This window comes from Streptomyces brevispora, assembly GCF_007829885.1.
Taxonomy (GTDB): Bacteria; Actinomycetota; Actinomycetes; order Streptomycetales; family Streptomycetaceae; genus Streptomyces; species Streptomyces brevispora.
On the sequence record NZ_VIWW01000001.1, the window covers coordinates 2,795,963 to 2,853,633 of the forward strand.

Genomic DNA, 57,671 nt, shown 5'->3' on the forward strand with positions numbered 1-57,671 from the left:
CCTCGTGGTACCGGGACTCGTCGCGCGAGCTGACCCGCAGCCGCCCGTCCAGATAGAGGTCCAGGGAGCTGCGGCCCGCACCGGTCAGCACCACCTCCTGGACGCCGGTCTGCATCACGACCCGCACCCGGTCCCCGTACACCGCGCGCCTCGCCGCCCGCTCGAAGTCGTCGGCCAGCACCGCGGCCGTGGCCAGTACGGCGATCACCGTCACGTTGGCGGCGATCAGCAGCCACCGGGAACGTCCGGTGAGGTCCCGCCGGAACACCCACAGCACCAGCGCCCCGCCCGCTGCGGCGTTGACCGCGCCGGTGAGCAGCGCCCCGGTGAGCTGTCCGAGCATCGGCAGCAGAAGGAACGGGAACGCCAGCCCGCCGACCAGCGCTCCCACGTAGTCGGCGGCGAAGAGGTCGGCGACGGCCCCGCCCGCGTCCTGCCGGTCGACGCGCTGGATCAGCGTCATCAGCAGCGGGATCTCCGCACCGATCAGGACCCCGATCGCCAGCGAGAAGCCGACCAGCGCGTACCGCGACTCCCCGATCCAGGCGAACGCCGCGTAGAGCACCAGCGCGGAGGAGCCGCCGATCAGCGCGAGCGCGGCCTCGATCAGTCCGAAGCCGACCGCGGCCCGGCTGCATAAACGTTTCGCGAGCAACGAGCCGATGCCCATCGCGAACACCATCACGGAGAGCACGACGGATGCCTGGGTGACGGAGTCACCGATCAGATAGGAGGCGAGCGCGACCAGTTCCAGTTCGTACACCAGACCGCAGGCGGCGCAGACGAAGACCGCGGCCAGTACGAGATACCGGCCGGTCCTCGGCCGTACGGGAAGCCGCGCCGCGCCCCCTCGCAGCGATACCTGCTGGTCGATCATGCCGCGAACGCTACGTCACTGACCCGTCGCCGCTTGTCACCCACAAGGGTGTAAGTGGCTCAGCCGTGACGGGGTTGGCCCCCGTCACCGCACAGCCGCCGGCATCCGCACACCCACTCGGGTACGCGTCACCACCAGCTGCCCCTCCTGCGGATACGCGTGCCAGGTGCGCCACAGCACCTGCCCCTCGGTCCGCTGGGCGAGCATGGCGGTGAAGGCGTGCGGGCTGCCCGGGAACGTCCCGGCCAGTCCGTGGGGATGGTCGGCGACGAGCGCCAGGAGCTCCTGTGCGCGACCCGCGAACGAACCCGCGCCGAGCGATTCGACGCGCGCCGCGAACTCGTACTCCCAGTCGCCGACCCGCTTGGAGACACCGAGGGGCAGCGGTGTGCTGCTGCCGGGCATGCAGGCGACGGTTTCGGAGCAGTTGCCGCGGTCCTCCTCCAGGAGGACCTGATGGGAGGCGCCGAGCAGGCGCAACTGGAGTTGGGCACCGGCGAGATCGAGATCGAGCACGGCGAGCGCCGGGAGCGGTTCACGCCCCAGCGCCCACGCCAGATCGGCGGCACGGGTGTCGGAATAGGCCGTATGGAGGGTCGTGAGCATGGGTCGGCTCCGCAAAACACACATGGACGCATGGACAGGGGGACGCACCCGACGTGATGCACGTGGGAGGTGGGAAGCGCCCGATCAGGTCCAACTGGGGTCCGAGGGCTGAAAGTTCTCTCCACCGAGGGAATCACGAACTAAGCCGCACTCGCAGTGTTTTTACCCAACTTGGCGTGGTTTCCATCCGCTCGGGGGCCTTCCGGTTCACTTGTTCACCGATGACTCGCCGCAAGGCCCAACAAAAGGGTGCCCGGCGGGACTTGCGACCTCCCCCAGGCACTTTCGGGAAGCCCCCGCCGGACACCTTCGTGGGCACCGGGCCGTCGTGCGCCTGCCCGGTCGCGGACCAGCTGCCCCGTGTCAGCTGCCTCCGCCGCATCCGCCCCCGCCGCCGCACGACGAGCCACCGCCACACGAATGGCCACCGCCGCACGAGTGGCCACCGCCGCACGAGTGACCGCCGGAGTGACCTCCCGAGTGACCACTGCCGCCACTACTGCTGCCGGCGCACGAGGAGCCCCCGCCGCCGCCCGCCCACCAGCTGCCGGCCGCCGCCCCGCCACCGACCGCGCCGCGGCGCCGGCCCTTGCCCCCGCCCCCGCCCCTGCCCCGTCCGGCCGACGCCCTCGCGGTCACGAACACCGCGACGGCCGCGATCACGACCAGCGACACGAGTACACCCATCACGGACCTCACGTCCTTCCGTCCCCCGAAGCGAGTCCCCCGCTTCTCACCGGTTCCTGCGTGCAGGAGGGATGCCCTCGCGCCCGTTCGGCCAAAGCAGACTTGAGCAACTCCAGAGCTTCCGCGCAGGATGGCGGGCATGACACAGGGACGACCGCTGCTCAACCGCCGCCTCGCCGGGTTCGGCACGACGATCTTCGCGGAGATGTCCGCGCTCGCCGTCCGCACCGGCGCCATCAACCTCGGCCAGGGGTTCCCGGACACCGACGGCCCCGAAGAGGTCCGCGAGGCCGCGGTCCGGGCCCTGCGCGCCGGCCACGGCAACCAGTACCCGCCGGGTCCCGGTGTCCCCGAGCTGCGCGCCGCGATCGCCGAACACCAACAGCGCTTCTACGATCTCGCCTTCGACCCCGGCACCGAGGTCCTGGTCACCGCCGGCGCCACCGAGGCCATCGCGGCCTCGATGCTGGCACTCCTGGAGCCGGGTGACGAGGTCATCGCGCTGGAGCCGTACTACGACTCGTACGCCGCCTGCATCGCCATGGCGGGCGCCACCCGCGTCCCGGTCACCCTGCACCCCGAGCCCTCGACCGGCACCTACCGGCTGGACCTGGCCGAACTGCGCGCCGCCGTCACCCCTCGCACCCGGCTGCTGCTGCTCAACACCCCGCACAACCCCACCGGCACCGTCCTGACCCGCGAGGAACTCACCGCGATCGCCGAGCTGGCGTGCGAGCGCGATCTCCTCGTCGTCACCGACGAGGTCTACGAGCACCTCGTCTTCGAGGGCGAGCACCTGCCGATCGCCGCCTTCCCCGGCATGCGCGAACGCACGGTCACGATCGGTTCGGCCGGCAAGACGTTCTCGTTCACCGGATGGAAGGTCGGCTGGGTCACGGCGAACGGCCCGCTCGTCTCCGCCGTCCGGACGGCCAAGCAGTACCTCACCTACGTCAGCGCCGGCCCCTTCCAGTACGCGGTCGCCGAGGCTCTCCGACTGCCGGACTCGTACTTCGACGGCTTCCGTGCCGACCTGCAACGCAAGCGCGACCTGCTCGCCGACGGACTGCGGGCGGCGGGGTTCGAGGTCTACCGGCCTCAGGGCACGTACTTCATCACCACCGACATCACCCCCTTCGGCGAGAAGGACGCCTACGCCTTCTGTCGCGCCCTCCCCGAACGCTGCGGCGTCGTCGCCATCCCCAACTCCGTCTTCTACGACGACCCCGACATCAGCCGCAGCCAGGTCCGCTTCACCTTCTGCAAGAAGGACGACGTCCTCCACGAGGCCACCGGCCGCCTGAGCCGCCTGACGTCCTGAACTCACACGTCCTTCATCCCGAAGGCGTTCGCCGCCGGCCCGGCGTGACGGCCCACGCCCGTCCCGCCGGGCCGGTGCCCGGCATCGGTGCCCTGAGCGGCCCTCCCGCATCCGGGGAGGAGGACGCCGGCGTCGGACGCCTTCCCCGGCCCCGGCCGGACGGGCGGATCAGCGCAGTCCGGCGAAGAGATCGTTCTCGGGTACGGCCGCGCCGGTGGCGTCCTTGACACGTACGAAGGTCTCTATGCCCATCCACTCGCCGAACCTCTCCTTGCCCATCTTGAGGAAGAAGATGTTCTCGCCCTGACTGGCGTGCGCGGCCAGCGCGTCGAACTTCTGCCCGCTGAACGCGGTGGTGTCCACCCAGGTGGTGATCTCGTCGTCGGGGAGGCCGATCTCGGCCATCGCGGCGGCCTCGGCAGGATCCGGCTCCGGCATGTCCTCCTGGAACTCGCGCACGGTCTCCCCGAACCGCTGCATCATCGAGCGCGGCATCGTCGTCCAGTACACCTTCGGTGTCAGCGCGGTCATCTCCAGCGCCGCCATCGTGATGCGGTGGGCCTGGATGTGGTCGGGGTGGCCGTAGAAGCCGTTCTCGTCGTAGGTCACGACCACATCGGGCCGGTAGTGCCGCATGAGTTCCGCGAGTCGGGCGGCGCCTTCCTCGACGGGGGTCTGCCAGAAGGATCCGGGGGCGTCGTTGCTCGGCCAGCCGGTCATCCCGGAGTCGGCGTAGTCCAGCATCTCCAGGTCACTGACCTTCAGGACGTCACAGCTCGCCTCGAGTTCTTGACGGCGCATCAAGGCGACGGCCGCCGGATCGTGTCCGGGATCGCCCGGTTTGACACCCCCCGGTCCGTCACCGCAACCGCCGTCGGTACACGTCACGAGAACCGTGCGGATGCCTTCCGCCGCGTACCGCGCGAGGACCCCTCCGGTTCCGGTGGCCTCGTCGTCGGGGTGGGCGTGCACGGCCATGAGCGTCAAGGGCCGGTCAGTCATGAAGCAGTCCTCCTGCGGAAGATTCGTCTTGGTCCGAGTGCACGGCGGGCGTACCGCGATCCTGGGCCCGGATCCTGGTGGGGCCGACGACCTCGTGGCCTTCGTGTTCCCCGCCCGTGCGGCGCCGGTCCCCCGGTCGATGTAACCGTGCCGACCGGACCGGCTGTTCCCGGCGCGGCCGCTCTGTCTTCCGGACGTCGGCGTTTCCCCCTGCCGGAGGCTCCCTGTTCCCCGGTTCGCCGGGGAACGGACAGGAACGAGTCGCCGGCGGGTGCGAAGGGATGTCAACGTGGACGACCTTCCGGCTGGTATCCGACCGGTCGTCCCGGGACCAGCGGCGAAGGTGAGCCGGCATCGGCCGCATCGGTGCGGACAGCGTCCGCGTTCATTGAGCGTTCATTGAGAAAGCCCGGCGTGGTGAGCAGGTCCTGTCGGACCGCTCACCGCGCCGGGCTTTCTCCGCGCGTTGTGGCTCAGGCCTCCGGAGCGGCCTGCTCCGTGCCGTCCGCCGGCTCCTCGCCGTCCGCCTTGCCCTCGGCCGGCGCCAGGCCGAGGCGCTCCAGCAGCCACTTGTCGAACTCGATGGAGGCCCGCACCCAGCTGACCGTCGAGGAGACGAAGTGCTCCAGGTTGACGCCGGTGCCGATGAGCATCTGCGCCTCACCGATCAGCCGGACCGAGGTGCCGTTGTCCTCGGCGCCCTCCTCGGGCTCGTGCGTGTGCGTGTAGACCTTGGGCCACAGGGTGCGGCGGTTCCAGTCGTCGATCGCGTCGAGCAGGACCGGGCGCTGGTCCGCGTCGTGCGGGCGGTCGTAGAACGTGCGGACCGAGAAGACCTGCTGCTCGTCCTCGCCACGGAACATGAAGTACGTGCGGAAGTCCTCCCACGGGGCGGCGATGTCGCCCTCGTCGTCGACGACGTACTTCAGTTCCATCTGTTCCAGGAGCTGCTTGACGAGGTCCTGGTCAGGGACGACGGGGCCCTCCGCTCCTGCAGCCTGCGGTTCGGGCTGGCCCCCGAAGTTAGGAATCGAGGACGGATCGATGCTCACCGTAATTTCCCTTCGTGCGGTTGGCTGCCATCCTCTCCCATGCCGGGCGGGGCATGGCAAGCCGGAACCGCCCCGATCCGCCACAAGCTGATATCCAGCCGGTGGGGACCGGGGCCGCCGATGCGCTCCGGTTGCGCCGTGTGCGCCCCGGTCAGGGGGCGCTCACTCCCCCTTTTCGAGGGGTACGCCCTCACTCCCGTCACGAGCCGCGTCGTCCGCCGCGTCGTCTGCCGAGCCTTCGGCCGGGCCGTTGCCGACCCGGTAGACGACCAGACCGTCGCCGACCTGGTCCACCCGCACCGTGTCGCCGTCCGTGATCTCGCCCGCGAGGATCTCCTTCGCGAGCCGGTCGCCGATCGCCGTCTGGATGAGCCGGCGCAGCGGCCGGGCGCCGTACGCCGGGTCGTTGCCCTCCTCGGCCAGCCAGGCCAGGGCGGCCGGGGTGACGTCGAGGGTGAGGCGGCGGTCGGCCAGCCGTCCGGCGAGCCGGTCGATCTGGAGCGCCGCGATATGGGCGAGCTCGTCACCGGACAGCGCGGAGAAGACCACCACGTCGTCCAGCCGGTTGAGGAACTCCGGCTTGAACGAGGCCCGTACGACCTCCATGACCTGCTTCTTCTTCTCCTCGGGACTGGCCATCGAGTCGACCAGGTACTGGCTGCCGAGGTTGGAGGTCAGGACCAGGATGGTGTTGCGGAAGTCCACCGTCCGGCCCTGTCCGTCGGTGAGCCGGCCGTCGTCGAGGACCTGGAGCAGGATGTCGAAGACCTCGGGATGGGCCTTCTCGACCTCGTCCAGCAGGATGACGCTGTACGGGCGGCGGCGGACGGCCTCGGTGAGCTGGCCGCCCTCCTCGTACCCGACGTAACCGGGCGGGGCGCCGACCAGCCGGGCCACGCTGTGCTTCTCGCTGTACTCGCTCATGTCGATGCGGACCATGGCCCGCTCGTCGTCGAAGAGGAAGTCCGCGAGCGCCTTGGCCAGTTCGGTCTTGCCGACGCCGGTCGGGCCGAGGAAGAGGAACGATCCGGTGGGCCGGTCGGGGTCGGCGATTCCGGCCCGGGTACGGCGCACCGCGTCCGAGACGGCCTGCACGGCCTCCGTCTGCCCGATGAGGCGCCTGCCCAGCTCCTCCTCCATGCGCAGCAGTTTCTGGGTCTCGCCCTCCAGCAGCCGTCCGGCCGGAATACCGGTCCAGGCGCCGACGACATCGGCGATGTCGTCCGGGCCGACCTCCTCCTTGACCAGGGTCTCCTTGGGCTCCTTCGCGGCTTCCTCCTCGGCCTCGGCGGCCTCGGCGAGTTCCCGCTCCAGGCCCGGGATCTCCCCGTACAGCAGCTTGGAGGCGCTGTCGAAGTCGCCGTCGCGCTGGGCCCGTTCGGCCTGTCCGCGCAGATCGTCGAGGCGCTCCTTCAGCTCACCGACCCGGTTGAGACCCTGCTTCTCCTTCTCCCAGCGGGCGTTGAGGCCGCGCAGCTCCTCCTCCTTGTCGGCGAGGTCGCGGCGGAGCTTCTCCAGCCGCTGCTTGGAGGCGGCGTCGGACTCGTTCTTGAGGGCCAGCTCCTCCATGTGCAACCGGTCGACGGCGCGCTGGAGTTCGTCGATCTCGACAGGCGAGGAGTCGATCTCCATGCGCAGCCGGGAGGCCGCCTCGTCGACGAGGTCGATGGCCTTGTCGGGAAGGAAGCGCGAGGTGATGTAGCGGTCCGAGAGGGTCGCGGCGGCGACCAGCGAGGAGTCCGCGATCTGCACCTTGTGGTGGGCCTCGTAGCGGCCCTTGAGCCCGCGCAGGATCGCGATGGTGTCCTCGACGGACGGCTCCGCCACCAGCACCTGCTGGAAGCGGCGCTCCAGCGCCGGGTCCTTCTCGATGCGCTCGCGGTACTCGTCGAGCGTGGTGGCACCGACCATCCGCAGTTCGCCGCGGGCCAGCATGGGCTTGAGCATGTTGCCCGCGTCCATGGCGGAGTCACCACCGGCTCCGGCACCGACGACGGTGTGGAGTTCGTCGATGAACGTGATGATCTGGCCGCCGCTCTCCTTGATCTCGGAGAGGACGGTCTTCAGCCGCTCCTCGAACTCGCCGCGGTACTTGGCGCCCGCGACCATCGCGCCGAGGTCCAGCGAGACGAGCCGCTTGTTCTTCAGGGACTCGGGGACGTCGCCCTTGACGATGCGCTGGGCGAGTCCTTCGACGACGGCCGTCTTGCCGACCCCGGGCTCACCGATGAGCACGGGGTTGTTCTTGGTGCGTCGCGAGAGCACCTGGACGACGCGGCGGATCTCCTGGTCACGGCCGATGACCGGGTCGAGCTTCCCCTCGCGTGCGGCCGCGGTGAAGTCCGTACCGAATTTCTCCAGGGCCTTGTACTGGCCCTCCGGGTCCGGTGTCGTCACCCGGCGCCCTCCCCTGCTCTTCTCGAATGCGTCCAGCAGCTTCTTCGCGCTGGCCCCCTGCGCGTCGAGGATCTCACCGGCGCGGCCCCCCTTCGCCGCCACGCCGATCAGCAGGTGCTCGGTGGAGATGTAGTCGTCGCCGAGCTCCTTCGCCCGCTGCGCCGCGTCGGAGATGACGGCGAGCAGCTCACGGTTGGGCTGGGGCGGTGCGACGGTCGACCCGGTCACGCTGGGCTGCGCGGCCAGCAGCCGCTCGGTCGCGGTGCGTACGGCGATCTGGTCCGCCTCGACGGCGGCGAGCAGATCGACGATGTTCTCGTTGTCCTCCCCCGCCAGCAGCGCGAGCAGCAGATGCCCGGGGGTCAGATCGGGGTGCCCGTCCTTCACGGCCCTGTTGGTGGCCGCGTTGATGGCGTCCCGGCTCCTGTTCGTCAGCTCGGCGTCCACGTGCGCTCTCTCCTCCTTGCGGTGACTGGCCCGCACTCACTTCTGACACGATGAACGTGCACAAAGTTGAGTCTATTCCACTCAAGGCGGAAGGGGTGCTCTCCCGCACCGATTCCGCACCCCGTGTTCCGAGTGAACCGGCCGGTCCGCCCGCCCGCCACCGCAGAGCGGTGCGGGGCTGCCTACCCTGGCCCCATGGCAGTCGACGTACGCGATCCCGGACCCGAGTACCTCGCGTTCTGGCGGGAGCCCCATCTGTGCACCCTCACCACACCCCGCCCCGACGGCACCCCGCACGTGGTCCCGGTGTGCGTGACGTACGACCCCGAGGCCGGCCTCGCCCGCATCATCACCAACGGGAGCAGCCGCAAGGCCGCCAACGTCCTGGCCGCGGGCCCGGACGGCGCACGGGTCGCGGTCTGCCAGGTGGACGGGCGCCGCTGGGCGACCCTGGAGGGCGTCGCCAGGGTGCGTACGGAGCAGGACAGGGTCGAGCACGCGGTACGCCTCAAGACGGAACGCTACGGGCGCGCGCCGGGGCCCAACCCGGACCGGGTCGTCATCGAGATCACCCTGGACCGGGCGCTCGGCCGCGGCTGACCCGGGCTCTCCGGGCGGGCACATCACAACGGCGCCACCGTGTTCAGGTCACGGTGACGCCGTTGTGTGGGGGAGTGTCTGAGCGACGTGGAACGACGGGGGATCGCTCAGGCACTGCGGGGGGTGGCGGCGATGGCTGCTGGTTCGAACAGCTGGTGGTCACGCTGTGCGAGGTTCACAAAGATCATGTCGTACCGAACAGCGCAGCGCACGGGCTGCGGGGCGCCACGTGGCTTGCGGAGACAACGGTAGGCGCGGACTTCCCCGTCGTCCTCACGGGCGACGACGACCGGGTCACCGAACAGAGTGACCATCAACGAATCACCACGGTGGGGGAGTGCCGTGACGAGGTCGATGAAATGCCACCCTGAGCGGTAGGCGGTTGCCATCTCGCGCCGGAAGGTCCGGTCATCGGGCGGGGTGGTCATGTCACAGTTCCACGACAGTCGCTGTCGGGGAACCCCAGGTGATGTCGCCCTGGACGTTCTTCGACGCGGCTGTCCAGGTGATGTCGCGCTTGGCATCCTTCGGCGCGACTTCCCAGGTGATGTCGCCCTGGAGGTTCTTCGACGCAACCCCCCAGGTGATGTCGCGCTTGGCGTTCTTCGGCGCGACTTCCCAGGTGATGTCGCCCTGGAGGTTCCCCGGCGCGACTTCCCACGTGATGTCGCCGGCAGAGGCAGCGCTCGCGACGTCACTCGATACCGTGTCCGGCGCAACCTGCCAGGTAATGTCAGTCGCACCCAGCACGCCGTAGGCCAAGGCCCCCGCAAACGCAGTGGCAAGCACCGAGCGAAGCATTCGCTTATACATTTCGGCTTCGTCCTCACTTGATGGGTCATCTCCCCCGCACATAAGACGATGTCTCACCCAGGGACGCGAACACCACTGGGTCGATGCATCATGTTCCTGCTGGTTCAAGAACATGGGGGGTGGAGATATGGCCACAAATAGAACAAATCCGGGACATCCTCATGGGATCACCGAACTGTGCGACGCGGGACGACGCCTTTACGCCAGTGCACTGCGAACGGGACGGATACCTCGCTCAGAGGTATCACCCGCTCCGTGCCTGATGGAATTCGCTCTCCTGCACCCGGACCCCGACGATCCCAAGTGGCTCCGCCCAGTTCCTCCGTCGGCCGCACTCGCGCAGCGACTTCACCCCATCGAACGGGAGATCCAGGACCGACGACGGCGCTCCCTCGAACTGACCGATTCCTTCGAGCCCTTCATGGACATCAGCGCCCAGGACGCTCCGACCACGCACGCCATCACCGTGCTGGAGGGCAAGGCCCGAATCAATGCCGCGATCGATGTCGCGACGGCCGACTGCACCACCGAAGTGCTCACCATCCAGCCCGGCGGCGGGCGCAGCGAGCTCACTCTCAGCAAGGGTGTCGAACGGGGCCAGGCGGTGATCGACCGCGGCGTCAGCATCCGCACGCTGTACCAGCACACGGTCCGGCACCATCACGGGACCTACGCCTACGCCGAGCGCCTGGCGGACGGCAAGGTCGAGATCCGCACCCTCGAAGAACTCGTCGAGCGCATGCTCGTCTTCGACCGCACCGTGGCCTTCATCCCCGCCCAGGAAGACGCGGAGGTCGCACTGGAGCTGCGTCATCCCGGTCTGGTCACCTATCTCATCCGGGTGTTCGAGCAGCTCTGGCAGCGCGGCACTCCCCTGCTCGAGGACGTGCGGTACAACCCCACACCGGACGGCATCAGCGGTGTTCAACGTTCCATCGCCCAACTCCTGGTGGAAGGACACGTCGACGACTCGATAGCCCGTCGCCTCGGCATGAACGTACGCACCTGCCGGACCCACATCGCCAAACTGAACGCCACTCTCGGCAGCAGGAGCCGGACCCAACTCGGCTACCTGATAGCCCAGTCAGGAATCCTGGATGAGGATTCCTGACTGGCCGGCACCAAATGACCCCCGCCCCCGGGCCGGGAGCACGGCCACACAACTGGGGAGAAGCATGGCCACGCCCTTGATCCGCCGGGAGAGTTCCCGGCTCCCCCGACAACACCCACAGTGGCCCGAAAACCGCGCTGCCACCACCGTCATCTTCCTGCAACGCCACAAGTGGGGGGGCACGAATGGGCAGGGATGAGGACACATCCGTGCACACACACGAGGACCGCGCGCTGTGCGACGCGGGGGTCAGGATCTACACCGAAGCACTGAGCGCGGGACGCATCCCCCGCACCGCCCTCGAACCGGCTCCCTGCCTCACCGAGCTGGCCCTGGTCCACCCCGACCCGCAGGACGACTCCCTGATACGGCCCGTGCCGCCGTCCGCCGCCCTGGCCCATCTGCTGCAACCCGTCATCCGGGAGATCCACGAACGCATCAGCCTCACCGCGTCCCTCGCCGACTCCCTGGCGCCGCTGGCCTCCGTCGCCAGTGCGGATCCCAATCTCGCCATCACCGTGCTCGAAGGCATACCGCTGATCGACGCGACCATCCACGACGCCCTGAACGGCGCGCGGAACGAGGTCCTCACGTTGCAGCCGGGAAGCAGCCGCCCGGCGGAGCAGCTCAAGAAGGCGCTGGCGCGCGCCCTGTCCGCCGTCGGACACGGCGCGACGCTCCGTCACATCTACCAGCATCCGACCCGCTACAGCCCGACCATCAAGGCGTATCTGGACGACATACCGGCGGCCCACATCCAGGTCCGCACCACCGAGCAGACGGTCGAACGGCTGTTCATCTTCGACCGCACGGTGGCCTTCATCCCGGCCAACGCCAAGCGCGACGTGGCCCTCGAAATCCGTCACCCCGCGCTGGTCCGCTATCTGACCCAGGTGTACGAGGTCCTGTGGGCGCAGGCCACCCCGCTCACCGAGCCCCTGCCGGCCGCCCCGGCGGACATCTCCGTGACCGCGGTCCAGCTCAGCATCGCCCGACTGCTCGTCGAGGGGCATGTCGACCAGGTCGTGGCCCGCAAACTCGGCATCAGCGTCCGCACCTGCCGCGCCCACATCTCCAAGCTCATGCAGTCCCTCGACGCCACCAGCCGCACCCAGCTCGGCGCCCTGCTCATCCAGTCCGGCATCGTGGAACGCGCCGAGTGATGACCGTGCCGCCCGCGCACCCCCGCACCGGCCGGGACAGCGCGAAGGCCCGCCGCCCCGCGAAAGCGGGACGACGGGCCTCGGTGAGCACTGAACGTCCCGTGCCGAACGCCGCGTGCCGAGGTACTACTCCTTCGGCCGCTTGGGCCGCCAGACCACCAGTGCGCTGGTGTGCTGCACATCCTGGTACGGCACCAGGTCGCGCCGGTACGAGGCATGGACCTGCGCCTCGCGCTGCTGCAACGTGGCCGCCGCCCCGTCCACGGTCGCCGACAGTTCGGCGACACGCTGCTGGAGGGCCGCGACCTGGTTCTCCAGCTCGATGATGCGCTTGATACCGGCGAGGTTGATGCCCTCGTCCTGCGACAGCTGCTGCACGGTGCGCAGCAGCTCGATGTCGCGGGCCGAGTAGCGCCTGCCGCGCCCGGCCGAGCGGTCGGGCGAGACCAGGCCGAGGCGGTCGTACTGGCGCAGCGTCTGGGGATGGAGGCCCGAGAGCTGGGCCGCGATCGAGATCACGTAGACCGGGGATTCTTCGGTCAGTTCGTACGGATTACGTCGGCGGCCGTCCACCTCAAGCTCCCTTCGCTGCCTGGAACAGCTCCGCCCGCGGGTCCTGGTCCGCGGTCGCCTTGCGATAGGCCTCCAGGGCGTCCCGGGCGTCCGTGCCCAGGTCCTTGGGGACCACCACCTCCACGGTGACCAGCAGGTCGCCGCGGCTGCCGTCCTTGCGTACCGCGCCCTTGCCGCGGGCGCGCATGGTGCGCCCGTTGGGCGTGCCGGCCGGAAGCTTCAGGGTGACCGGCGGTCCGCCGAGCGTGGGCACCTTCACCTCGCCGCCGAGCGCCGCCTCCGTGAAGGTGACGGGCACGGTGACCGTGAGGTTGTCGCTCTTGCGGCCGAAGACCGGGTGGGAGCCGACGTGGACGACGACGTAGAGGTCGCCGGCCGGTCCGCCGCGCTCTCCCGGGCTGCCCTTGCCGCGCAGCCGGATCCGCTGGCCGTCGGAGACGCCCGCCGGGATCCTGACCTGCATGGTGCGGGACGACTTCGCCCGGCCGCTGCCCTTGCAGACGTCGCAGGGGTCCTGGGCGATGAGGCCCCGGCCCTTGCAGTCCACGCAGGGATCGGTGAGCGAGAAGCCGCCGCCGGTGCCGCGCGAGACCTGGCCGGTGCCGACGCAGGTCGGGCAGACCCTGGGGGTGCCGTTCTTGTCACCGGTGCCGGAGCACGCCTTGCAGGGTGCCTGGCTGGACATCCGCAGCGGCACCGTGGCGCCGTCGACCGCCTCGGTGAAGCTGAGCGTCACCTCGGACTCGATGTCCTGGCCGCGGCGCGGCTGCACCCGGGTGCCGGTACCGCCGCCCCGGTTGAAGAGGCCGCCGAAGACGTCGCCCAGGCCGCCACCGCCGCCGAAGCCGCCGGCTCCGCCGCCCTGGCCCCCGCCCGGGGTGCCTCCGAAGAGGTCCCCCAGGTCGAAGTTGAAGTTGCCGCCACCGCTGCCGGGTCCGGGGCGGAAGCCGCCGTTGCCGAAGAGGGCGCGGGCCTCGTCGTACTCCTTGCGCTTCTTGGTGTCACCAAGGATGTCGTTGGCCTCGGAGATCTCCTTGAAGCGCTCCTCCGCCTTGTCGTCACCCTTGTTGGCGTCCGGGTGGAACTCGCGGGCGAGCTTCCGGTACGCCTTCTTGATCTCGGCGTCCGTGGCGTCCTTGGGGACGCCGAGAACCTTGTAGTAGTCCTTCTCGACGAAGTCCTTCGTACTCATCGACGTCCCTCCTTCCGGACGACCGGCCCAGGGCCTTTCGCCTGGATCCTGCCGGGCTCGTGGAGCCCCGCCTGATCCGGACCAAAGGCCCTGACGGCCGGGCGGTGTTCCGCCAAGTGGTCGGACAGAATGTCAGACCTCCTCGCCGCCACCGCTCTCCTCGTCGGCTGCCTGCTCCTCTTTCGCGTCGTTCGCGGCCGCGGGCGTCGCCCCCGGCTGGGGTTCGGCCACCGCCACCCGTGCGGGACGGATGGTGCGCTCGCCGATCCGGTACCCGGGCTGCAGGATCGCCACGCAGGTCGTCTCGGTGACGTCCGGCGCGTACGAGTGCATCAGGGCCTCGTGGATCGTCGGGTCGAAGGGCTCGCCCTCCTTGCCGAACTGCTGCAGACCGAGCTTGGCGACGACCGTCTCCAGCGATTCGGCCACCGACTTGAACCCGCCCACGAGCTCGCCGTGGTCGCGGGCCCGGCCGACGTCGTCGAGCACGGGCAGGAGCTCGGACAGGAGACCCGCGACTGCGATCTCCTTGACCGCGACCCGGTCCCGCTCCACGCGGCGGCGGTAGTTCTGGTATTCGGCCTGGAGCCGCTGGAGGTCGGCCGTGCGCTCGGAGAGCGCGGTGCGGACCTGGTCCAGCTGTGCCGTCAGACCAGCTGTCTGGTTCGCGTCCCCGGTGGGGGCCGCCGCCTCCTCCGAAGCGGGGGTGGCGGCCTCCGTCCCGGCGTCTTCAGAGGTGGCGCCGGAAGGGACGTCGGGCTTCTCCTCGAAGCCCGGAGTCTCCTCGGTCACGCCGCACCGCCCTTGGTGTCCTTCTCGTCGTCGACGATCTCGGCGTCGACCACATCGTCCTGACCGTCGGCCTGCCCGGTGCCCGCCTGGGGGTCACCCTGCGGGCCGCCCTCGGCCTGGGCGTTGGCGTACATCGCCTGGCCCAGCTTCTGGGAGACGGCCGCGACCTTCTCGGTGGCGGTACGGATCTCGGCGGTGTCCTCGCCCTTGAGCTTCTCCTTCAGCTCCGCGAGTGAGGCCTCCACCTCCGTCTTCACGTCGCCGGGGACCTTGTCCTCGTTGTCCTTGAGGAACTTCTCCGTCTGGTAGACGAGCTGCTCGCCCTGGTTGCGGGACTCGGCGGCCTCGCGACGGCGGTGGTCCTCGTCCGCGTACTGCTCGGCCTCTTCACGCATCCGGTTGACCTCGTCCTTCGGCAGCGAGGAGCCACCGGTGACGGTCATCTTCTGCTCCTTGCCGGTGCCGAGGTCCTTGGCGGCGACGTGCATGATGCCGTTGGCGTCGATGTCGAACGCGACCTCGATCTGCGGCACGCCGCGCGGGGCCGGCGGCAGACCGGTCAGCTCGAACATCCCGAGCTTCTTGTTGTACGCCGCGATCTCGCGCTCGCCCTGGTAGACCTGGATCTGCACGGACGGCTGGTTGTCCTCGGCCGTCGTGAAGATCTCGGAGCGCTTGGTCGGGATCGTGGTGTTGCGCTCGATGAGCTTCGTCATGATGCCGCCCTTGGTCTCGATACCAAGAGACAGCGGGGTGACGTCGAGCAGCAGGACGTCCTTGACCTCGCCCTTGAGGACACCGGCCTGGAGCGAGGCGCCGATGGCGACGACCTCGTCCGGGTTCACACCCTTGTTGGCGTCCTGGCCGCCCGTGAGCTCCTTGACGAGCTCGGCGACGGCCGGCATACGGGTCGAGCCACCGACGAGAACGACGTGGTCGATCTCGGACAGCTGGATGCCCGCGTCCTTGATGACGTTGTTGAACGGGCCCTTGCAGCGGTCCAGGAGGTCCGCGGTGAGCTGCTGGAACTGCGAGCGCGTGAGCTTCTCGTCCAGGTGCAGCGGGCCCTCGGCCGATGCCGTGATGTACGGCAGGTTGATCGTGGTCTCCGTCGAGGACGACAGCTCGATCTTCGCCTTCTCCGCGGCCTCGCGGAGACGCTGGAGAGCCATCTTGTCCTTGGACAGGTCCACGCCGTGCCCGTTGGCGAACTGCTTCACCAGGTAGTCGACGACGCGCTGGTCCCAGTCGTCACCACCGAGGTGGTTGTCACCGTTGGTGGCCTTCACCTCGACGACGCCGTCACCGATCTCCAGGAGGGACACGTCGAAGGTGCCGCCACCGAGGTCGAAGACGAGGATCGTCTGGTCGTCCTTGTCGAGCCCGTACGCCAGCGCGGCGGCCGTCGGCTCGTTGACGATGCGCAGGACGTTCAGGCCCGCGATCTCGCCGGCCTCCTTCGTCGCCTGACGCTCGGAGTCGTTGAAGTACGCCGGGACGGTGATCACCGCGTCGGTGACCTTCTCGCCCAGGTAGGACTCGGCGTCACGCTTCAGCTTCTGCAGGATGAAGGCGCTCATCTGCTGCGGGTTGAAGCTCTTGCCGTCCAGGTCGATCTTCCAGTCAGTGCCCATGTGGCGCTTGACGGAGCGGATGGTCCTGTCGACGTTCGTCACTGCCTGGCGCTTGGCGACCTCGCCGACCAGAACCTCGCCGTTCTTCGCGAAGGCGACGACGGACGGCGTGGTCCTGGCGCCTTCGGCGTTGGTGATGACGGTGGGCTCGCCGCCTTCGAGAACGCTGACGACGGAGTTAGTCGTGCCCAGGTCGATGCCGACCGCACGTGCCATTTCGATTCCTCCAACTGAATACTTGAGTGGATCTGGCTCAAGGATGCATGACATCGCTCTCGGAGTCAACGGACTTGAGCGGAGTCGACTCAACTATCGTGCACACACCCCACGCCACCAGCTGTTTTCCCGGCTCCGTGACGGCGGACACGCACGTCACACCGGTCACGCCGGGGTGGATCCGAGCCAACCACGGGCGACACCTGCCCGCCCCGCGAGCCACACGACCCTCTTCATCATCGCGCCATGGGATCGTTCTGTCTCAAAATGCCGTGAGACGCGCAAAACCGGCACCCGATCCGCCGACTCCCGGCGGCCGGTCCGGCAGCCGGTCCCAGCAGCCCATCCCAGGCAGGTGCGAACGATGCAGATGCAGAGGCAGAGGCCAGGACAGAGGTCGGGTCAGAGGTCAGGACAGTGGCAGAGGTCAGGTCAGTGGCGGCGGCCGGAACGCAGACCCGCGAAGCATCCGCGACAGCCGTCGGGGCCGCCCCGCACGGCGAGCTCCCTCGCAGCCCTGCGCGCGCTGACCTCGGCGCCCCTGCCGCGCCCCACCGCCAAACGCACCCTGGACCTGCTCCTCGGCTCGGCCCTCCTGCTCCTGGCCGCCCCCGTCCTCGCGGCGGCCGCGCTCGCCCTCGCCGCCCAGCGGCACCCCGGCGGCGTACTGACGCGCTCCCCGAGCACGGGGCTGGCCGGCAGGCCCTTCACGCTGCGGTCGCTGCGCACCCGGCGGCTGCGGCTGGACGTGCTCTCCCGGCTGCCCCACGTCGTACGGGGCGAGCTCTCCCTGGTCGGCCCCGAACCGCTCACGCCGGGCGGCGAACCGGACCGGGCCGCCGGTGCGCGACACTGGCGGCAGGAAGTGAAGCCCGGACTGACCGGCCTCGCGCAGGTACGCCGCCGCTCCACGATGCCGTGGGACGACGCGGACCTCCTCGACCAGCACTACGCCGAGCACCACCGGCTCGCGCTGGACCTGGCCGTCCTGACGGAGGCCGTGCACGGACCGCTGCGCGCCGGGCTCCGCGGCCTCGCCCGGCGCGGCCGGGCGGACCCGAGCGACACAGATCACCGCCCGGCCAACTACAGCGTGGCGGAATAAGTGGATAGTGTCAGCACAGACTGATTAAGTTACTGCTTAGTAATTCCGATACCGGCCCGTACCTCACCAGTACTCGCCAGTAGACCCTGGATCCCACCCTCGCAGGCCCGAGGAGCCCCCAAATGCAACTCGCCGCGATCATCGTGTCGCTGGTGCTGACCGTGGTCGGCGTTGCGCTCATCGCCCGAGCCGTCGCGCAGATCTACCGGTTCGTCACGCTCGGACAGCCGGTCCCGGCCGGCAGTCGCACCGACAACCCGAAACAGCGCTCGATCACCCTGGTCAAGGAGTTCCTCGGCCACACCCGGATGAACCGGTGGGGGATCGTCGGCTTCGCGCACTGGTTCGTCGCCATCGGCTTCCTGACGCTGCCTCCGACGCTGCTCCAGGCGTACGGGCAGCTCTTCAAGGCCGACTGGGTCCTGCCGGTCATCGGTGACTGGCTGCCGTTCGAGATGTACATCGAGTTCATCGGTCTGATGACGACGGTCGGCATTCTCGTGCTGATCGCCATCCGACTGCTGAACCTGCCCTCCCGGGCCGGCCGCAAGTCACGGTTCGCGGGCTCGAAGGCCTGGCAGGCGTACTTCGTCGAGTACGTCATCCTCGTCATCGGCCTGGCGATCCTGACCCTGCGCGGTCTCGAGGGCGCGATCCACCACGTCGACGGCTACGAGGCCGCGTACTTCGTCTCGTACCCGCTGGTCCTCGCCTTCAAGGGACTCGCGCTCGGCACGTTGCAGAACCTCATCTACTTCACCGCGATGATCAAGATCGGCGTCTCGCTGATCTGGATGATCACGGTCGCGCTCAACACCAACATGGGTGTCGCCTGGCACCGCTTCCTCGCCTTCCCGAACATCTGGTTCAAGCGGAACGCCGACGGAGCGGTCGCGCTCGGCGAGCTGCAGCCGATGACGTCGGGCGGCAAGGAGATCGACTGGGAGGACCCGGGCGAGGACGACGTCTTCGGTGTCTCCCAGGTCGAGCAGTTCTCCTGGAAGGGCATCCTCGACTTCTCCACGTGCACGGAGTGCGGTCGCTGCCAGTCGCAGTGCCCCGCCTGGAACACCGGCAAGCCGCTCTCCCCGAAGCTCCTGATCATGTCCCTGCGCGACCACGCGCACGCCAAGGCCCCGTACCTGCTGGCCGGCGGCGGCAAGGACATGGAGGGCAACGAGAAGGCGACCGAGGAGCAGCTCAAGGACGTCCCCGCGGCCGCCCTCGCGGAGGCCGAGCGCCCCCTCATCGGGACCGCCGAGGAGAACGGCGTCATCGACCCTGACGTGCTCTGGTCCTGCACCACCTGCGGTGCGTGCGTGGAGCAGTGCCCGGTCGACATCGAGCACATCGACCACATCGTCGACATGCGCCGCTACCAGGTGATGATCGAGTCCGCGTTCCCGTCCGAGGCGGGCACGATGCTCAAGAACCTGGAGAAGAAGGGCAACCCCTGGGGGCTCGCCAAGAAGCAGCGCGTCGAGTGGACCAAGGAGGTCGACTTCGAGGTCCCGATCGTCGGCAAGGACGTCGAGGACCTCTCGGAGATCGACTACCTGTACTGGGTCGGCTGCGCGGGCGCCCTGGAGGACCGAGCCAAGAAGACGACGAAGGCCTTCGCGGAGCTCCTCCACATCGCGGGCGTCAAGTTCGCGATCATGGGCGGCGACGAGAAGTGCACGGGTGACTCGGCCCGCCGCCTGGGCAACGAGCCGCTGTTCCAGCAGCTCGGCCAGGAGAACGTCGCGATGCTGAACATGGCGTTCGGCGAGGACGACGAGGACGACTCGACCAAGAAGTCGAAGGCCTCGAAGAAGATCGTCGCGACCTGCCCGCACTGCTTCAACACCATCGCGAACGAGTACCCGCAGCTCGGCGGCGAGTACGAGGTCATCCACCACACGCAGCTGCTCCAGCACCTGGTGGACGAGGGCAAGCTGATCCCGGTGACACCGGTCGAGGGTCTGATCACGTACCACGACCCCTGCTACCTGGGCCGTCACAACAAGATCTACACGCCCCCGCGCGAGATCATCGCGAAGGTCCCGGGTCTGCGGAACGAGGAGATGCACCGCCACAAGGAGCGCGGCTTCTGCTGCGGCGCCGGCGGTGCCCGGATGTGGATGGAGGAGCGGATCGGCAAGCGCATCAACAACGAGCGCGTCGACGAGGCCCTCTCCCTCAACCCCGACATCGTCTCCACTGCCTGCCCGTTCTGCCTCGTCATGCTGACCGACTCGGTCAACGGCAAGAAGAACGACGGCAAGGCGAAGGAGTCGATCCAGGTGGTCGACGTCTCGCAGCTGCTGCTCGACTCCGTGAAGGTCCCCACCGATCCGGCGGGCGAGCCGGAACCGGCGGACGCGCCGGAGCCGGAACCGGCGAAGTAACGGCGGAACAGCCGGAGAATCAACCGGAGAAACAACGGGAGAAACAACCCGTACCGCGTCACCGCGGTGCACAAGCGGCCGGACCTGCCTCGGGGGCAGGACCGGCCGCTTCTGCTTTCCCGCCCCGTGACGCATCATGTGGGGCGGCCACCGGGACGGGTGCGCACCGAAGGGCGACCGAGACGTACGAGCCACACGAGCCGCACGAGCCGTACGGGAAGCCCCGGACGGACGCGACCGAACCCGGCCGGACGCGACGTACGAGACGGACAAGGCGTGCGAGACGGACAGGCGTACGGGATGCACGAGACGGACGAGGTACTCCAGTGCGGATACGTATCGCAAGGGCGACGGCCACCGCTGCGGCCGGCTGCGCCTGCGCGCTCCTCCTGACGGCCTGCGCGGGCTCCCCGCCCCCCGGGCCCGACAAGAACGGCGACACCCCGCCCACCGCCCTCTCCGGCCTGGCGGGCACGGAGCGCCACCCCGTACCGCGCGGCAGCGGCAGCCACACCCCCGACGACTTCAACGGCGACGGCCACCGCGACCTCGTCCTCAACAACCTGGTGAAGCCGGCGACCGAGAGCCACGGCGACGACGCCGGCATCGGCATCGTGTACGGCTCCGCGTCCCGGGGCCTCGACCCGTCGGTACGCCGACTGCTCAGCGCGCACGCGAACGCCGCCAAGGTCGGTGGCATCCTCCCCTCGGCGTTCGACGCGGAGGCCTCGTGCGACCTGGACCAGGACGGCTTCACCGATCTGATCGTGGCCACCGACCCCCCGTACGACGGCATCGGCCGCCCGCCCGTGCCGCTGCAGATCCTCTTCGGCTCCCCCGAGGGCCTCACCGGCAGGGCGGTCGCGCTCCGCATACCGGACCGGGCCCGCTTCGGCAACGAGTGGCCCGACCACCCCGTCTGCGGCGACTTCGACGGTGACGGGAAGCCCGATCTGGCCGTGACGGCGAGCTCGGGCCGGTTCAGCTTCCTGCGCGGCCCCTTCACCCGCGACGGCCGCCCGCACGCCGTCGGCGGCACCGTCCCGGGCGCCGGCCCCGCGCTGTCCGCCCCCGAGCCCCGGGCGGACACGAACGGCGACGGCTACGACGACCTGGTGTACTCCGCCCGCCCCCACGAGCCCGGTACCGCCGCCAAGGGCACGCTGCTGCTCGGCAGCCCCGACGGACCGGGCCGGCCGGGCGGCCCGTACCGCTTCAAGGCCCCGGCCCACGGCCTCCCGGCGGCGCCACTGCCCGGCAAGGTGTCCTCCACCGCCCCCACGGAAACGACCCTCCTCATCCGCTACGCGGACTTCGACGGCGACAAGAAGCCGGACACGGTCGTGCGCACCCACCGCGGCGAGACGGCGGACCTGATCGCGCTGTACCCGGCGGCCACCCCGGACCGCCCGCTGATCACGTTCACCAGCGCGCTGTTCGGCGCGGGCTGACCACACGCCCCGCACGCCCCTCGGGCACGTCCCGGGGGCCCGGCGCACAACCCCGAGGGTTCCCTCAGGGTTCCCCCCAGGGGATGTCACAGCTAGGCCGCAAAGGCGGGCCAGTTCCCCCGGCGCTCCCACCCGACCCGGACGGACCAGGTACGTTCGATTACGTGGCTGGATTCAGGATCGGACGCGGCCGGGACAACCGCACCCCGCAGCAAGCGCAGCAGCAACCGCGGCAGCAGCCGTACGGCAATCAGGCACCACCGCCGTACGGGCAGCAGCCATGGCCGCCGACGGGAGGAAACAACGCCCCGCACCACGGCGGCGCCCCGCACAACGGCGGCTACCACCCGGGCGGCGGTTACCACGGCGCCGGAGCCGACGAGCCGGAGTACTTCGCCGACCCGTACCCCCAGCCCAACCAACCTCACTATCCCCAGCACCCCCAGCAGCCGCACCAGGGCGACCCGTACGCCAACAACCCGGGCCACACCCAGGCCTTCAGCATCAACGAGGACCCCTACGGCGACGGCAACACCTACCGCGCCGGCCAGGCCCCCGCCCAGCCCGCAGGCCCGCGCCTGCACTGGAAGCAGCTGCTGAGCGGCATCGTGACGCGCCCCGGCCCGACGTTCTGGCAGATGCGCGACTACCCCGTCTGGGGCCCGGCGCTCATCGTCACGTTCCTCTACGGCCTGCTGGCACTGTTCGGCTTCGACCAGGCCCGCGACGACGCGATCCACGCCCCGGTCGGCAACGCCATCCCCTACGTCATCATCACGGGCCTCGGTTTCGTGATCGGCGGCCTGGTGCTCGGCGCGGTCACCCACACACTGGCCCGCCAGCTGGGCGGCGACGGCGCCTGGCAGCCGACGGTGGGCCTCTCCATGCTGATCATGTCGATCACGGACGCCCCCCGCCTGATCTTCGCGCTGTTCCTCGGCGGCGAGAACTCCCTGGTCCAGATCCTCGGCTGGGTCACCTGGCTGGCCGCGGCGGCCCTCTTCACCTCCATGGTGAGCAAGTCCCACGACCTGCCGTGGCCGAAGGCGCTGGGTGCGAGTGCGATCCAGCTGATCGCGCTGGTATCGCTCCTCAAACTGGGCACGATCTGACCGCGACCGTCCCGACCTGAGAAGACCCCCGGAGCCATGAGGCCCCGGGGGTCTTCCACGTCCGACGCGGGATCCGGCTCAGGCGTCCAGAACCTGCCCGTTGCGCCGCACGACGGGCTTGTCCACGCTCCAGGGGAAGTTGATCCAGCGATCGGTCTTCTTCCACACGTACTCGCACTTCACGAGCGACTGCGACTTCTCGTAGATGACCGCGGAGCGCACTTCGGCGACATGATCGATACAGAAGTCCCGCACCAGCTTGAGCGTCTTCCCGGTATCGGCGACATCGTCGGCGATCAGGACCTTCTTGCGCGAGAAGTCGACGACGTTGGGCACGGGCGCCAGCATGACCGGCATCTCCAACGTGGTGCCCACCCCGGTGTAGAACTCCACGTTCACCAGGTGGATGTTCTTGCAGTCCAGCGCGTACGCCAGCCCGCCCGCGACAAAGACCCCGCCACGCGCGATGCTCAGCACCACATCCGGCTCGTACCCGTCATCGGCCACGGCCTGCGCCAGCTCCCGCACGGCATGCCCGAACCCGTCGTACGTCAGGTTCTCCCGCGCGTCATCGCTCATCGGGCATCACACCTGCGTCCGATGGAAATTCATGTACGAACGCGACGCGGTCGGACCGCGCTGCCCCTGGTATCGCGACCCGTACCGCTCGGAGCCGTAAGGGAACTCCGACGGAGAACTCAGCCGGAACATGCACAGCTGGCCGATCTTCATCCCCGGCCAGAGCTTGATCGGCAGCGTCGCCAGATTCGACAGTTCGAGGGTCACGTGCCCGGAGAACCCGGGATCGATGAACCCGGCCGTCGAATGCGTCACCAGCCCGAGCCGGCCGAGTGAACTCTTGCCCTCCAGCCGCGACGCAAGATCGTCGGGCAGCGAGATGACCTCGTACGTCGAGGCGAGCACGAACTCACCGGGGTGCAGGATGAACGCCTCGTCCCCGTCCGGCTCGACGGTGCGGGTCAGATCGGCCTGCTCAACAGCCGGATCGATGTGCGGATAACGGTGATTCTCGAACACCCGGAAGTAGCGGTCGAGCCGCACATCGATGCTCGACGGCTGCACCATCGACGTATCGAACGGATCAATACGTACGCGTCCGGCGTCGATCTCGGCCCGGATGTCCTTGTCTGAGAGAAGCACCCACCGAGGATACGCAGAACGCGCGGACCCACCCACATCGGGCCGCCCCGCGCGCCTGTCGCCGTCTTCCCGGAAGCTCTACCGCTCCTCGAACACCACAGGCACGGCATGCCGCAACCTGGCGCAACGAGGACAGCGGAGAAGCCGCCCGGGACCGATCCGCCCGGACCCGAGCTGCTGCATCGGGAACGAGGCGGCAGCGAAAACATGCCCTTCGGCACAGCGGACGACGGTGCGCTCCATGGAGTCCATCAAGTCCCTTCCCCATCAAGCAGTGGACGAGAAAGCCACATTAGGGGATGAACAGGACGCGACTCCACACGGCACTCCGACCACCCACGCTACGCCCCCAACTCCCGCCCCACCCACCCGCATCGCCCTCTCCCCACGACACACATCCATCCCGTCCCACACCTGGGCTCACGCCTCGCGGGGTCTTCGATGGGGTACAGTGTGTGACGATGCGCCGCTGGTCAACCAGTGCGTTACGCGGGTGTAGTTTAATGGTAGAACATGAGCTTCCCAAGCTCAGAGCGCGAGTTCGATTCTCGTCACCCGCTCTTTGATTAAGGCCCTGGTCAGCGACCGGGGCCTTTCTTGTTGTCTAGACCTCTTAGTGGATGACGTGCCCTCCGCGTGCCCCAAGTCGCAGGAACCCGCATCCAGAGGGCATGAGGCAGCCCTCATCCAGCAGCCGAAAGCCGGAGGCGCCCTTCTGGCTCCCACCGTGGCGCGCATCACACCTGCCGCGTTTTGGTGGGCGCCACCTGCGCGCGAAGTGGCAGCACCGACGGGCTCCTACGTTCCTGCCTCATCCTCTTTCCCGGCGCCCTCTTGGGCATCGAACGCGTAGGGATGGACGTACCTGCCTTCGTTGAAGGGGGTGAACCAACTCTTGATGCCCATCGGCGCGATCCCCAGGGATGCAAGCGCCGGTTCCTCATCAATCCCGTCCGCCGCATCGTCGTACAGCCACTCGTGGTCCATGTCCTCATAGACCTGGTCGGCAAATGAGTCGAGCGCTGACGAAGTACCCGAGTCAAGCAACCCGTATAGGTCCAGGGTGCTCTTCGCCTGTTCCAGCAGCAGTCTCAGTACCAGTTCCTCCGCGACACAGCTGAGCTGCTGGAAAGAGCCATGAGTGAAGCGGGTGGTCAGCGTGATCGCTGTGACAAGGAATCGGCGTGTGAAGGAGGCGCTGTACTGCAGCGCGTAGCGGCCCGGAAGCCCTTCGAGGAGCCAGAACGGTCGCTCGCTCTCGGCAACGGTTGTCCGATGCTGAGTGAGGGTCTGCAGGTCCTGGAAGAGTTCATCCACGAGCAGATGAGTGCCGTGTACCAGCGCTCCGGCTGCGAGCCCGGCGTCCTCCGCAGAGACGCCGAAGGCAAAGTCATCCTCCCCGTTGTTCTCTCCGTCTTCGTCGCCGATGACCCCGAACATGTCGGGGCCGAAGGCTCTCAGTTCGCCGGCCATGGAGCTAAGCGTGACGCACATGGCCGCACTCTCGGCAGCCTGATCCGTCTCGGCCCTAGGCTCGGAACCCGGGCCTTGCGCTGGCTGAGTATGACGAGCTCTACGGGTGGCCGGGTCGTCAGGTGGCACATTAGGACCACCCGCCGCGTCGAGGTTCTCCTTCATCGATTCGGGGTGCAATTCAACCTCGTACCGGTCGACGGTCCACTCCGACAACAGCTCCGAACGATCAAGGAGCTCTCCCACAACGGATCCGACAGCGTCCTCGGCAAGCTCCAGCGATGGAGCATCAACGAAGACCTTCAACAAGGCCCCGCCGGGGTACACCGCCACGATCGAGTCGAGGAGATCGACTTCCAGACCGTCGGGTCCTTCGATGGCATCGACCGACGCAAAGCCCTGCTCAAGCAGGGAAACTGCACCCGCACGTTGCAGAGGGTCCATTTCCGGAGCGCCCTCGGGGATCCGGGTATCCACAGTCACGACGTAAGTCACGCATCCAAGAATGGCAGGACAGGGCCACCGCGGTTCCGCGATTGAACAATGTTGAGCACTCTCTGCCAGAACAAGGTCGGTGCTGCGCCGTGAAGGATCAGATCGAGTTCACCACCAGACCTTGGCCCACCTCGATCTCGGCAGATTGACCGCACGGGCCGCTTCCGGCGTGCCACGATGGGTGGGCTCAAGCAAGACGAGCATGAGGTCGGCGGCAGGGGCGGGAATCCCTGTCGAAGGTCTTCGTTCCCCTGGGTCGACGTGCCAGGAGAACGGAAACACTCGAAACCCTCAGCACCGCGGAGATCCGCTCACAACATCTTGGAGGCAGTCGGTAGTTGCGGGTCGGCTCCGCGCGGATCTGAAACGTCGGCAGGTCCTCAGCTATTGGCCACTGTTAACAGGTGGTCGAGCTGAGGCTGACCTGCCCCGGAATCGACCACCGCGAGCTGGATTGGTAGACCCGCATGCCACCGAGCTTCAAGACCCGACTGATGCTTGTCATCATCGCCGTGCTGTTGTCCCTCGTGGTCGCCCTTGCGACAGCGTTTGTCTTCTACGCCGCCAAGGAAAGCCTCCTCGTCGCGTTGACTGCTGGAGGCGGCGCGTTTGTCGCCACGATGACCCTGTGCCTTGGAGTGTTCTCGCTGTTCTCTCAATAGGGCGCGCACCACCAAGCCGCCGAACTGAGATGGGGCGAGCCACCGCAGAGGCCCGCCCCATCTACACCTGGCGCGACGCGAGATCATGGCAGATGCGGTCAGTCGGCTGCCGCACCGCAGGCAATTGGGCCCGTCGTAATGCTCTGTCGCTCGTCATTCCTTGTGCTGAGAGGCTTGCATGCGCTGGGAGCGCACCCGCTCATCCAGCCCCGACGCCACCTCCCGTTGCCGCGCGGCGTCAGAGTGCTGGTAGATCAGCGCAGCCTTCTCCGAAGACTGGCCGGCGCGGACCATCGTGTCCTTGAGCGTGGCGCCCGACTGGGTGGACAGGGTGTGGCCGGTGTGCCGGAGGTCGTAGAAGCGGAAGCCCTCCGGCAGGCCGACCTTGGTCCGAGCCCTGCGCCACTTGCGGCCGAAGGTGGACCGGCGGAAGGGTGCGCCCCTCTCCCCGACGAACAGGAGCCCGTCGGGTTCCTTCTCGGCGTACCAATCGAGGTGACGCTTCACCTCGATGTACAGGAAGGCGGGCAGGAAGACGGTTCGCCTTCCCGCGGCCGACTTGGTGTCGCCTTCGACGCGACGCCCGGTGGTCAGCTCGGGTGCGGCGTCGCGGATCTTGACCGCGAGGGATTCGAGGGTGACGTCGGGCCGCCGAAGGGCGGCCTGCTCCTCCGGGCGCATGGGCCCGTAGGCACCGAAGTAGACCATCAGCCGCCACCTCGGCCCCATGGCGTCGGCGAGCGCGTCGACCTGTTCGACGGTGGCCGTCGGGCGTTCTTTGGCCTTCTCGCTGCCGGCGCCCCTGATCCGGCAGGGGTTGCGGCGGATCAGCTCGTCGTCGGCCGCCGTCTCCATGATGGCCTTGAGAAGGCGGTAGGACTTGGCGACAGTCGTCGCACCGGTAGCCCCCAGCCGCTCGACCCGCCAGGTGCGCACGCCCGGCGGCGTGATGCCATCCAGATTCACCGAGGCGAATGCGGGCAGCAGGTGCAGGCGCAGGAGCCTTCGGTACAGCTCCTCCGTGGTGGCGGAGAGCCCGCGTTCCTCGACCCACTTCATGGCGTACGTCTCGAAGTTGATCGAGCCGGCGTCGGGATCAACCCAGTGCTTGCGCTCGATGTCGGCCTGGATGAGCGTGAGCCAGGTCTGGGCCTCGGTACGCGTCTCGAAGGTCTCCGGGGCGGTGCGACGGCTGCCGTCCGGAGCCCAGTAGCGCGTCTGCCACCGCCCTGACGGGAGCTGACGAACGGTGCCGAACTCGCGCCGCCGCTGCGGCTTACGGACGGCCATCAGGCTGCCTTCCCGAAGCGGGAACGCGCGTCGCCGAGAGTCGGAACGGTGCGCTCCTCGATGTACGCGGCGATGGCGCTCTCAGGGATCCGTACGGGCTTGCCGAGCTTGACGTAGCGGATGCGGCGCTCCTGGATGAGTCGCCGGATGAAGCGCACGCCGGTGCCCAGGCGCTCGGCTGCCTGCTCCACGGTGAGGAGGGTGTCGGTAGTGGTCACCTCCCCCTGCGGTCGCGGGGGCTGAACGGGGGCGTGCGGTATCGCCGAAGGGCGCAAGTGAGTGCTCCGGTTCCGGCCGGCGGATGGGGCGGCAACCCCGCGCCTGGCCTCGTGTCGTTCAGGGATGGGATGGGCAGGACGGCCACAGCAAGGGTTTGCGTTCCCGCTGCGCCAGGTGGAGTGGGCCGCTATGCGTCGGAGGCAGGCCCGTACTCTTCGTTGCTCTTCATCAGTTCGGTGGCGATGGCGTTGGAGACCATCACGTCAGCCTCCTTACGGATGTCCGGGTGGTCGGCAAGATAGGCGTCGAGCTGGTCGCGAGCTTTCCGCGCCTCATGGTTGGCACGGTTGGAGGCTCTGTAGGCGGCAACGACGTTGTCGATCAGCTCCATGGCCCGGCCCATGGTCGCCAGGCTGGGCGGCCCGACGAAGTTGCTGAGCGGGACGCCGAAGATCTCGGCGAAGCCGATGGCCTCATCGAGGTTGATCCGGCGCTTGCGGTTCTCGATGCGCCAGACCGCAGACGGGTTCATGTCGAAGCCGACGTCGTTCATGCGGTCGGACAGCGTGGTGGTGCTCCAGCCGCGTTTCTCGCGCTCCAGTTTGACCCGCACAGCGGCGTTTTCCTCACCGCTGAGGAGCACGCCCTCAGGGTTTCCCTCGTCATCCGGCATCGCCCCCTCCTCCCGTTCGCTGCGTGTACCGCCGGTTGTGCGGCATAGAACAAGATTAGCATCCGTTCTGCGGATCGCATAGCTCTATGCGATCCGCATAGTCCGTGGTACTGTAAAGCACCCCAGCAGACCGCACCGATCCGCTGAGGCATGCCTTCAACCAGCCCCGACATACAAAAAGCCCCCCGGTGACCCAACACCGAGGGGCTCAGAGCGCAAACCTCATGCCGCCCATCCCTGAACGACTGACCTGCGAGGCCGGGATTGCCGTCCCATTGGCCCGCAAGCGGAGGAGCTACATGTCCAGTATGGACGATCCCGCCCAGAGCACGCCATCCCTTCCGGACACCGCCGCCGTATGGCCGCCGGTGGCCATACCCGGCCGCCCCGCCGAACCCGTACCGCCGCCCGCAGAGGAGCCCGAACCTGCTCCGGCGTCCGAGGGCGAGGCGGTGCTCGCGGAGCTGCGGGAGCAGATTCGCCGCTACGTCGTACTGCCGAGCGGGGAGGCTTTCACAGCTGTGACCCTGTGGGTTGCGGCTACGCACTTGCAGACGGCGTGGCAGCACGCTCCGCGACTGGCCGTCGTGGGGCCGGCGAAGCGGTGCGGCAAGTCGCGGCTGCTGGACGTGATCACCGAGAGCGTTCACGATCCGTTGATCACGGTCAACGCGTCGGCCGCCGCGGTGTTCCGGTCGATCACCGCCACACCGCCCACCCTGCTGGTCGACGAGGCCGACACTCTCTTCGGCTCCGCGAAGGTCGCGGAGAAGAACGAGGAGATGCGCGGCCTGCTCAACGCGGGGCACCAGCGCAACCGCCCCACCCTGCGGGTTTCCGGACCCAACCACGAGGTCTCGAGGTTCCCCACGTTCGCCATGGCGGCCCTCGCTGGCATCGGCGACCTGCCGGACACGATCATGGACCGGTCGATCGTGATCCGGATGCGGCGCCGCAGGCCGGGCGAGAAGGTGGCGGAGTTCCGTACTTTCCGTGACACCCCGCCGCTCCACGCGCTACGTGACCGGCTCGTCGCCTGGCTGACTCCCCTGCACGCCGAGGCGATGGAGCTGACACCGGCCATGCCGGTCGAAGACCGGGCGGCCGACACCTGGCAGCCGCTGGTGAGCGTCGCCGATCTCGCCGGCGGAGCATGGCCGGACCTCGCCCGCACCGCCTGCCAGATCATGGCCAAGCACGAAGCCGAGCACGACCAGGACCGCAGCAGCCTGGGCATCCGCCTCCTGGCCGACATCCGCCGCGCCTTCACCACTGAAGGCAACCCGCCGGCACTCCGCACCAGCCGGCTCCTCGACATCCTCAACCAGGACGACGAAATGCCCTGGGCGGAGTACACCACCCACGGACTGACCCCTCGGGGCCTGCAACTCCTGCTCAAGGAGTACGACATCAGCTCGGTCACCCGCCGCTTCCACGGCAACGTTCAGGCCCGAGGCTTCACCCGCCTGCAGTTCGCCGACTCCTGGGCCCGCTACTGCCCCGAGCCCACACCCGAAACGACGACCGGGGCCTGACCCGGCACGACCCGTCACGACCCGTCTCCGCGCAGGTCAGCGCGGTGACGAGTCGCGGTCCGGTGACGAGTCGACTCGTCACTACCGCCGCACTCGTACCAGCCCTGACCAGGCACGCGACGAGTCGTGACGGGTCCCCCGCCCTCAGGGCCACCTCAGCCGCACCCCGCACTCTGGAGCATTTCCCCTTGTCCTCCCCCGCCATCACCGCGGCACCGTCTGCCCCGCTGCCACTGGCCACCGCGATCCGCACGGGCGTGTCGCTGCTGGCCGTGGCCGCCTTCGCACTGTCCTACGACGCGCTGCGTCAGATGGCCGCCGCCAGCCACATCCACCGGGCGCTCACCTATGCCTTCCCGCTCGTCATTGACGGGTTCATCGCCATCGGGATCGGCGCCCTGCTCATCCTGCGGACCGCCCCCCTGTCCGCCCGCCTCTACGTCTCCGCCCTGGTCGGCGTCGCCACCGCCACAAGCATCTGGGCCAACGTCCTGCACGCCGTCCGCCTCAACCAGCAGACCCGCCACACCAACCTCGCCCTCGACGACATCACCGTCGGAGTCATCTCCGCCATCGCCCCGCTCGCCCTGGCCGGAGCCGTCCACTTCTACCTCCTCGTCGCCCGACGCCCCACAGCCACCGACCGCCACAACAGCGGCGACCGCCACGAACCCCGCGCGGAACACACCATCGGTAAGCTCGCGCCACCACACGCCACGGACACGGACACCGATGTGCCGCAGCAGCCCGGTAAGCCGGGAGGCAAGCAGTCGAGCGTTTCCCTGGAGCAGGCCGTGGCCATCGGCCGCACGGCTCCCCTCGGACGAGGCAACAGCGTTTCCCGCCGCAACGTCGAGAAGGCAATCCGGGGCAACGGATTCGGCATGTCACGCGCCCGCCTGGACAAGGTCAAGGACCTGCTGCAGGCCGAACTCGACGTCACCACAAGCGCCGACTGAACCTCGCACCCCACAGCACCCCAGCCCGTTCCTCCCATGAATCAGCACCGGAGGAACGGGCCCTCTCCCTCCACCACCGCTTGCAGGAGCCCTCATGTACAGGCCCGTCCGCGAGCCCTCGTCGGCGCAGCAGCAGACCACCTCCACTCCGGCATCAGGCGGAGCAAGGTATGGCGTTGGACCGTCCACGGGCCGGTCCAACGCAGATGCCTCCGCCCCGGGGGTGGCGGAGGAGCTCGGGCGCCAGGGGGCGCCCGACCGGAACAAGCCTGTCGACACCACCACCCGCACCGTGCTGCCGCAGCGCGCCGCCCAAGCCGCCGCACTGCACCGAGTCGCCCGCCGCCGTCAGCGCAAAGAGACCCAGCGCAAGGAACGCGTGGACGTCCGCTACAGCACCGACGAGAAAACAGCGATCCTCACCGTGGCCCGCTCGCTGAACATCGCCGCCGCCCACTACGTCGGCGCCGTCGTCATGGCCCACATCCACGGAGACCTCACGCTGCCTGGTCAGCGCACCCAGCTCGACGACTACATCGACGAACTCACCGCCCTCCGAGGTGAGGTCTCCAAGATCGGCCACAACATCAACCAGATCGCCAAGAAGCTCAACTCCGGCGACCGTCCACACCCTGGGGACACCGCACTCCTCGACCATGCGGAACGCGTCCTCGACACGGCCGGCACCGCCGTCCGCCACATCGCAGCAGCCACCAATCAGGCCGCCGCCACAAAGGGGCCACGGTGATCGCGAAGATCAGCAGCGGCAAGAGCACAGCCGGCCTCATCCGCTACCTCTACGGCCCCGGTCGGGCCAACGAACACACCGACCCGCACCTCGTCGCCTCCTGGGACGGCTTCGCACCCGACCCCGGCCGCACCGACGACACCGCCGCCACGAAGAAGCTCCTCGTGGCCGACCTCGACCTACGCGTCCAGCAGGCCAGGCGACTCGGCCGGGCCCCGAAGCAGCACGTGTGGCACTGCTCCGTCCGCGCAGCACCCGGCGACCGCATACTCGACGACGCCGAATGGGCGGACATCGCCCGCCGTGTCGTCACAGCAACCGGCATCGCCCCGACAGACGATCCGGACGGCTGCCGTTGGGTCGCCGTCCGGCATGCCAACGACCACATCCACATCGCCGCCACCAAGATCCGAGGCGACCTGCGCACCGCACGACACTGGAACGACTACCTCACCGCCGACCGCGAACTCGCAGCCGTCGAGAAGGAATACGGCCTCTTCCAAGTCGTACGCGGAGACCGCACCGCCGCGAAACGGCCCACCCGCGCCGAGCAGGAGAAGGCCCGCCGCACCGGCCACGACAAGCCCGCCCGCATCCGCCTGCGCACCCTCGTCCGCACAGCAGCGGCTGCCGCCACCACCACCGAGGAGTTCCTCGGCCTACTCACCCGCACCAACGGCGTCCTCGTCGAGGTCCTGCACTTTCCCTCCGGAGAACCACGCGGCTACAAAGTCGCCCTGGAAGACGACACGAACACCGAAGGAGAACCGGTGTGGTTCTCCGGCTCCGAGCTGTCACCAGACCTCTCCCTCCCCAAGGTCCAGAGCCGTCTCGCCGCAGCAGCCATCCCTGCCAGCAATCCCAACGGGCATCTACGGACGCACCCATGGCACCAAGCCACCGCAGCCACAGAACGCATCCCCCACCACCTCGGCCAGCCCGACGCCGAAGCCGCCCAGGCCCACCTGGCCGCCCTCGGCGAAGCACTCGACGCCGTGGCCCTCGCCGCACCGCTGGACATCCGTAGCGAACTCCGAGCGGCAGCCTCTGCCTTCGAACGGGCAACCCGTTCACGTATCCATGCCGAACACCACCACGCCCGCGCGCTGCGCGGGGCTGTGAAGGCCATGCTCCGCGAGCCATCACCCAAGGACGGAGCTCTTTTGGCGATGTTCCTCGATGCCGCGCTCCTGGCCGTCATCGCCGCCTCCCGCTGGCACGACCAGCGACAGCACAACCAGCAGACCGCAGCCGCCCACCAGACTCTGCTCCACCTCCAGGCCGCCTACGACCGAACCTCATCCGGGCACCTGCTCGCCGCCGGCCAGCGTCGACCGCCTCAGAAGGTCGCAGTCCGGTACGCCCAGCTCATCCGCCAGGCCGCCCCCGCACACGCCGACCAAGTCCTCGCCGACCCCGCCGCCGATGCGCTGACCACCGCATTGGCCGCCGCGGAGACCGCAGGCCACGATCCTGGACGCCTGTTGCAGCAGGCAGCGGACGAACGCGCCCTCGACGACGCCCGCTCCCCGGCACGCACACTGGCCTGGCGCGTACAACGGCTCTCGCAGAGGCCCGCTCCAAGCCGGCAAGCTCAGGCGGCACAGGCACGCAGCACCGTCCTACGCCCCGTAGCTCTCCCGCAGCCTGCGGCACCGGCCACACCCACCGCTACCTCTCGGCCTCGCCGGAGGTGATCAGCCCTGGGCAGGCACTCTCAGCGGGAGCAGGGTCAAGCGGTTCTTCCCGAGCGGAGTTGAGAGAGGACCTGCGCGACCGGCAAGTCGTACTGGTCCTTGTCCTGCTCCCAGAACGAAAGGGCCCGAGCCGTAGCCTCAGCCATGTCCGCGGGCAGGTCGGCCGCCCGGAGAGTATCGGCGACCTCTTCCATCTCGGGAGCCCAGCGCCAGGCCCTGGCAGCCACGCTCGGCAGGTACCCCGGATCGGAGAGGATCGCCGAGACCATGATCTCGGCTTCAGCGGTGAGCTGGTCGCCGACTCCATGGGCGTGTGCGAGCGCGTGGGAGACCCCTGCGAGAGTACGAGCGGCCTTCTGGTAACTGGCGAAGGCCATCTTCAGGGCGGAAGCGGAACCGATGGCCTCGCCTGCCCGGCGCACATCCAGTGAGGAGTTCGCGAACAGCGGCTCCACCAGGTCGACGACGGGGCCGGCCCCTGCGAGATAGAGCCGTGCCCTACGCCCTTCACCTGGCGGCGGACCGAAGACGGCGCCGTCGACGACCTCGGAGCCGGGACGGATCTCCTCGGCGATGCGCTGCACGCGTTGCGGGCTGATGGCATTGACATCGACGTACGCCCCAGCGAAGGCGTGCGCAGCCACTGCCGCTGCCACGTCCTCCGCCGCCTGCGGAGGGCAGACCGAGAGAACGACGGTGCTACGGGACAGCGCTTCCGCAAGGGAGTCGCAGGCCATGGCTCCGGCCTCCCTCGCGCGTCGCCACGTGTTCTCGCTGCGGCCCTTGGAAACCCACACCACGTCGTGGCCGCCGGTGACAAGCTCGGCGGTGACCGCCGCGCCCATGGATCCCGGGTGCAAGACGGTCACGACGGTCACTGGCTGCCTCCGGCGAAATGCGACGTGGTGTGTTCCTCATCAACATGATCCACTGCCGTAGAGCAGCGCACCTGGCTCGGACAGGCCGGTCGCCGGTAATGCAAAAGTTCGCCTGCCTCGTGTTGGCCCCTAACGGCAAACCAAGGGACACGGCGTGGCAGCCCTGTCCCGGCAGCTCGTCTCACGCGCAAGCCGCGTCATGGGTACCGTGCTGAAGACGAACTCTGTACGGACAGACCGGCGGTCGCGCCGGATCGTCCGGCGGCCGGGAGGTGTCCTGATGCTGGAGGAAGCCGAGGAGATCGGCAAGCGCGTCCGCAGGGCGAGGCTGCGGTTGGGTATGCCGCAGGCCGACCTGGCGACGGCCCTGGGGAAGTCGCAGGGCTGGGTGTCGAAGATGGAACGTGGCCTGATCGAGCTGGACCGGGTCGGGCTGCTCAACCAGGTGGCCGCGGAGCTGCACGTCCATCCGAACGACCTGATCGGGCGGCCGTACAGCAGCTCCCCAGACGACAACCAGTGGCAGGTTGCCGCCTCGTCGATCCTGCGCGAGCTGCGCCGCTACGACCTCGTCCCCGTCTTCGACGGGGCTCCGCGGCCCGCATCACAGCTGTGGCGTGAGGTAACCCGGCTGCACCGCCTGCGGGACACCGCCTCCAACGTGGCGATTCTCCGGGTTCTCCCGGACCTGTTCCGTGAGGCGCGTGCCCTGGCGGAGGAGTCGGAGGGGCACGAGCGGGAGGAGGCGTATGCCATCTACGCCGTGTGCTGCAAGTTCGCACACACCGCCGCCCACTCCCTCGGGCACCCCGAACTGGTCGCCATGGCGTGCGAGCGGGCCGCATGGTCAGCCAGGTTGTCGGGAGATCCGGTGCTGCCCGCCGTCGCCGACTGGATGAGGGTCTGGGACATGTGGGCGACGGCTGACTGGGCCGACGCTCTGACGCTCTCGGACAAGGCGATTACCTCGGTGGAGCAGGAGTACGACCGTGGCGAGCCGCTGGCCGTGCGGGCCTGGGGCACGCTGCAACTGCGGGCTGCGGTCTCTGCCGCCCGGGCCGGCCGCGCCTCGGAGGCCGAGGACCGGATCGGACACGCGAAGGCTGCTGCCGAGCGCATGGACGCGTATGTCGGGGCACCGGTGTACGACCGGCATTCGCTGACGTTCTCCGCCGGGAACGTGCAGATCCACGCGATCAGCGTGGCCCTGGAAATGGGCAAGCAGGGGAAGGCACTGGAGATAAACCGCCGTACCAGCCCGGGACTGGTGGGTTCGCTGCCCAACTCCCGTCAGGGACACCACCACATGGATGTCGCGCGCGCCTGGCTGTGGGACGGGAACCGGGGAAAGGCCCTGGCCGAGTTGGAGACGGCTGAGCGGATCGCGCCCCAACTCGTACGGAACCACCCCATCGCCCGTTCGACGCTTCGCAGCATCGTCTACGCGGAACGAGCAGCCACGCGGGAGAAGCTGCGGCGCATGTCCGACCGCTTCCACCTGGACGGATAGAGGTCGTATTCCTCCGGCTCATATTCGAGGGTTGTCCTGTCCCTAACTTCAGGGCATGACGCCACGACGTTCTCCCCACCTTCCCTCCCAGGGAGCCGGGTTAGGTACGGCAGCTCCCTTCGTTCCCCGGCTCGGCGACCTCGCCACCGACAGCGCCCGCGAGGACCGCGTCGGGGTCGTGGTCGCCATCCCTGGTGAGGGCTCCGCCACGACCTACCACCTGCGCCCGCCCGGGGGCGGGACCCAGTGGACCGCGCTCGCCGACGGGACGACGCTCAGACGCGTGCCGGTGCAGGCCACCCACGCCACGCTGCTGGCCGGCCGGGACGCGGTCTACGACCCGAGGGCTCTGCAAGGGTCGGTTCCCGTCAAGTTCCACTTCGATGACGGCTCGACCCTCGACGGCGCGCTCATCCTCACCGCTGCCGAGCTGGAGCGGTTGTACGCGCAGACCAGCCGCCTCCTCGACGCCCACGAACGCACCCTCGGCGGCACCTCGTGACCGTGGCTCGGCGCCGCCATGCTCGAAACGCCGCGTCCAGAACCGCACGGTCCGGCCAAGGAGGCCAAATCGCGCTCACGTTCCTGGCCGTAGCCGGCCTGGTCGGCCCGGCCTGGGCACTGCGTGAGCACGCCGGCCCGCTCCTCGGAAGCGGTGGCCACTGGCCCTCCGCCGCCGCACCGGACGCGAGCCTGCTCTCCGACCGCTGAAGCCGTTCCCGGCGTCTGGACCGCCTGCCCGTGCTCGGCCGCCGGAGCCTCCCACGCTGCTCTCTCGTCGAGCGGCGCTGAAGAACCGTCGCTCTCAGCGCGGCTTCGGCCGCCCGGAGCGGGACTGCCTGCACCCCGTCAGCCATCTGGAACATCCACGCGTGATTCTCCAGGGAGGGATCATGGACATCCCGTACGTCGTCATCGACCAGCTCGTCCCCGACCAACAGCAGGTCTGGAACACGTACTTCGGCAACGCCGATCGCCCCCGGTACATCGAGGAAGGTATCTGGCGCCGCACCCAGGAGAAGGCCACCGCCGGCCAGTCCGGCTGGGCGGCCTCCGACGATGCCCGGCGACGGATCATCCACTACCGCTACCGGTACGGCTTGGTGCCCACGACGGCTGCGCCGGCCATCGGCTTGACCGACCTGTACCTCTATCACTCCGCATCCGCCCCGGCCGACGAGATCGACGCACACCACGATGCCCTGTGGGATTCGCTCGCCACCGGTGGCTGGAAGGAGGCTCCCGGTGGATTCCTATGGACACGGCGGGATCTGAAGTGCCGGATCACCGAGCACGACGTCCACCCCCAGGACGCCGCTGCGGGCCGCGCCCTCCCAGCCGGCTACCGGAGCCTGGACGTGCAGATCGCCTCTGTGTCCTACGCGCCGCCGCCCGCTGTCCGGCAACTGCCGTGGAACGTGCTCTCCACCGGAATCCGGTTCAAAGACCGCCCCGGCACGCCGACCCGCGTGCCGGACCTGTCCGTCCTCGCGAACCTGCGACCGTTCCAGGTGGAGATCGGATGCGGTACGTCGGTCGAAGCGGGAATCCCGCCCCTGCACCGGCTCCACGAGATCTACCGGGTCACCGACCGCCAGGGCCACGAGCCGCGGGAGCACCGCTTCACCCTCTCCCCGACAGCGGACCCGCTCCTCCATGAGGTGCTGACGGAGCCGGAGGAGAAGACGGCGGAATTCGTGGAGATGTTTCGTGCCTGCTTCCTGGCCGAGCCGACCCCAGCCATGTGGGCACTGAAGGAACTGAAGGACGCCGGGCACCTCGTCGGTCCGGTCATCACCAACAACTTCGATGTACTCGCCGCGCGCGCCGGGCTCGACGAGTGCTTCATGCGCCGCTACGACCAGGCCGTACCCGATGTCGAATGGCTCGACGGCGCCAAGGCCCTCCTCGTCGTCGGCCTGCACGCCGACCGCCGCAAGGTCCAGGCTCGCGCCCGTGCTCGCGGCATGCAGATCGTCTACCTGGATCCAGAGGGCTTCTGGCACGACGGCCAGTTCATGCCATACCCGCTGGAAGGGCCCCAGGACGGCGATCTGGTGTGCCGGGCGACCGCCGCTGAGGCTCTGCCTGCACTCGTCAATCTCCTGAAACAGCACGCTGGTTGATTGACCTGCGCGAAGAGGGCCGCGCCGGGTGGTGACGCTAGCGTGACGCACCCGGCCGGCCCGGACTCCCCGGGCGGGCGAGAGGCAAGGAAAGGAGCGTCGACCCCATGCGCGTATCCGTCATCGGCTGCGGTCACCTGGGCATCCCCCACGCCGCTGCCATGGCCGAGATCGGCCACGAGGTCATCGGCGTGGACCTGGACCAGGCGAAGATCGACTGCCTCAACGCCGGCGAGTGCCCCATCTACGAGGAGGGCCTCCCGGAACTCCTAGCCACCCACACCGCATCCGGGCGACTGCGGTTCACCACCAGCCTGGTCGAAGCCGCCGAGTTCGCCGACATCCACTTCCTCGCCGTGGGCACGCCGATCGACGCGGACGGACGGAGTTACGACACCGGCCAAGTCTTCGGCGCCGCCCGCGCCCTCGCCCCGCACCTGTCCCGCCCGACCGTGATCGTCGGGAAGTCCACGGTCACCGTCGGCACCTCCCGCGACCTCGGCGCACTCCTCGCGCGTCTCTCCCCGGCCGGTGAGGACGTGGAGGTCGTCTGGAACCCGGAGTTCCTCCGCGAGGGCCACGCCATCGACGACACCCTGCGACCGGACCGGATCGTCGTCGGCGTCCCCTCGGTCCGCGCGGAGGACGCTGTGCGCCAGGTCTACGCGCCTCTCCTGGCGAACGGGATCCCGCTGTTCGTCACCGACCCCGCCACCGCCGAACTCATCAAGGGCGCCGCCAACGCCTACCTCGGCATGAAGATCTCCTTCATCAACGGCGTCGCCGACATGTGTACCGCCGCCGGAGCCGACGTCCAGCAGCTCACCGAGGCCATCGGCCTGGACCCGCGTATCGGCCGCGGCGGCCTGAACGCCGACCCCGGCTACGGCGGCGGCTGCCTCCCGAAGGACGTCCGCGCATTCACCGCCTCCGCCCGCACCCTCGGCGCTACCGAAGCAGCAACCCTTCTACGAGCCGCCGAGGAGGTCAACGAATCGCGCCCCACCGCCGCGCTGAAGCTCATCGAGCAGACTCTCGGCCGATCCGTCGACGGCGTACACATCACCGTCTGGGGCGCCTCCTTCAAGGCCGGAACCGACGACGTCCGAGAATCCCCCGCCCTGGCGATCGCCGCCCTCATGCACCAGCGCGGCGCGACCGTCACCGTCCACGACCCGCACGCCGTGCCCACGGCACTGCGCCGCCACCCCGAACTCGACTACGCCGAAGCCCTCGACGACTCCGTCCAGGGCGCCCAACTGATCGTCCTGGCCACCGAGTGGCCCCACTTCCGCGAGGCCGACCCCAAGGCCCTCGCCCCACTGGTCGCGGACCAGGTCCTCGTCGACCTCCGCAACCTCATCGACGCCGACGCCTGGCGCATGGCCGGATGGACCGTACGCCAGCTCGGACGCCCCGCACAGGAATAGCCGAAGCCATCGAACCGGAGGTCCGCCATGGACACCCTGTGGGACAACATCGAGAAGCTCTCCGCCGTCTGCCGAGCGGCTGGCGCCCATCTGCCCGACGAGGAGCTCAAGGCTCTCCAGGTCGGCAAGGTCGCCGAAGAGGCCGGCGAGGCCATGCACGCCCTCCACGGGCTGAAGGGCCTCACCACCTGCGGCGACGACCACTCCTGGTCCGAGGTCCAGAACGACCTGGTCGGCGCCGTCATCGCGGCCCTCCTGGCAATGCACTACATCGACCCCACAGGCGCCCGCGCCACCTTCGACGAGATCCTCCACCGCCGCACTCGCAGAGGCCGGGAGGCCGCTGCTGCGGCCTGACGCCGCGCCAACACGCCGTCGTCCGCGCCCACCAGGCGGGGGCGACGGCCATGCTCAAGCACGAGCCATGGCAGGCACTTGGCCCCGGCACGGTAGGACCCTCCCATACTGAATCAAGACCCGCGCACGACGCGGGCGCGCGCCGCCTCAGCGACGCGGCCTGCCTCTGCCTCCGCCCTGGCTGGCCCCGCACAGCGGCGCGCTCATCCTGCGGGTGGAAGCGAGGAAGTCATCCGTGGCTTCGAGGACATGCCTCCGGCGGGTGCGCTCAGACCCCGTGATGGATAGGGCGCCGTTCGCGGGGGCCGACTGGAGCGTGGTGGGCTCCCATCCTGGCCAAGGCTTGACCAAACACAGATCCATTTCGCTGTGCTGCCCGTCTTGCCGGAAGAGGCGTGCCGGGTAGAGAGTACCGATAGGGGGATGTTGTCAGGGGTGCCTGGTAGCTTAAGACGTCTCCCCCTAGGAGGGGCGAGTGGGGGCGGAGTCGATCATGGATGCTAGCGATGAAGATTACTTTGCGTTTTTCTCACTAACCGGTGATCGCTTCGATGCTCCGGGGATGCCGGCTGACACCGCTCGTGAAGTCGGCAACTTCCGAGAAGCCGTTCTGAAAATCGCACGCGACCTTTGGCTTGAGGGAAACCCAGACCGCCGAAGGCTGCCTAACGGATTTAACGAGGCATTCGACCTACGACTTATCGCCGTTGCAAGCGGAAGCGCCAGACCCAGAATGGTTCTCCATCGCCCTTCCGGAAAAGTCAGCGATGCCGAGTGGGGCGAGTGGTCCGATATTTACGCGCGCGCTCGCGACACGATGACCGACTCGCTGCAGAATATCGCACGCACTCGACAGCCCCCCGTTCACTTCTCGCCCGAATCCATGAAGGCGCTCAGGAGAGTCGGATCCAGCCTCCAGGACTCTGAAGCAATTATCTTGGGAGATCCGCGGCAAGGCTCCCGACGCGCGATTATCGATCTTGCAGTACGCGAGATCCTTATCGAAATCGAGGAGCTAGTACCAACGCCGCATCCGGTGCAACTCGAAGGCGTCATCGTCGAGTACGACGGCTCGTCATTGAGTTTCAGGCTTAAGACTGACTCGGGCCATTCCACGTGCAGACTAGAACATGATCAACATGACCTAGCCGAATCAGCGAAAGAGTTTCTGGCGACAGACGGGATCACCGCACCTGATGTACGCGTCGAAGGCGAAACCCCAGACGCTTCACTAAAGAACGTCTCCCTGCATCGCGTGACGGGAATTAGCGCGATTCGATCGATCGAAGAAAAATCTCTTTTGGCTCAACTCGAAAGAATTCGCGAGCTAGATAATGGGTGGCTGGGACCCGACAGCCTATCTCCTGAACCCGTCGTTGCGGATCGCATCGAGAAGGTAATTCCGAGACTGGCGACACTGGGCACGGGCGTTTCTATCGTCCCGAATGCCGAGGGAGCCATTCTTTTGGAGTGGCGGCGAGGAAACATTGAAATGACCGCTGCCGTCGAGCCCGAAAATGAGCTGTTTTTGTGTGCTGACAACACGGAAACTGATGAACTGCAGGAGAGGCAGTCAGAGTTCAGCGAACGACTGCTTACGCAATTTCTCGAGAATGGGAAGTTGAAGTGAACAAGTCTTCCGAAACTTCCATTCTCCAAGATGAGAACGAAACTCTGCTGCGCCAGGTGCACCCAACCCTGTATCCGAATGGGTGCCCATCCAAAACCGCCTTTGTCCCGTCCGAGAGAGACAAAAGTTTGCTGTCTACTCTGAGGGAGGCTGTTGGCCCGGAGGCAGCCTATCGCCGCTGGACGGAGGAGGGTCGCATCTCAGTTGGCACCTTTGGGATATCCGTGGCCGAGCTTCAGAGCGAAAACCTCACTGCCATAGATGACGCTGAGGCGACCGCTCAACCGGATCACGCGTCCGTGGACTTCACATCAGTACCGACCAAGGGCCAGCGGAGCCAGATCGGCCGCCGCCTGCGGGACGCGGCAGTCGCCAGGGGCTGCTTGTTCCAGCCCTGATTCCAGCAGGTGACCTGGAGCACGGCGACCGGCGGTCAGTTCCCGGCTGCCATGCGGACACCGGATGGCCATCCGGTCCAGACCGCCGGCCCTCCGGCGCAGCTCGGCCTGGTCCTTCGCCTCATGGTCCCTCGGGCTCCTATGCTGCTGATGATTTTCTTCGGCACGTACAAGCCTCTCCGGCGCACCAAGCCGCCCGGAGTATGGACCTTGGCAGGATCAGTTCCCCTGCCACCACCGTGCCCCATCCGTGCCCTTCAGAGCGGTCGTCCAAGTGCCGTTGATTCCCAAGCTCAGAGCGCGAGTTCGATTCTCATCACCCGCTCTTCCACTAACCCCCAGGTCAGCGACCTAGGGGTTCGTCGTTGTCTAGACCTCTCAGGACTCGCGTGCCATACAGGACCATGTGGCGTCAGGGCGAAGGCGATCCGGAGCGCGCGGCGTTGGGAATGGCACGCTCGTGGGATCGATCTGGCTCCGCTTCGCGAAATCCGGGTCGCACCTACAGACCGGAAGCACTCCGCGTGCGCGCGAATGGGTGATGATGACGCCGTGATCGTGGACCTGAGCAACTACGAGCTGGTGTGGCCGACAGATCTCTTCACGTCGGAAGGGGAACGCATCCTGAGGACGCTGACCTCGCCGTGGGAGGACCGCGCCGAGTGGCTCCTGACTGAGGCACTGGTCGGGTCAACAGCCGTGACGGACTTCCGGGAGGTTGAGGCTCCCCGTGACCCCTGGGGGGCCACACGGGAAAGCCGATCCAGGCGAGGAACCCGAGAGGACTGGTTCTCGGAGCTCATCAGCCGCGCTTCGGAGATCCGGCCCGCGGTCGCGCCCCGGCCGTACTGGCCGCAGCGACGGGGACGCGGCTTGTCGGCGGACGGGATCACCCCACGAGATGCCCGCCGTGAGTTCGCACGAATCGTCGCAGACTTCGCGGAGAAGGGCTACCTGGCTGAGCAGTTCGGCGAGGAGTGCGTCGACGGACGGGACGACCTGCCCGATGCCTCTGCTGTAATCGCCCGGCGCCTGGGCATCCCAGGGTTGTGGCCGCTCACCCCGACAGTCTGGGACGAGGACATCTTCTACGGCCTCATTGAGGTGTTCCATGACCTCGTCAGCCGTCCCCGGCTACGACGCTTCCATTCCTATGGCGGGTGTGGCTGGCACCACTCGGAGTTCCACAACGGCCCTGCCCGAGTCCTCTATCGCGCGAAGATCAACGAGCTGCTGCTCGAAGTCGACGCAGGGTACGAACTCGCCGCTGAGGGGGAGGATCTGGGCCGGCTCGTGGCAGTCACCGACGACGCACGCAGCCTGCTAGTGCACCGCGTCCTCAACGACAGCCCTCCAGCCGTCGCCGCCCGCGTCCGTCACGCCATCGCACTCTTCCGCGCTCGCGACGCATCCCTGGAGAGCAAACGGTCGGCGATCGTTGCGGCCGTCGGCATCCTGGAGGAACGCCGCGGCCTGATCCGTGATGAACTCGGGAAACCCAACGACGGGGATCTTTTCAAGATTGCCAACGGATTCGACCTGCGCCACCGACGCGCGGGCCAGCTCACCAACTACAACGACGCCTTCCTGGACTGGATCTTCTGGTGGTACCTCGCCACCATCGAACTCACCAACAAGCTGATCGAAGCAGCAGAACCCCCGAGGACCGGCACGGCATCTGCGCCTCCCTTCTAACCTCGAAGTCTCGTGACAGTCCACCGCGCGGTGCGATATACACCCCCCGCGATCCTCCGCCCCATGCATAATGCGTCGCTGTGGTCGCCCAGTAAGGCCAGTGCCATCGAGCCGGGCAGCAGCACTCGGAGACCCGTCCATCTCACCTGGGCTATCAGGGACCCGGCTTGAAAAGCTCAAAGACGGGCAGGTAGCGCGCCCAGTTGCTGCCGAAGAAGGCCATGAGGATCAACACAGCCCAAGCGGTTCCGGCGGCAACTGTCGCCATGTCTGGAAGGCCAAGGAAGGCCAGCCCAACGAAGCCTCCGGCGATCAGCACAACTGCGACGGCTACCCGGAGCACCTCTCGGTCGCCAACCGGCTTCTTGCCCTCCAGTAAAGGCTTGGGGAGAAGTGCTCCGATGTGACCATCCACGTGCTGCTCAGCGATCGTCGCAGCCAAGCCGGCGATCTCGCTGAGCGCCTCCGCGACTGTGATCGAGGGCAGCCTCCGCCTCGCGCAACTTGGCCACCACCTGGCCTGCGTGCACCTTCACCTCCCGCCGACGGGGAGAAAGGAAGGCGACGGCTCCCGAGCGGCGATGCGCCCGCATCACGGCCCCTTCAAGACGACGCAGCGCGACCCCAACCGCGAACAGCTTCTCCGCACGCCGAGCGTGGCTGGCTCCATACGCTTCCGCACAGGCTCGAATCGTTGCCTTGCACTCCAAGGTGAGCTGGTTACGGACGAATGGAACCCTCGCGCCTCTCGTCTTCAGACACAGCTTCATGAGCAACGCGACCGAGATTGCCCAGGCCACTAACCAGCGTCAATGCGGGTCCTGATCGCGGTAGAAGACCAGCACGATCACGAAGTACCCGACCACAACGTAAGCGAGCGTGCTCACAGCAAGCATGAATATGAACCACGGGGCTTCCGCTGCGGACGCATGCCGTAGAGCAATCCTGATTCGCGGTGGAATGGGCCACCATCCATAGCCCAGCCGATCGAGGTCAGAACGAAGTTCAGCTACCGCCTCGTCGCCCCAGCGCAGCGCACGCCGACGCCACCTCGCCGAAAGCGAAATGTTCAGACTCATGGCCGCGAGCATGCCACCCGTCACCGACAACGGTGCATGACACTGATGCCGGGGCCGTACGGCTCCCCAGCCGGGCAGGCCCTGTCCTGCGTCAAGGTGGAATCGGTCACCGAACAAGCGGCGAAAGCGGCAGCGGAGCTCCTCAAAGGCGCGGGGGTGCACGGGCACAAGTGCGCCACCGTCGCCGAAGTCGCACCGCACCAACCGAAACCCGTCGCCCTCCTGACCTCCGCCAACGACGAAATAGCCAAGCTCTGCGGCAACCAAGCACGCATCCCTCTCTGCCCCCGGACCACCCGGAGCACGCGTCTCGCGAGACTCGCCGCACTGCCAACCCTCGTGCCCCATCCGTGCCCAGCAGAGCGGACAACAGCGGTCAGATAGGGCTTTCAGAGACCGGGGGCCATCCACTTGCCCACCGCGAAACCCCAGTTCAGAGGGCCTCTACCAACCCAAGAACCGTTGATTCCCAAGCTCAGAGCGCGAGTTCGATTCTCGTCACCCGCTCCATGATGAAGGCCCTGGTCGGAGACCAGGGCCTTGTTTGTTGTCTAGACCATTTTCAGAGCCCCTGCCATTCGCGTGCCATAACAGCCCTCCCGACCCGCATCAATGGTGGATGCGTCACCCCTCAGGGCGGGCGGGGCACCAGCGGGTGAACCGTCGCACCTGCAGGCCGGAGTGCGTGAACAGCGACTCGACCAGGTCGAAACCGGCACAGGCCCACGAGAGAGAACCGGGCCGTGCGCCCGCCAACTCTCACCCGACAGCTCGACGCACGCGCAAGCCGCGTCATGGGTACCGTGCTGGAGACGAACTCTGTACGGACAGAACGGCGATCGCGCCGGATCGTCCGGCGGCCGGGAGGTGTCCTGATGCTGGAGGAAGCCGAGGAGATCGGCAAGCGCGTCCGCAGGGCGAGGCTGCGGTTGGGCATACCGCAGGCCGACCTGGCGACGGCCCTGGGGAAGTCACAGGGCTGGGTGTCGAAGATGGAACGTGGCCTGATCGAGCTGGACCGGGTCGGGCTGCTCAACCAGGTGGCAGCGGAACTGCACATCCATCCGAACGACCTGATCGGACGCCCGTACAGCAGCTCCCCCGACGACAACCAGTGGCAGGTTGCCGCCTCGTCGATCCTGCGCGAGCTGCGCCGCTACGACCTCGTCCCCGTCTTCGACGGGGCTCCGCGGCCCGCATCACAGCTGTGGCGTGAGGTGACCCGGCTACACCGCTTGCGGGACACCGCTTCCAACGTGGCGATTCTTCGCGTTCTCCCGGACTTGTTCCGCGAGGCGCGCGCCCTGGCTGAGGAGTCGGAGGGGCACGAGCGGGAGGAGGCGTATGCCATCTACGCCGTGTGCTGCAAGTTCGCACACACCGCCGCCCACTCCCTCGGGCACCCCGAACTGGTCGCCATGGCCTGCGAGCGGGCCGCCTGGTCAGCCAGGTTGTCGGGAGATCCGGTGCTGCCCGCCGTCGCCGGCTGGATGAGGGTCTGGGACATGTGGGCAACGGCTGACTGGGCCGACGCTCTGACGCTCTCGGACAAGGCCATCACCTCGGTGGAGCAGGAGTACGACCGTGGCGAGCCGCTGGCCGTGCGGGCCTGGGGCACACTGCAGCTACGGGCTGCGGTCTCCGCCGCCCGAGCCGGCCGCGCCTCGGAGGCCGAGGACCGTATCGGGCACGCGAAGGCTGCTGCCGAGCGCATGGACGCGTACGTCGGGGCACCGGTGTACGACCGGCATTCGCTGACGTTCTCCGCCGGGAACGTGCAGATCCACGCGATCAGCGTGGCCCTGGAGATGGGCAAGCAGGGCAAGGCGCTGGAGATAAACCGCCGTACCAGCCCGGGACTGGTGGGTTCGCTGCCCAACTCCCGTCAGGGACACCACCACATGGATGTCGCGCGCGCCTGGCTGTGGGACGGGAACCGAGGCAAGGCCCTGGCCGAGTTGGAGACAGCCGAGCGGATCGCACCCCAGCTCGTACGGAACCACCCCATCGCCCGTTCGACGCTTCGCAGCATCGTCTACGCGGAACGATCAGCCACGCGGGAGAAGCTGCGGCGCATGTCCGACCGCTTTCACCTGGACGGATAGAGGTCGTATTCCTCCGGCTCATATTCGAGGGTTGGCCGGTCCCTAACTTCAGGGCATGACGCCACGACGTTCTCCCCACCTCCCATCCCAGGTAGCCGGATTAGGTACCGCAGCTCCCTTCGTTCCCCGGCTCGGCGACCTCGCCACCGACAGCGCCCGCGAGGATCGTGTGGGGGTCGTGGTCGCCCTCCCTGGTGAGGGCTCCGCCACGACCTACCACCTGCGCCCTCCCGGGGGCGGGACCCAGTGGTCCGCGCCCGCCGACGGGACGACGCTCAGGCCCGTGCCGGTGAAGGCCACCCACGCCACGCTGCTGGCCGGCCGGGACGCGGTCTACGACCCGAGGGCCCGGCAAGGGTCGGTTCCCGTCGAGTTCCACTTCGATGACGGCTCGACCCTCAATGGCGCCCTCATCCTCACCACGGCGGAGCTGGAGCGGTTGTACGCGCAGACCAGCCGTCTCTTGGATGCACACGAACGCGCCCTCGGCGGCACCTCGTGACCGGGGCACGGCGCCGCCATGCCCGAATCGCCGCGTCCACAACCGCACGGGCCGACCACGGAGGTCGAATCGCGCTCACGTTCCTGGCCGTCGCCGGCCTGGTCGGACCGGCCTGGGCACTGCATGAGCACGCCGGCCCGCTCCTTGAAGGAGCTGGCCACCGGCCCTCCGCCGCCGCACCGGACGCGAGCCTGCCCTCCGACCGCTGAGGCCGCTCCCGGCACCGCCGCCGTCTGCCCGCGCTCAGCCGCCGGAGCCGCCCGCGCTGCTCTCTCTTCGAGCGGCGCTGAAGAACCGTCCCGCTCAGCGCGGCTTCGGCTGCCCGGAGCGGGACGGCCTGCACCTCGTCAGCCATCTGGAACATCCACGCGTGATTCCCCAGGGAGGGATCATGGACATCCCGTACATCGTCATCGACCAGCTCGTCCCCGACCAGCAGCAGGTCTGGAAGACGTACTTCGGCGACGCCGACCGCCCCCGCTACATCGAGGAAGGCATCTGGCGCCGCACCCAGGAGAAGGCCACCGCCGACCAGTCCGGCTGGGCGGCCTCCGACGACGCACGGCGGCGGATCATCCACTACCGCTACCGGTACGGACTGGTGCCCACCACGGCTGCGCCGGCCATCGGCTTGACCGACCTGTACCTCTATCACTCCGCGTCCGCCCCGGCCGACGAGGTCGCCGCGCACCACGACGCCCTGTGGGATTCGCTCGCCGCTGGCGGCTGGAAGGAGGCTCCTGGTGGATTCTTATGGACCCGCCGGGATCTGAAGTGCCGGATCACCGAGCACGAGGTCCACCCCCAGGACTCCTCTGCGGGCCGCACCCTCCCAGCCGGCTACCGGAGCCTGGACGTGCAGATCGCCTCTGTGTCCTACGCACCGCCGCCCGCTGTCCGGCAACTGCCGTGGAACGTGCTCTCCACCGGAATCCGGTTCAAAGACCGCCCCGGCACGCCGACCCGCGTGCCGGACCTATCCGTCTTCGCGAACCTGCGACCGTTCCAGGTGGAGATCGGATGCGGTACGTCGGTCGAGGCGGGCATCCCGCCCCTGCACCGGCTCCACGAGATCTACCGGGTCACCGACCGCCAGGGTCACGAGCCGCGGGAGCACCGCTTCACCCTCTCCCCGACAGCGGACACACTCCTCCATGAGGTGCTGACGGAGCCGGAGGAGAAGACGGCGGAATTCGTGGAGATGTTCCGTGCCTGCTTCCTGGCCGAGCCGACCCCAGCCATGTGGGCGCTGAGGGAACTGAAGGACGCCGGGCACCTCGTCGGTCCGGTCATCACCAACAACTTCGACGTGCTCGCCGCGCGGGCCGGGCTCGACGAGTGCTTCATGCGCCGCTACGACCAAGCCGTACCCGACGTCGAGTGGGTCGACGGCGCCAAGGCACTCCTCGTCGTCGGCTTGCACGCCGACCGACGCAAGGTCCAGGCTCGCGCCCGTGCTCGCGGCATGCAGATCGTCTACCTGGACCCGGAGGGCTTCTGGCACGACGGCCAGTTCATGCCGTACCCGCTGGAGGGGCCCCAGGACGGTGACTTGGTGTGCCGGGCTACCGCCGCTGAGGCGTTGCCCGCACTGGTCAATCTCCTGAAGCAGCCCGCTGGTTGATTTACCTGCACGAAGAGGGCCGCGCCGGGTGGTGACGCTAGCGTGACGCACCCGGCCGGCCCGGACTCACCGGGCGGGCGAGAGGCAAGGAAAGGAGCGTCGACCCCATGCGCGTATCCGTCATCGGCTGCGGTCACCTGGGCATCCCCCACGCCGCTGCCATGGCCGAGATCGGCCATGAGGTCCTCGGCGTGGACCTGGACCAGGCGAAGATCGACCGCCTCAACGCCGGCGAGTGCCCCATCTACGAGGAAGGTCTCCCGGAACTCCTCGCAGCCCACACCGCCTCCGGGCAACTGCGGTTCACCACCAGCCTCGCCGAAGCCGCCGAGTTCGCCGACATCCACTTCCTCGCCGTGGGCACGCCCATCGACGCTGACGGACGGAGCTACGACACCGGCCAGGTCTTCGGCGCCGCCCGCGCCCTCGCACCGCACCTGACCCGCCCGACCGTCATCGTCGGCAAGTCCACAGTCACCGTCGGCACCTCCCGCGACCTCGGCGTACTTCTCGCGCGCCTCTCCCCGGCCGGTGAGGACGTAGAGGTCGTCTGGAACCCCGAGTTCCTTCGTGAGGGCCACGCCATCGACGACACCCTGCGCCCCGACCGAATCGTCGTAGGCGTCCCCTCGGCCCGCGCAGAGGACGCCGTACGCCAGGTCTACGCACCTCTCCTGGCGAGCGGGATCCCGCTGTTCGTCACCGACCCCGCCACCGCCGAACTCATCAAGGGCGCCGCCAACGCCTACCTCGGCATGAAGATCTCGTTCATCAACGGTGTCGCCGACATGTGTACCGCTGCCGGAGCCGACGTCCAGCAGCTCACCGAGGCCATCGGCCTCGACCCCCGTATCGGCCGCGGCGGCCTCAACGCCGGACCCGGCTACGGAGGCGGCTGCCTCCCGAAGGACGTCCGCGCCTTCACCGCCTCCGCCCGCACCCTCGGCGCCGCCGAGGCAGCGACCATGCTGCGCGCGGCGGAGGAGGTCAACGAATCCCGACCCACCGCCGCGCTGAGGCTCATCGAGCAGACGCTCGGCCGCCCCGTCGACGGCGTGCGCATCACCGTCTGGGGCGCTTCCTTCAAGGCCGGGACCGACGACGTCCGCGAATCCCCGGCCCTGGCGATCGCCGCCCTCATGCACCAGCGCGGCGCCACCGTCACCGTCCACGACCCATACGCCGTGCCCACGGCACTGCGCCGGCACCCGGAGCTCGACTACGCCGAAGCCCTCGACGACTCCGTCCAGGGCGCCCAACTGATCGTCCTGGCCACCGAGTGGCCCCACTTCGGAGAGGCCGACCCCAAGGCCCTCTCCCCACTGGTCGCGGCCCCGGTCCTCGTCGACCTCCGCAACCTCATCGACGCCGACGCCTGGCGCATGGCCGGATGGACCGTACGCCAGCTCGGACGACCCGCACAGGAATAGCCGAACCCATCGACCCGGAGGTCCGCGTGGACACCCTGTGGGACAACATCGAGAAGCTCTCCGCAGTCTGCCGAGCGGCAGGCGCCCATCTCCCCGACGAGGAGCTCAAGGCCCTCCAGGTCGGCAAGGTCGCCGAGGAGGCCGGCGAGGCCATGCACGCCCTCCACGGCCTGAAGGGCCTCACGACCTGCGGTGACAACCATGCTTGGTCCGAGGTCCAGAACGATCTCGTCGGCGCCGTCATCGCCGCCCTCCTGGCCATGCACTACATCGACCCCACCGGCGCCCGCACCACCTTCGACTTGATCCTCCACCGCAGGACGCGTAGCGGGCGCGAGGCTGCTGGCGCAGTCTGACGCCCGCTGAACGCACCGCCGGCCGCGCCCCATGAGGTGCGGTCGGCGGCCGTACTTAGGGCCCCCATCGCGTGGATAGGTGTGTCAAGCCCCGCTCCGAGCACGATCTATTTACTGCGTCAAGGCACCCGCCGCGCGGCGGTACAGCCCGTGCGGCGAAACGCCCCCGGCCTGCGCTCCTGTCTCCGCCCCGCTGCAGGCCCATCCGCCGGCTGCACGCCTGATCGGGTTAATGGCTGGCTACTCCCTCCATGGCCGGACGGCCAACCCCGCGAAGGCTAAGTGGCCGCCGCGCGCCATAGTTCGCACCTCGATCCCACGTCTTGTGGCAAAGAGCCAGTCGCACATCGCCCACCGTGACAAACTGCCCCATCGGTAACGCAAGTTATCTGCTTACAGCCTTTCTCTGCGCCCACGGCTTCACCACGTGCGAACACGTGCGACCGCGGACGGAAGCATGTGCACGTCAGGAGCGATCGGTGAGCGTAGGGCAGCCAGCACAGCCTCAGCAGCACGAGCGGCCACCAGCCGTAACCAGGGTGGAAGTCAAAAATTTTCGCCTACTACGGGAGGTGAGCGTGACTTTCGATGAGGACGTTACTGTATGCGTGGGCAGAAACAATACAGGGAAGACTTCCCTCGCCGAGGTGCTCAGCAGGTTTTTGCGCCCCGGTGAAATTAGCCTACGCCTAGAGGACTTCTCCGCAGAATCATACGTAGAGTTCGCTGAAGCGTATCGAAGGTTCTCTAAAGGCGACGAGGCCGAGGCCAGGACGCTGCTACCCGAAATTTCTACAAAAGTCTTCCTGGCATACGACAACAGTGCGGGCGAATACGGAGACCTGGGTCCTCTCATCGTCGACCTTGACCCAGATTGCACTCAAGCCATTATCGCTATCCGCTACGCACTCAAGCCTGGAGCGATGAAGGACTTCTTCCGTGATGCACCAAAGACACTGACAGGAGAATGGGGCGAATCCCTACTACTATCCCTCGTCGGCCCACGGATTCCACACCTCTACGAGCGCACAGCGATTGCCATCGACCCGACCGACATGACCAATTTTCGCGACATTTCGATGACAAACGTCGCCCGTGCCATCAAGGTCGATTTCGTAAAGGCACAGCGAGGTCTCGATGACGAAAAGGAACGCCCAAAGGACCAGATCGGCAAGATCCTTGAATCGCTATTTATGGTAGCCGCCAAGGCCGACGATGGATCCATCCTGAAGGATTTCGCAGATAGTACCGAAAACGCCTTGGAAGAGATCGTCGAAAAGCTGAACACTCACTTGCAGGAGATGTACAGCAGGATGGCACCGACTGTCTCTGAATTCGGCTATCCAGGCTTGGGAAATAAAAACTTTTCAACGCGGACCACTCTCGACCCCAAGCGTCTTCTGTCAAACTTCACCAGCATCAAGTATCCCGGTTCGGCCGGCGTGGAGCTCCCCGAGTCTTACAGCGGGCTCGGGTCGCGCAACCTTTTGATGATCCTCCTAACACTCTTCAGTTACTATCGGGAGTACTCGGCTCGGGGTAGCAAATCGTCCGTACATTTGGTGTTTATCGAGGAACCTGAGGCGCACCTCCATCCGCAGATGCAAGAAATCTTCATTCATCAATTGGGCGTCTTCAAGAATAAGTTTCCGACTGCGGATGGGGAAGATCAGAGCTGGAACGCCCAGTTCCTAGTAACGACGCACTCTGCGCACATTGCCAATAGAGCCGGATTCCCTGCCATTAGGTATTTTCGCTTGAGTGAGAGTGAAGATGTGCACGAGGCAAGCAGCTCAACAATCCTCAATCTAGCAGAGGCTCCGGGAGTTGATAAGGACTTCCTGCACAAGTACCTGACGCTCACTCGCGCTGACCTTTTCTTCGCTGACAAGGCAATCCTCATCGAAGGAACGACCGAACGCATTTTTATTCCTGCTGCGATTGCCGACTTCGACGACGCCAGACAGAAGAATGGAAGCATTAGTCTTTCGAGTCAATACGTGAGCATTATGGAGGTAGGCGGCGCACACGCGCACATCTTCTATCCGTTCCTTGATTTCCTCGGTTTGCAGACGCTCGTCATCACTGACATGGATCCGGCGAAGGTAGGATCCAGCTCACAGCGCCTGGAGGCTTGCTGCGTCCATGAGGGAACAGCGACAACTAATCAAGCCATTAAAAAATGGTTCGAAGATTCCGCACTATCCCCTGCCGATCTGCTCAAGAACGCCGAGCACAGTATTCCAGTCATCGGCATGCGCGGCCTTGCCTATCAGATCCCCGAAACCACCATCGACGGTCCGTGTGGGCGCACGTTCGAAGACGCCTTCATTTTGGCTAACCCGACAAAATTTAACCTGTCGAGCGCCGATGGTAAACCCACTCCCCAGATCGAACTGGACGCTCGAGAAGAGGCGAGGAAGTACAAAAAAAGCGACTTCGCTCTAACCTTCGCCATTGAACAGAAAGATTGGAAGGTACCACGCTACATCCAGCGTGGTCTCGAATGGCTACTCGATCAAGCGCCCGCACCGGAAAACGATGAGGAGACGGCATTCCTCGGCGAGGTTCCTTCGGTCGGTCAGGTGGCGGTCCGATGAGTCAGATGGGTGTCAGCGTCACGACGGCCGAGGAGGAGAGCAAGGAAACGCTGCAGAGCATCCTTGCGGCATTGAGTGACAGGCGCAACTTCAAGTTGGAGGCCGGAGCCGGGGCGGGGAAAACCCACTCCCTAGTCGAAACCCTCCGACACATTTTGACAAATCGACGCCGGTTTCTTCCGCGCCAGGGACAGCGCGTGGCCTGCATTACATACACAAACGTTGCCCGGAACGAGATAATTCGTCGCACCGATGGTAGCCCTCACATCTTCGCCGAAACCATCCACGGATTCCTCTGGGAAATCATCTCTCCTTTCAGAAAGTCACTGCTGCGCGAAATCCCACATTTGTCCGGCTGGGATAGAATCTTAGAGGGACAGACCAGCCTGGAGGTGTGTGACATCTCCTACGACCTTGGATTCCGAGGAATACACGAGAATACTGTTCGACTGCATCACGATGATATTCCTGCCCTCGCTATACGCCTTTTCGATAACCAAAAGTTTCGGGACCTGGTATCCGACAGGTTTCCCATCATTCTTGTGGATGAATATCAGGACACTCCCTCGGGATTGGCCGAGGTCATGATTGGAGAGCATGCGCTCTCCTCGTTCGGATCCTCCTACGGATTCTTCGGCGATCATTGGCAGCAGATTTACGATAAGACCTGTGGATCGATTGATCATCTACCTGTAACGTTAATTCAGAAGCGTGCGAACTGGCGATCGAGTCAATCCGTCGTCGACGTCCTCAACCACATGCGCCCGGAGTTGCCCCAGGCGGCGGTGAGCGATGCCGAGCCTGGATCCGTAACCGTATATCACACAAATAGCTGGACTGGGTCACGAGGCACCCACTCAAAGAAGGGGCAAATCCCGGACGACGTCCTTAAGGAAACACTTCGCTGGGTTACAGAGGATCGGCTGAGTCGGCAGAAGAGTTGGGACGCCGATGGGCACCCCAAGGTGCTGATGCTGACTCACTCCTCGATTGCCTCCGAGCTAGGTTTCATCAATATCGATCGGTCCTTTAGTCGCAACGAGGATTTCGTACGGAAGAACGATGACGTCGTGGCATTTCTGCTGGATGTCGTCGAACCCTGTTGCGACTATTTCAATAGCAAGCAATACGGCCCCATGTTCGATCTCTTGAAACGCTCCAGACCTCGCATGGTACAACGTAGCGATAAGACCGGCTGGACGGATCTCTTCAAAACGATCAATGCTGCTAGAGCGAAGGGAACCGTCGGAGATGTCTTGGATATTCTCCTTCAACAGAAATATTTCTCTCTCCCGCAATCAGTTACCAACAGGCACCGCAAGTGGGAACTTGCCCTACGAGACCTCGAGGATGGACAAGAAATTACTGAACCTCGTCGCCTAGCGAGCTACGGAAAGTTCAGAGGCGTCAACTATCGCGAGGTTCTCGCGCTGCGCGATTATGTCGAAGAGAACACGCCTTTTTCCACCCAGCACGGTGTCAAGGGAGCCGAGTATCCGCGCGTCCTAGCCGTTTTTGGTGGCGGCTGGACCCAGTACAACTTTCCGGACATGTTGGCTAATTTCTCTCAGCGGGATTCATTGAGTGCGCAGGGCAGGAGGCGCTTCGAAAGATCGCGCAACCTGTTCTATGTAGCATGCTCGCGCGCTCAAAAAGATCTCGTCCTCCTGTTTACAACTCAGCTTTCCTGCAGCGCTTTGGAGACTCTCAAAGAATGGGTAGGTGACGTCAATATTGTAGATGTTCAGTACTCGCCAGAGGGAATTAAGTCCCCCTCCGCCTGAATTCCGTGACAGCAGGGAAGTTGAGAGTCATGGCGGAGCGCACGAACCGTGCGCAGCGGCCTGAAGCGCCGGCGGCACTTCGACTCCGAGCATCCCGGCCTGAGCGTTGCTTGCACCTTGCCGGTGAGAAGTGGCGTGCCGCACTATTCGCCGTATGAATGAATATGATCGCCAACCTAACCCAGGCACCGGCCTGCGGGGGCCAAGGTACGCCCGCCGCAACCAGATCGACCCCACCGCTGATGCAGGCGAATACGGGCGGTGGGTGGCTGCGGACGAATCGGGCTGGGATGGTGATCAGCTGCACGGAGCGCCGCGCAGCCGTTACCTCTCGGTCGGATCGGTAGCCATCAGCGACGCCGATGCCGAGTCCATCGTGGAAGAGATCCGCAAGGCCACTCGCTTGCAGGCTCCGGAGCTGAAGTTCTCCGGAGCGTTCGCCGGCTCGAAAAATGGCCCGCGCCGTCCGATTCTCTCCGGCCTGCTGGCGCCGGGCGGTGCTCTGCATGGCCGGGCCTCGGTCTATCTCATCGACAAGCACTACTTCGTCGTTGCCAAACTGATCGACCTGTTCGTCGAGGAGAAGCTCTACAAGCAGGGCCGTGACATCCGTGGCTCAGGCCAGGCTCGGAAGATGGCCCGCAGCCTGTTCACCGAGGGGCCGCGCGCTTTGGGGGCGCCACTCTTCGACCGCCTGCTGGCATCGACCGTGGCCTTCACCTCCCAGAAGAACCGGGACCAGCGGGTGACGCCCGACGACTTCTTCGACGTCATCGAGCAAGCGTGGACCCGCTCTCACCGACGCAACGTCACCGATACGCTGGCCCTGCTACGCACCACCAGACAGGAAGCAACGGAGTACGTCCGAGACGCCTTCGAGCCCAATGGCACGCTCCCGCAAGCACTCGAGCCGCTCATCCCGACCGTCCGTGCGGTCACCGAAATCTGGTCGCGGAAGCTAGGCAGGGTGAACATGTTGGTCGATGACCAGAGGGCTCTGACCGATGTGAACCTCGATGACATCGAGACGGATATACGCGACCGCGGGCATCCGGAGTTCCGCTACCTGTCCCGCGGCTTGCATCTGGGCCATCTCCGGCGAGGGAAGTCTGTGGAGCATCCGTCACTGCAGCTCGCGGACTTGTTGTCCGGGGCCGGGTACGCGGTAGCGGAGCGTCATGCCGGAGTGCCGAACCCCGCAGGAGACGACCTCTACTCTGCCGTTGTGCCGCTAATCGACCAAATGAGCATGCTCCCGCACGACGAGCCCGCGAAGGTGGCTCGGCCTGGAGCACCATCCGTCACGAGTCGCACCGGGTGAATTTAGGAGGCTCCGGCGACGATACGGAGTTCGCCGCCTGCGGACTCGACGAGGAGGCGATCGCCGGGCTGCGTCAGGGGGCACAGACTTGGGCCGACGACATCGGGGAACGACTTCACGAGCTCGGATCCCCGCACGAGGACTGATGGCCTGACCGCATGCCCACTACGCGACAGGCCGCGGTTCGCGAGAGGGACTGATCGCCTCTCGGCCGTCGTGCCCCATCCGTGCCCTTCGTAGCGGACAACAGCGGTCAAGCACGGCGCCCATAGACCACGCCGACCTCATCTGGACCGGGTAAACATGCAGGTCAGGGCGACTGCGCCAATCTAAGCACCGTTGATTCCCAAGCTCAGAGCGCGAGTTCGATTCTCGTCACCCGCTCTTTGAATCAAGGCCCTGGTCGACGACCGGGGCCTTTCTGTTTCTCCCGGAGGTCCAAGGCCGGCAGGCTGGATCTCCGGGCCATCCCGCGCATACTTCGATATGCTTGCTGCGTGCCCTCCACGACTCGCATCACCGTCACGCTCCCCAGCGACCAGGTGGCGGAGCTCCGCAAGCTCACGGACAACGTCTCCGGCTACGTGGCGGAAGCCGTGGCCCGCCAGATCCGGCACCAGCTTCTGGGCGACGACCTCCGCCGCCATGAGGCGGAGCACGGGCCCTTCAGCGACGAGGAGCTCTCCGAGGCCCGCGCGAAGATCTTCGGCAGCGGCGGTGCCTCCAAGGACGCGGACGCCGCGTGAGCGAGCGCATTGAGACCGTCGCTCTGGACTCGGAAGGGCTCTCCGCCTGGATCGCGCAGGACCGCAAGTTCCTCGCGATGCTGCAGGTCTTCCACGACATGGGCGCCGACCTGGTGATCGGGGCGAACACCATCGTTGAAGTCACCCACTCCCGCGCCGACATGCCCCGCCTGAACTGGACGCTGTCCCGCATCAAGGTGGAGCCGGTCACCGAACAAGCTGCGAAAGCAGCAGCGGAGCTCCTCAAAGGCGCCGGACTGCACGGGCACAAGTACGCCATCGACGCCACGGTCGCCGAGGTCGCCCTGCGCCAGCCGAAACCGGTCGCCCTCCTGACGTCCGACAGCGACGACATGACCAAGCTCTGCGGCAAACAAGTACGCATCATCCCTCTCTGACTGGCCCACCCCGAGCACCTATCCAGGCAGGGTTCGTTGCGCTGTCGGCCCTCGTGCCCCATCCGGGCCCAGCGGAGCGGACAACAGCGGTCAGGTGCGGCTTCCATAGACCGTGGCTATCCCCGCCGGCCGACGCAAAAGTGCAGTTCAGAGCCTCTTCTGCGACCCAAGAACCGTTGATTCCCAAGCTCAGAGCGCGAGTTCGATTCTCGTCACCCGCTCCATGATGACGGCCCTGGCCGGAGACCA

Annotated in this window: 49 protein-coding genes, 1 tRNA gene and 2 pseudogenes (1 of these 52 cut by a window edge); 32 read left to right on the plus strand and 20 right to left on the minus strand. The window is 67.1% G+C overall.

The window, feature by feature from the left end; translation table 11 throughout:
- On the minus strand, nucleotides 1-877 hold the 5' portion of the coding sequence (locus tag FHX80_RS12865) for a polyamine aminopropyltransferase (RefSeq protein WP_145764320.1). The gene continues 722 nt to the left of window position 1, outside the view; 877 of the gene's 1,599 nt are visible here — the first part of the coding sequence; the start codon lies at nucleotides 875-877; its stop codon lies beyond the left edge, outside the window.
- Nucleotides 878-961: 84 nt separating this feature from the next.
- Nucleotides 962-1,483 carry a DUF2617 family protein gene (locus FHX80_RS12870; RefSeq protein WP_167523520.1) on the minus strand — a complete coding sequence of 174 codons (522 nt, stop codon included), beginning with the start codon at nucleotides 1,481-1,483 and terminating at the stop codon, nucleotides 962-964.
- A gap of 826 nt (nucleotides 1,484-2,309) precedes the next feature.
- Here FHX80_RS12870 and FHX80_RS12880 point away from each other — a divergent pair.
- Entirely contained in the window at nucleotides 2,310-3,491 is a 1,182-nt protein-coding gene (locus FHX80_RS12880; protein ID WP_145764322.1) for a pyridoxal phosphate-dependent aminotransferase, read from the plus strand.
- Nucleotides 3,492-3,659: 168 nt separating this feature from the next.
- Here the strand turns inward: FHX80_RS12880 and FHX80_RS12885 are convergent, their stop codons facing one another.
- The 3 genes and pseudogenes from FHX80_RS12885 to clpB form a co-directional block, all read right to left on the minus strand.
- Entirely contained in the window at nucleotides 3,660-4,493 is an 834-nt protein-coding gene (locus FHX80_RS12885) for a PIG-L family deacetylase (RefSeq protein WP_145764323.1), read from the minus strand.
- 473 nt (nucleotides 4,494-4,966) lie between these two features.
- Entirely contained in the window at nucleotides 4,967-5,545 is a 579-nt protein-coding gene (locus tag FHX80_RS12890) for a type III secretion system chaperone family protein (RefSeq protein WP_145764324.1), read from the minus strand.
- A 240-nt stretch (nucleotides 5,546-5,785) separates the two neighbouring features.
- A pseudogene (gene clpB, locus FHX80_RS12895) lies at nucleotides 5,786-8,389 on the minus strand (ATP-dependent chaperone ClpB); the annotation flags it as partial.
- 195 nt (nucleotides 8,390-8,584) lie between these two features.
- On the opposite strand from clpB, the gene FHX80_RS12900 reads away from it, so the two are divergent.
- Nucleotides 8,585-8,989, plus strand: a complete 405-nt coding sequence (locus tag FHX80_RS12900; RefSeq protein ID WP_145764325.1) for a pyridoxamine 5'-phosphate oxidase family protein — start codon at nucleotides 8,585-8,587, stop codon at nucleotides 8,987-8,989.
- A gap of 107 nt (nucleotides 8,990-9,096) precedes the next feature.
- Here FHX80_RS12900 and FHX80_RS12905 read toward each other — a convergent pair whose 3' ends face one another.
- Together FHX80_RS12905 and FHX80_RS12910 are read right to left on the minus strand one after the other, a co-directional pair.
- Entirely contained in the window at nucleotides 9,097-9,417 is a 321-nt protein-coding gene (locus FHX80_RS12905; protein WP_145764326.1) for a Rieske (2Fe-2S) protein, read from the minus strand.
- A 1-nt stretch (nucleotide 9,418) separates the two neighbouring features.
- The gene (locus FHX80_RS12910) at nucleotides 9,419-9,778 is read right to left on the minus strand and encodes a 5'-nucleotidase (protein WP_244318241.1); all 360 of its coding nucleotides are present in this window, start codon (nucleotides 9,776-9,778) and stop codon (nucleotides 9,419-9,421) included.
- 286 nt (nucleotides 9,779-10,064) lie between these two features.
- Here FHX80_RS12910 and FHX80_RS12915 point away from each other — a divergent pair, with 286 nt between their 5' ends.
- Together FHX80_RS12915 and FHX80_RS12920 are read left to right on the plus strand one after the other, a co-directional pair.
- Nucleotides 10,065-10,913 (plus strand): helix-turn-helix transcriptional regulator, encoded by an 849-nt coding sequence (locus tag FHX80_RS12915; protein ID WP_145764328.1) that lies wholly within the window; start codon nucleotides 10,065-10,067, stop codon nucleotides 10,911-10,913.
- 185 nt (nucleotides 10,914-11,098) lie between these two features.
- Nucleotides 11,099-12,076: a helix-turn-helix transcriptional regulator gene (locus FHX80_RS12920; protein WP_145764329.1), complete on the plus strand. Its 978-nt coding sequence runs from the start codon at nucleotides 11,099-11,101 to the stop codon at nucleotides 12,074-12,076.
- Between the two features lie 126 nt (nucleotides 12,077-12,202).
- Here the strand turns inward: FHX80_RS12920 and FHX80_RS12925 are convergent, their stop codons facing one another.
- The 4 genes from FHX80_RS12925 to dnaK form a co-directional block, all read right to left on the minus strand.
- A complete protein-coding gene (locus FHX80_RS12925; protein ID WP_145764330.1) occupies nucleotides 12,203-12,649 on the minus strand; it encodes a heat shock protein transcriptional repressor HspR in 447 nt (148 codons plus the stop codon).
- 1 nt (nucleotide 12,650) lies between these two features.
- Nucleotides 12,651-13,841, minus strand: a complete 1,191-nt coding sequence (gene dnaJ, locus FHX80_RS12930) for a molecular chaperone DnaJ (RefSeq protein ID WP_145764331.1) — start codon at nucleotides 13,839-13,841, stop codon at nucleotides 12,651-12,653.
- A 132-nt stretch (nucleotides 13,842-13,973) separates the two neighbouring features.
- A complete protein-coding gene (gene grpE, locus FHX80_RS12935) occupies nucleotides 13,974-14,633 on the minus strand; it encodes a nucleotide exchange factor GrpE (RefSeq protein WP_145764332.1) in 660 nt (219 codons plus the stop codon).
- A complete protein-coding gene (gene dnaK / locus FHX80_RS12940) occupies nucleotides 14,630-16,483 on the minus strand; it encodes a molecular chaperone DnaK (RefSeq protein WP_145764333.1) in 1,854 nt (617 codons plus the stop codon). Before dnaK ends, grpE begins: the two co-directional genes overlap by 4 nt.
- Nucleotides 16,484-16,847: 364 nt before the next feature.
- Here dnaK and FHX80_RS12945 point away from each other — a divergent pair, with 364 nt between their 5' ends.
- From FHX80_RS12945 to FHX80_RS12960, 4 genes are all read left to right on the plus strand, one after another.
- Nucleotides 16,848-17,588 carry a sugar transferase gene (locus FHX80_RS12945; RefSeq protein ID WP_145764334.1) on the plus strand — a complete coding sequence of 247 codons (741 nt, stop codon included), beginning with the start codon at nucleotides 16,848-16,850 and terminating at the stop codon, nucleotides 17,586-17,588.
- A 122-nt stretch (nucleotides 17,589-17,710) separates the two neighbouring features.
- The gene (locus tag FHX80_RS12950; RefSeq protein WP_145764335.1) at nucleotides 17,711-19,978 is read left to right on the plus strand and encodes a (Fe-S)-binding protein; all 2,268 of its coding nucleotides are present in this window, start codon (nucleotides 17,711-17,713) and stop codon (nucleotides 19,976-19,978) included.
- 326 nt (nucleotides 19,979-20,304) lie between these two features.
- Nucleotides 20,305-21,429, plus strand: coding sequence for an FG-GAP repeat domain-containing protein (locus tag FHX80_RS12955; RefSeq protein ID WP_425281683.1), 1,125 nt, complete (start codon nucleotides 20,305-20,307; stop codon nucleotides 21,427-21,429).
- Between the two features lie 164 nt (nucleotides 21,430-21,593).
- Nucleotides 21,594-22,541, plus strand: a complete 948-nt coding sequence (locus tag FHX80_RS12960; RefSeq protein WP_145764336.1) for a Yip1 family protein — start codon at nucleotides 21,594-21,596, stop codon at nucleotides 22,539-22,541.
- Nucleotides 22,542-22,619: 78 nt separating this feature from the next.
- Here the strand turns inward: FHX80_RS12960 and FHX80_RS12965 are convergent, their stop codons facing one another.
- Together FHX80_RS12965 and dcd are read right to left on the minus strand one after the other, a co-directional pair.
- On the minus strand, nucleotides 22,620-23,120 hold the full coding sequence (locus FHX80_RS12965) for a phosphoribosyltransferase (protein WP_145764337.1): 501 nt from the start codon (nucleotides 23,118-23,120) through the stop codon (nucleotides 22,620-22,622).
- Between the two features lie 6 nt (nucleotides 23,121-23,126).
- Nucleotides 23,127-23,702: a dCTP deaminase gene (gene dcd / locus FHX80_RS12970; protein WP_145764338.1), complete on the minus strand. Its 576-nt coding sequence runs from the start codon at nucleotides 23,700-23,702 to the stop codon at nucleotides 23,127-23,129.
- Between the two features lie 489 nt (nucleotides 23,703-24,191).
- Between dcd and FHX80_RS12975 the strand changes: the two genes are divergently transcribed.
- Nucleotides 24,192-24,262: transfer RNA gene (locus tag FHX80_RS12975), tRNA-Gly, on the plus strand.
- Between the two features lie 238 nt (nucleotides 24,263-24,500).
- Here FHX80_RS12975 and FHX80_RS12980 read toward each other — a convergent pair.
- Nucleotides 24,501-25,670 (minus strand): hypothetical protein, encoded by a 1,170-nt coding sequence (locus FHX80_RS12980; protein WP_145764339.1) that lies wholly within the window; start codon nucleotides 25,668-25,670, stop codon nucleotides 24,501-24,503.
- A 494-nt stretch (nucleotides 25,671-26,164) separates the two neighbouring features.
- On the opposite strand from FHX80_RS12980, the gene FHX80_RS34685 reads away from it, so the two are divergent.
- Nucleotides 26,165-26,332: a hypothetical protein gene (locus FHX80_RS34685; protein ID WP_167523522.1), complete on the plus strand. Its 168-nt coding sequence runs from the start codon at nucleotides 26,165-26,167 to the stop codon at nucleotides 26,330-26,332.
- Between the two features lie 153 nt (nucleotides 26,333-26,485).
- Here the strand turns inward: FHX80_RS34685 and FHX80_RS12985 are convergent, their stop codons facing one another.
- From FHX80_RS12985 to FHX80_RS12995, 3 genes are all read right to left on the minus strand, one after another.
- A complete protein-coding gene (locus FHX80_RS12985) occupies nucleotides 26,486-27,622 on the minus strand; it encodes a tyrosine-type recombinase/integrase (RefSeq protein ID WP_145764340.1) in 1,137 nt (378 codons plus the stop codon).
- Nucleotides 27,622-27,840 carry a helix-turn-helix domain-containing protein gene (locus FHX80_RS12990; RefSeq protein ID WP_014046958.1) on the minus strand — a complete coding sequence of 73 codons (219 nt, stop codon included), beginning with the start codon at nucleotides 27,838-27,840 and terminating at the stop codon, nucleotides 27,622-27,624. The genes FHX80_RS12985 and FHX80_RS12990 overlap by 1 nt, the downstream gene beginning before the upstream one ends.
- A 188-nt stretch (nucleotides 27,841-28,028) precedes the next feature.
- The gene (locus FHX80_RS12995) at nucleotides 28,029-28,514 is read right to left on the minus strand and encodes a helix-turn-helix domain-containing protein (RefSeq protein ID WP_030812713.1); all 486 of its coding nucleotides are present in this window, start codon (nucleotides 28,512-28,514) and stop codon (nucleotides 28,029-28,031) included.
- Between the two features lie 308 nt (nucleotides 28,515-28,822).
- Here FHX80_RS12995 and FHX80_RS13000 point away from each other — a divergent pair, with 308 nt between their 5' ends.
- From FHX80_RS13000 to FHX80_RS13015, 4 genes are all read left to right on the plus strand, one after another.
- Complete coding sequence (locus tag FHX80_RS13000; protein ID WP_145767266.1) at nucleotides 28,823-30,049, plus strand: DUF3631 domain-containing protein; 1,227 nt, start codon at nucleotides 28,823-28,825, stop codon at nucleotides 30,047-30,049.
- 188 nt (nucleotides 30,050-30,237) lie between these two features.
- The gene (locus FHX80_RS13005) at nucleotides 30,238-31,008 is read left to right on the plus strand and encodes a DUF2637 domain-containing protein (RefSeq protein WP_145764341.1); all 771 of its coding nucleotides are present in this window, start codon (nucleotides 30,238-30,240) and stop codon (nucleotides 31,006-31,008) included.
- A gap of 223 nt (nucleotides 31,009-31,231) precedes the next feature.
- A complete protein-coding gene (gene mobC / locus FHX80_RS13010; RefSeq protein WP_145764342.1) occupies nucleotides 31,232-31,756 on the plus strand; it encodes a plasmid mobilization relaxosome protein MobC in 525 nt (174 codons plus the stop codon).
- Nucleotides 31,753-33,453, plus strand: a complete 1,701-nt coding sequence (locus FHX80_RS13015) for a relaxase/mobilization nuclease domain-containing protein (RefSeq protein WP_145764343.1) — start codon at nucleotides 31,753-31,755, stop codon at nucleotides 33,451-33,453. The genes mobC and FHX80_RS13015 overlap by 4 nt, the downstream gene beginning before the upstream one ends.
- Nucleotides 33,454-33,488: 35 nt before the next feature.
- Here the strand turns inward: FHX80_RS13015 and FHX80_RS13020 are convergent, their stop codons facing one another.
- Nucleotides 33,489-34,331, minus strand: coding sequence for an NAD(P)-dependent oxidoreductase (locus FHX80_RS13020; protein ID WP_145764344.1), 843 nt, complete (start codon nucleotides 34,329-34,331; stop codon nucleotides 33,489-33,491).
- Nucleotides 34,332-34,611: 280 nt separating this feature from the next.
- Here FHX80_RS13020 and FHX80_RS13025 point away from each other — a divergent pair, with 280 nt between their 5' ends.
- The 7 genes from FHX80_RS13025 to FHX80_RS13060 all read left to right on the plus strand — a co-directional run bounded on the left by FHX80_RS13025 (nucleotide 34,612) and on the right by FHX80_RS13060 (nucleotide 43,477).
- The gene (locus FHX80_RS13025) at nucleotides 34,612-35,841 is read left to right on the plus strand and encodes a helix-turn-helix domain-containing protein (protein WP_145764345.1); all 1,230 of its coding nucleotides are present in this window, start codon (nucleotides 34,612-34,614) and stop codon (nucleotides 35,839-35,841) included.
- Between the two features lie 55 nt (nucleotides 35,842-35,896).
- Nucleotides 35,897-36,343, plus strand: a complete 447-nt coding sequence (locus FHX80_RS35645) for a hypothetical protein (RefSeq protein ID WP_244318242.1) — start codon at nucleotides 35,897-35,899, stop codon at nucleotides 36,341-36,343.
- A 391-nt stretch (nucleotides 36,344-36,734) separates the two neighbouring features.
- Nucleotides 36,735-37,967: an SIR2 family protein gene (locus FHX80_RS13040; protein ID WP_145764347.1), complete on the plus strand. Its 1,233-nt coding sequence runs from the start codon at nucleotides 36,735-36,737 to the stop codon at nucleotides 37,965-37,967.
- A 107-nt stretch (nucleotides 37,968-38,074) separates the two neighbouring features.
- Complete coding sequence (locus tag FHX80_RS13045; RefSeq protein ID WP_145764348.1) at nucleotides 38,075-39,397, plus strand: UDP-glucose dehydrogenase family protein; 1,323 nt, start codon at nucleotides 38,075-38,077, stop codon at nucleotides 39,395-39,397.
- Between the two features lie 27 nt (nucleotides 39,398-39,424).
- Complete coding sequence (locus FHX80_RS13050; RefSeq protein WP_145764349.1) at nucleotides 39,425-39,754, plus strand: MazG-like family protein; 330 nt, start codon at nucleotides 39,425-39,427, stop codon at nucleotides 39,752-39,754.
- Nucleotides 39,755-40,247: 493 nt separating this feature from the next.
- On the plus strand, nucleotides 40,248-41,384 hold the full coding sequence (locus FHX80_RS13055; RefSeq protein ID WP_145764350.1) for a hypothetical protein: 1,137 nt from the start codon (nucleotides 40,248-40,250) through the stop codon (nucleotides 41,382-41,384).
- A gap of 932 nt (nucleotides 41,385-42,316) precedes the next feature.
- The gene (locus FHX80_RS13060) at nucleotides 42,317-43,477 is read left to right on the plus strand and encodes a hypothetical protein (protein ID WP_145764351.1); all 1,161 of its coding nucleotides are present in this window, start codon (nucleotides 42,317-42,319) and stop codon (nucleotides 43,475-43,477) included.
- 154 nt (nucleotides 43,478-43,631) lie between these two features.
- Here the strand turns inward: FHX80_RS13060 and FHX80_RS13065 are convergent, their stop codons facing one another.
- Both FHX80_RS13065 and FHX80_RS13070 read right to left on the minus strand, forming a co-directional pair.
- On the minus strand, nucleotides 43,632-43,919 hold the full coding sequence (locus FHX80_RS13065) for a hypothetical protein (RefSeq protein WP_244318243.1): 288 nt from the start codon (nucleotides 43,917-43,919) through the stop codon (nucleotides 43,632-43,634).
- Nucleotides 43,920-44,286: 367 nt separating this feature from the next.
- Nucleotides 44,287-44,556, minus strand: a complete 270-nt coding sequence (locus FHX80_RS13070) for a hypothetical protein (RefSeq protein WP_145764352.1) — start codon at nucleotides 44,554-44,556, stop codon at nucleotides 44,287-44,289.
- A 78-nt stretch (nucleotides 44,557-44,634) separates the two neighbouring features.
- On the opposite strand from FHX80_RS13070, the pseudogene FHX80_RS35650 reads away from it, so the two are divergent.
- The 11 genes and pseudogenes from FHX80_RS35650 to FHX80_RS13130 form a co-directional block, all read left to right on the plus strand.
- Nucleotides 44,635-44,832 (plus strand): annotated as a pseudogene (locus tag FHX80_RS35650) (DNA-binding protein); the annotation flags it as partial.
- A 599-nt stretch (nucleotides 44,833-45,431) separates the two neighbouring features.
- Nucleotides 45,432-46,661 carry a helix-turn-helix domain-containing protein gene (locus FHX80_RS13080; protein ID WP_145764353.1) on the plus strand — a complete coding sequence of 410 codons (1,230 nt, stop codon included), beginning with the start codon at nucleotides 45,432-45,434 and terminating at the stop codon, nucleotides 46,659-46,661.
- A gap of 178 nt (nucleotides 46,662-46,839) precedes the next feature.
- Nucleotides 46,840-47,163, plus strand: coding sequence for a hypothetical protein (locus FHX80_RS13085; RefSeq protein WP_244167327.1), 324 nt, complete (start codon nucleotides 46,840-46,842; stop codon nucleotides 47,161-47,163).
- Between the two features lie 391 nt (nucleotides 47,164-47,554).
- Nucleotides 47,555-48,787, plus strand: coding sequence for an SIR2 family protein (locus FHX80_RS13095; protein WP_145764355.1), 1,233 nt, complete (start codon nucleotides 47,555-47,557; stop codon nucleotides 48,785-48,787).
- Nucleotides 48,788-48,894: 107 nt separating this feature from the next.
- Entirely contained in the window at nucleotides 48,895-50,217 is a 1,323-nt protein-coding gene (locus FHX80_RS13100) for a UDP-glucose dehydrogenase family protein (RefSeq protein ID WP_145764356.1), read from the plus strand.
- Nucleotides 50,218-50,243: 26 nt separating this feature from the next.
- The gene (locus tag FHX80_RS13105) at nucleotides 50,244-50,573 is read left to right on the plus strand and encodes a MazG-like family protein (protein ID WP_145764357.1); all 330 of its coding nucleotides are present in this window, start codon (nucleotides 50,244-50,246) and stop codon (nucleotides 50,571-50,573) included.
- 539 nt (nucleotides 50,574-51,112) lie between these two features.
- A complete protein-coding gene (locus tag FHX80_RS13110) occupies nucleotides 51,113-53,173 on the plus strand; it encodes an ATP-dependent nuclease (protein WP_280118778.1) in 2,061 nt (686 codons plus the stop codon).
- 5 nt (nucleotides 53,174-53,178) lie between these two features.
- Entirely contained in the window at nucleotides 53,179-54,957 is a 1,779-nt protein-coding gene (locus FHX80_RS13115) for a UvrD-helicase domain-containing protein (RefSeq protein WP_167523525.1), read from the plus strand.
- A 154-nt stretch (nucleotides 54,958-55,111) separates the two neighbouring features.
- The gene (locus FHX80_RS13120) at nucleotides 55,112-56,278 is read left to right on the plus strand and encodes a hypothetical protein (protein ID WP_145764360.1); all 1,167 of its coding nucleotides are present in this window, start codon (nucleotides 55,112-55,114) and stop codon (nucleotides 56,276-56,278) included.
- A gap of 497 nt (nucleotides 56,279-56,775) precedes the next feature.
- Complete coding sequence (locus FHX80_RS13125; RefSeq protein WP_145764361.1) at nucleotides 56,776-57,024, plus strand: type II toxin-antitoxin system CcdA family antitoxin; 249 nt, start codon at nucleotides 56,776-56,778, stop codon at nucleotides 57,022-57,024.
- Nucleotides 57,021-57,422, plus strand: a complete 402-nt coding sequence (locus FHX80_RS13130; RefSeq protein WP_145764362.1) for a DNA-binding protein — start codon at nucleotides 57,021-57,023, stop codon at nucleotides 57,420-57,422. Before FHX80_RS13125 ends, FHX80_RS13130 begins: the two co-directional genes overlap by 4 nt.
- The last annotated feature ends 249 nt before the right edge of the window (nucleotides 57,423-57,671 follow it).

Excerpts from the sequence above, each read along its gene's own strand:
- FHX80_RS12870 (WP_167523520.1), bottom strand. The coding sequence starts at position 1,483 with ATGCTCACGACCCTCCATACGGCCTATTCCGACACCCGTGCCGCCGAT.
- FHX80_RS12880 (WP_145764322.1), top strand. The coding sequence starts at position 2,310 with ATGACACAGGGACGACCGCTGCTCAACCGCCGCCTCGCCGGGTTCGGC.
- FHX80_RS12885 (WP_145764323.1), bottom strand. The coding sequence starts at position 4,493 with ATGACTGACCGGCCCTTGACGCTCATGGCCGTGCACGCCCACCCCGAC.
- FHX80_RS12900 (WP_145764325.1), top strand. The coding sequence starts at position 8,585 with ATGGCAGTCGACGTACGCGATCCCGGACCCGAGTACCTCGCGTTCTGG.
- FHX80_RS12905 (WP_145764326.1), bottom strand. The coding sequence starts at position 9,417 with ATGACCACCCCGCCCGATGACCGGACCTTCCGGCGCGAGATGGCAACC.
- FHX80_RS12915 (WP_145764328.1), top strand. The coding sequence starts at position 10,065 with ATGGAATTCGCTCTCCTGCACCCGGACCCCGACGATCCCAAGTGGCTC.
- FHX80_RS12920 (WP_145764329.1), top strand. The coding sequence starts at position 11,099 with ATGGGCAGGGATGAGGACACATCCGTGCACACACACGAGGACCGCGCG.
- dnaJ (WP_145764331.1), bottom strand. The coding sequence starts at position 13,841 with ATGAGTACGAAGGACTTCGTCGAGAAGGACTACTACAAGGTTCTCGGC.
- dnaK (WP_145764333.1), bottom strand. The coding sequence starts at position 16,483 with ATGGCACGTGCGGTCGGCATCGACCTGGGCACGACTAACTCCGTCGTC.
- FHX80_RS12945 (WP_145764334.1), top strand. The coding sequence starts at position 16,848 with ATGCAGATGCAGAGGCAGAGGCCAGGACAGAGGTCGGGTCAGAGGTCA.
- FHX80_RS12950 (WP_145764335.1), top strand. The coding sequence starts at position 17,711 with ATGCAACTCGCCGCGATCATCGTGTCGCTGGTGCTGACCGTGGTCGGC.
- FHX80_RS12965 (WP_145764337.1), bottom strand. The coding sequence starts at position 23,120 with ATGAGCGATGACGCGCGGGAGAACCTGACGTACGACGGGTTCGGGCAT.
- FHX80_RS34685 (WP_167523522.1), top strand. The coding sequence starts at position 26,165 with ATGCTTGTCATCATCGCCGTGCTGTTGTCCCTCGTGGTCGCCCTTGCG.
- FHX80_RS12985 (WP_145764340.1), bottom strand. The coding sequence starts at position 27,622 with ATGGCCGTCCGTAAGCCGCAGCGGCGGCGCGAGTTCGGCACCGTTCGT.
- FHX80_RS12995 (WP_030812713.1), bottom strand. The coding sequence starts at position 28,514 with ATGCCGGATGACGAGGGAAACCCTGAGGGCGTGCTCCTCAGCGGTGAG.
- FHX80_RS13000 (WP_145767266.1), top strand. The coding sequence starts at position 28,823 with ATGGACGATCCCGCCCAGAGCACGCCATCCCTTCCGGACACCGCCGCC.
- FHX80_RS13025 (WP_145764345.1), top strand. The coding sequence starts at position 34,612 with ATGCTGGAGGAAGCCGAGGAGATCGGCAAGCGCGTCCGCAGGGCGAGG.
- FHX80_RS35645 (WP_244318242.1), top strand. The coding sequence starts at position 35,897 with ATGACGCCACGACGTTCTCCCCACCTTCCCTCCCAGGGAGCCGGGTTA.
- FHX80_RS13040 (WP_145764347.1), top strand. The coding sequence starts at position 36,735 with ATGGACATCCCGTACGTCGTCATCGACCAGCTCGTCCCCGACCAACAG.
- FHX80_RS13045 (WP_145764348.1), top strand. The coding sequence starts at position 38,075 with ATGCGCGTATCCGTCATCGGCTGCGGTCACCTGGGCATCCCCCACGCC.
- FHX80_RS13050 (WP_145764349.1), top strand. The coding sequence starts at position 39,425 with ATGGACACCCTGTGGGACAACATCGAGAAGCTCTCCGCCGTCTGCCGA.
- FHX80_RS13055 (WP_145764350.1), top strand. The coding sequence starts at position 40,248 with ATGGATGCTAGCGATGAAGATTACTTTGCGTTTTTCTCACTAACCGGT.
- FHX80_RS13060 (WP_145764351.1), top strand. The coding sequence starts at position 42,317 with ATGGGTGATGATGACGCCGTGATCGTGGACCTGAGCAACTACGAGCTG.
- FHX80_RS13070 (WP_145764352.1), bottom strand. The coding sequence starts at position 44,556 with ATGAGTCTGAACATTTCGCTTTCGGCGAGGTGGCGTCGGCGTGCGCTG.
- FHX80_RS13080 (WP_145764353.1), top strand. The coding sequence starts at position 45,432 with ATGCTGGAGGAAGCCGAGGAGATCGGCAAGCGCGTCCGCAGGGCGAGG.
- FHX80_RS13095 (WP_145764355.1), top strand. The coding sequence starts at position 47,555 with ATGGACATCCCGTACATCGTCATCGACCAGCTCGTCCCCGACCAGCAG.
- FHX80_RS13100 (WP_145764356.1), top strand. The coding sequence starts at position 48,895 with ATGCGCGTATCCGTCATCGGCTGCGGTCACCTGGGCATCCCCCACGCC.
- FHX80_RS13115 (WP_167523525.1), top strand. The coding sequence starts at position 53,179 with ATGGGTGTCAGCGTCACGACGGCCGAGGAGGAGAGCAAGGAAACGCTG.
- FHX80_RS13120 (WP_145764360.1), top strand. The coding sequence starts at position 55,112 with ATGAATGAATATGATCGCCAACCTAACCCAGGCACCGGCCTGCGGGGG.